Origin of the sequence: Acidaminococcus sp. AM33-14BH, assembly GCF_003603525.1 — a bacterium.
In the GTDB taxonomy this organism is placed as follows: Bacteria; Bacillota; Negativicutes; order Acidaminococcales; family Acidaminococcaceae; genus Acidaminococcus; species Acidaminococcus intestini.
Map to the genome: position 1 here is coordinate 1 of NZ_QTNG01000002.1, position 57671 is coordinate 57671.

Annotated in this window: 54 protein-coding genes and 2 riboswitches (1 of these 56 running past the window's edge); of the genes, 3 read left to right on the forward strand and 51 right to left on the reverse strand. The window is 50.4% G+C overall.

The genetic code is table 11. The features are described 5' to 3' along the window. Positions 1-709 precede the first annotated feature (709 nt). The 4 genes from hcp to udp form a co-directional block, all read right to left on the reverse strand. Complete coding sequence (gene hcp / locus DW817_RS01465; protein WP_035224212.1) at positions 710-2332, reverse strand: hydroxylamine reductase; 1623 nt, start codon at positions 2330-2332, stop codon at positions 710-712. Positions 2333-2491: 159 nt separating this feature from the next. Then, positions 2492-3097, reverse strand: coding sequence for a hypothetical protein (locus tag DW817_RS01470; protein WP_009015868.1), 606 nt, complete (start codon positions 3095-3097; stop codon positions 2492-2494). Next, complete coding sequence (locus DW817_RS01475; RefSeq protein ID WP_120110698.1) at positions 3084-4304, reverse strand: phosphopentomutase; 1221 nt, start codon at positions 4302-4304, stop codon at positions 3084-3086. Before DW817_RS01475 ends, DW817_RS01470 begins: the two co-directional genes overlap by 14 nt. Before the next feature lie 5 nt (positions 4305-4309). Continuing rightward, a complete protein-coding gene (gene udp, locus DW817_RS01480) occupies positions 4310-5098 on the reverse strand; it encodes a uridine phosphorylase (RefSeq protein WP_021736613.1) in 789 nt (262 codons plus the stop codon). A 232-nt stretch (positions 5099-5330) separates the two neighbouring features. Between udp and DW817_RS01485 the strand changes: the two genes are divergently transcribed. Continuing rightward, positions 5331-5897 carry an ECF transporter S component gene (locus DW817_RS01485; protein ID WP_009015871.1) on the forward strand — a complete coding sequence of 189 codons (567 nt, stop codon included), beginning with the start codon at positions 5331-5333 and terminating at the stop codon, positions 5895-5897. 70 nt (positions 5898-5967) lie between these two features. Here DW817_RS01485 and DW817_RS01490 read toward each other — a convergent pair whose 3' ends face one another. The 33 genes from DW817_RS01490 to DW817_RS01650 form a co-directional block, all read right to left on the reverse strand. Beyond that, the gene (locus tag DW817_RS01490; protein ID WP_009015872.1) at positions 5968-6552 is read right to left on the reverse strand and encodes a hydrolase; all 585 of its coding nucleotides are present in this window, start codon (positions 6550-6552) and stop codon (positions 5968-5970) included. 690 nt (positions 6553-7242) lie between these two features. Continuing rightward, a complete protein-coding gene (rny, locus tag DW817_RS01495; protein ID WP_071586257.1) occupies positions 7243-8772 on the reverse strand; it encodes a ribonuclease Y in 1530 nt (509 codons plus the stop codon). Positions 8773-8971: 199 nt separating this feature from the next. Next, positions 8972-9505 carry a regulatory protein RecX gene (locus tag DW817_RS01500; RefSeq protein WP_016459968.1) on the reverse strand — a complete coding sequence of 178 codons (534 nt, stop codon included), beginning with the start codon at positions 9503-9505 and terminating at the stop codon, positions 8972-8974. Beyond that, the gene (recA, locus tag DW817_RS01505) at positions 9495-10559 is read right to left on the reverse strand and encodes a recombinase RecA (RefSeq protein WP_014128112.1); all 1065 of its coding nucleotides are present in this window, start codon (positions 10557-10559) and stop codon (positions 9495-9497) included. Before recA ends, DW817_RS01500 begins: the two co-directional genes overlap by 11 nt. Positions 10560-10604: 45 nt before the next feature. After that, on the reverse strand, positions 10605-11492 hold the full coding sequence (hslO, locus tag DW817_RS01510; protein ID WP_009015876.1) for an Hsp33 family molecular chaperone HslO: 888 nt from the start codon (positions 11490-11492) through the stop codon (positions 10605-10607). Position 11493: 1 nt separating this feature from the next. Continuing rightward, complete coding sequence (gene ribE, locus DW817_RS01515) at positions 11494-11955, reverse strand: 6,7-dimethyl-8-ribityllumazine synthase (RefSeq protein ID WP_009015877.1); 462 nt, start codon at positions 11953-11955, stop codon at positions 11494-11496. Next, positions 11952-13184, reverse strand: a complete 1233-nt coding sequence (locus DW817_RS01520) for a bifunctional 3,4-dihydroxy-2-butanone-4-phosphate synthase/GTP cyclohydrolase II (protein ID WP_009015878.1) — start codon at positions 13182-13184, stop codon at positions 11952-11954. Before DW817_RS01520 ends, ribE begins: the two co-directional genes overlap by 4 nt. Before the next feature lie 13 nt (positions 13185-13197). Continuing rightward, positions 13198-13836 (reverse strand): riboflavin synthase, encoded by a 639-nt coding sequence (locus tag DW817_RS01525; protein WP_009015879.1) that lies wholly within the window; start codon positions 13834-13836, stop codon positions 13198-13200. Positions 13837-13839: 3 nt separating this feature from the next. Continuing rightward, the gene (ribD, locus tag DW817_RS01530) at positions 13840-14940 is read right to left on the reverse strand and encodes a bifunctional diaminohydroxyphosphoribosylaminopyrimidine deaminase/5-amino-6-(5-phosphoribosylamino)uracil reductase RibD (RefSeq protein WP_009015880.1); all 1101 of its coding nucleotides are present in this window, start codon (positions 14938-14940) and stop codon (positions 13840-13842) included. A gap of 75 nt (positions 14941-15015) precedes the next feature. Next, a riboswitch (FMN riboswitch) is annotated at positions 15016-15130 on the reverse strand. A gap of 90 nt (positions 15131-15220) precedes the next feature. Continuing rightward, entirely contained in the window at positions 15221-16552 is a 1332-nt protein-coding gene (locus tag DW817_RS01535; RefSeq protein ID WP_009015881.1) for a hypothetical protein, read from the reverse strand. Between the two features lie 2 nt (positions 16553-16554). Next, a complete protein-coding gene (rpe, locus tag DW817_RS01540; protein WP_009015882.1) occupies positions 16555-17196 on the reverse strand; it encodes a ribulose-phosphate 3-epimerase in 642 nt (213 codons plus the stop codon). Next, a complete protein-coding gene (gene rsgA / locus DW817_RS01545) occupies positions 17193-18080 on the reverse strand; it encodes a ribosome small subunit-dependent GTPase A (protein ID WP_009015883.1) in 888 nt (295 codons plus the stop codon). Before rsgA ends, rpe begins: the two co-directional genes overlap by 4 nt. After that, a complete protein-coding gene (gene pknB / locus DW817_RS01550; RefSeq protein WP_009015884.1) occupies positions 18077-20026 on the reverse strand; it encodes a Stk1 family PASTA domain-containing Ser/Thr kinase in 1950 nt (649 codons plus the stop codon). The genes rsgA and pknB overlap by 4 nt, the downstream gene beginning before the upstream one ends. After that, positions 20011-20742: a Stp1/IreP family PP2C-type Ser/Thr phosphatase gene (locus DW817_RS01555; RefSeq protein WP_009015885.1), complete on the reverse strand. Its 732-nt coding sequence runs from the start codon at positions 20740-20742 to the stop codon at positions 20011-20013. The genes pknB and DW817_RS01555 overlap by 16 nt, the downstream gene beginning before the upstream one ends. Further along, entirely contained in the window at positions 20739-21797 is a 1059-nt protein-coding gene (gene rlmN, locus DW817_RS01560; RefSeq protein ID WP_009015886.1) for a 23S rRNA (adenine(2503)-C(2))-methyltransferase RlmN, read from the reverse strand. The genes DW817_RS01555 and rlmN overlap by 4 nt, the downstream gene beginning before the upstream one ends. 1 nt (position 21798) lies before the next feature. Beyond that, positions 21799-23136 carry a 16S rRNA (cytosine(967)-C(5))-methyltransferase RsmB gene (gene rsmB / locus DW817_RS01565; RefSeq protein ID WP_120110702.1) on the reverse strand — a complete coding sequence of 446 codons (1338 nt, stop codon included), beginning with the start codon at positions 23134-23136 and terminating at the stop codon, positions 21799-21801. Then, on the reverse strand, positions 23129-23908 hold the full coding sequence (locus DW817_RS01570) for a DUF116 domain-containing protein (RefSeq protein ID WP_009015888.1): 780 nt from the start codon (positions 23906-23908) through the stop codon (positions 23129-23131). Before DW817_RS01570 ends, rsmB begins: the two co-directional genes overlap by 8 nt. Before the next feature lie 3 nt (positions 23909-23911). Next, complete coding sequence (gene fmt, locus DW817_RS01575; RefSeq protein WP_021736612.1) at positions 23912-24850, reverse strand: methionyl-tRNA formyltransferase; 939 nt, start codon at positions 24848-24850, stop codon at positions 23912-23914. Positions 24851-24853: 3 nt separating this feature from the next. Further along, positions 24854-25324 carry a peptide deformylase gene (gene def, locus DW817_RS01580; protein WP_016459963.1) on the reverse strand — a complete coding sequence of 157 codons (471 nt, stop codon included), beginning with the start codon at positions 25322-25324 and terminating at the stop codon, positions 24854-24856. Positions 25325-25498: 174 nt separating this feature from the next. Continuing rightward, positions 25499-27895 (reverse strand): primosomal protein N', encoded by a 2397-nt coding sequence (priA, locus tag DW817_RS01585; protein WP_120110706.1) that lies wholly within the window; start codon positions 27893-27895, stop codon positions 25499-25501. A gap of 1 nt (position 27896) precedes the next feature. Next, a complete protein-coding gene (gene metK, locus DW817_RS01590) occupies positions 27897-29078 on the reverse strand; it encodes a methionine adenosyltransferase (RefSeq protein WP_367281724.1) in 1182 nt (393 codons plus the stop codon). 49 nt (positions 29079-29127) lie between these two features. Further along, positions 29128-29232, reverse strand: a riboswitch (SAM riboswitch). Positions 29233-29576: 344 nt separating this feature from the next. Then, positions 29577-30629, reverse strand: a complete 1053-nt coding sequence (gene citC / locus DW817_RS01595; protein ID WP_021736620.1) for a [citrate (pro-3S)-lyase] ligase — start codon at positions 30627-30629, stop codon at positions 29577-29579. Between the two features lie 9 nt (positions 30630-30638). Further along, the gene (locus DW817_RS01600; RefSeq protein ID WP_021736623.1) at positions 30639-31766 is read right to left on the reverse strand and encodes a DUF362 domain-containing protein; all 1128 of its coding nucleotides are present in this window, start codon (positions 31764-31766) and stop codon (positions 30639-30641) included. A gap of 98 nt (positions 31767-31864) precedes the next feature. Next, a complete protein-coding gene (locus tag DW817_RS01605) occupies positions 31865-32677 on the reverse strand; it encodes a PHP domain-containing protein (RefSeq protein ID WP_021736617.1) in 813 nt (270 codons plus the stop codon). Between the two features lie 12 nt (positions 32678-32689). Then, complete coding sequence (gene rlmH, locus DW817_RS01610; protein WP_009016268.1) at positions 32690-33172, reverse strand: 23S rRNA (pseudouridine(1915)-N(3))-methyltransferase RlmH; 483 nt, start codon at positions 33170-33172, stop codon at positions 32690-32692. After that, the gene (locus tag DW817_RS01615) at positions 33169-34311 is read right to left on the reverse strand and encodes a S1C family serine protease (RefSeq protein WP_009016269.1); all 1143 of its coding nucleotides are present in this window, start codon (positions 34309-34311) and stop codon (positions 33169-33171) included. The genes rlmH and DW817_RS01615 overlap by 4 nt, the downstream gene beginning before the upstream one ends. Positions 34312-34332: 21 nt before the next feature. After that, on the reverse strand, positions 34333-35055 hold the full coding sequence (locus DW817_RS01620; RefSeq protein ID WP_009016270.1) for a hypothetical protein: 723 nt from the start codon (positions 35053-35055) through the stop codon (positions 34333-34335). 9 nt (positions 35056-35064) lie between these two features. Continuing rightward, positions 35065-35853: an MBL fold metallo-hydrolase gene (locus tag DW817_RS01625; protein WP_009016271.1), complete on the reverse strand. Its 789-nt coding sequence runs from the start codon at positions 35851-35853 to the stop codon at positions 35065-35067. A 183-nt stretch (positions 35854-36036) separates the two neighbouring features. After that, on the reverse strand, positions 36037-36459 hold the full coding sequence (locus DW817_RS01630) for a Fur family transcriptional regulator (protein ID WP_009016272.1): 423 nt from the start codon (positions 36457-36459) through the stop codon (positions 36037-36039). A gap of 220 nt (positions 36460-36679) precedes the next feature. Further along, positions 36680-38053: an MATE family efflux transporter gene (locus DW817_RS01635; RefSeq protein WP_120110710.1), complete on the reverse strand. Its 1374-nt coding sequence runs from the start codon at positions 38051-38053 to the stop codon at positions 36680-36682. Between the two features lie 83 nt (positions 38054-38136). After that, positions 38137-38811, reverse strand: coding sequence for a L,D-transpeptidase (locus DW817_RS01640; protein ID WP_021736615.1), 675 nt, complete (start codon positions 38809-38811; stop codon positions 38137-38139). A gap of 17 nt (positions 38812-38828) precedes the next feature. After that, positions 38829-39359 carry a DUF441 domain-containing protein gene (locus tag DW817_RS01645; protein WP_016459933.1) on the reverse strand — a complete coding sequence of 177 codons (531 nt, stop codon included), beginning with the start codon at positions 39357-39359 and terminating at the stop codon, positions 38829-38831. Continuing rightward, complete coding sequence (locus tag DW817_RS01650; protein ID WP_009016276.1) at positions 39307-40092, reverse strand: HAD hydrolase family protein; 786 nt, start codon at positions 40090-40092, stop codon at positions 39307-39309. Before DW817_RS01650 ends, DW817_RS01645 begins: the two co-directional genes overlap by 53 nt. Positions 40093-40375: 283 nt before the next feature. On the opposite strand from DW817_RS01650, the gene DW817_RS01655 reads away from it, so the two are divergent. Further along, positions 40376-40756, forward strand: coding sequence for a hypothetical protein (locus DW817_RS01655; protein ID WP_009016277.1), 381 nt, complete (start codon positions 40376-40378; stop codon positions 40754-40756). 33 nt (positions 40757-40789) lie between these two features. Then, a complete protein-coding gene (locus DW817_RS01660) occupies positions 40790-42265 on the forward strand; it encodes a sodium-dependent transporter (protein ID WP_120110714.1) in 1476 nt (491 codons plus the stop codon). Between the two features lie 50 nt (positions 42266-42315). On the opposite strand, the gene DW817_RS01665 is transcribed toward DW817_RS01660, so the two are convergent. The 14 genes from DW817_RS01665 to DW817_RS01730 all read right to left on the reverse strand — a co-directional run. Next, complete coding sequence (locus tag DW817_RS01665) at positions 42316-43059, reverse strand: EFR1 family ferrodoxin (RefSeq protein WP_009016279.1); 744 nt, start codon at positions 43057-43059, stop codon at positions 42316-42318. Further along, positions 43056-43448: an acyl-CoA thioesterase gene (locus DW817_RS01670; protein WP_021736611.1), complete on the reverse strand. Its 393-nt coding sequence runs from the start codon at positions 43446-43448 to the stop codon at positions 43056-43058. The genes DW817_RS01665 and DW817_RS01670 overlap by 4 nt, the downstream gene beginning before the upstream one ends. Continuing rightward, positions 43445-44038, reverse strand: coding sequence for a GDSL-type esterase/lipase family protein (locus tag DW817_RS01675; RefSeq protein ID WP_009016281.1), 594 nt, complete (start codon positions 44036-44038; stop codon positions 43445-43447). Before DW817_RS01675 ends, DW817_RS01670 begins: the two co-directional genes overlap by 4 nt. Then, entirely contained in the window at positions 44035-44967 is a 933-nt protein-coding gene (locus DW817_RS01680; protein ID WP_243634041.1) for a ketopantoate reductase family protein, read from the reverse strand. Before DW817_RS01680 ends, DW817_RS01675 begins: the two co-directional genes overlap by 4 nt. Before the next feature lie 36 nt (positions 44968-45003). Next, positions 45004-46224, reverse strand: a complete 1221-nt coding sequence (locus tag DW817_RS01685; RefSeq protein ID WP_021736622.1) for a M20 family metallopeptidase — start codon at positions 46222-46224, stop codon at positions 45004-45006. A 171-nt stretch (positions 46225-46395) separates the two neighbouring features. Next, positions 46396-46929 carry an anaerobic ribonucleoside-triphosphate reductase activating protein gene (nrdG, locus tag DW817_RS01690; protein WP_120110721.1) on the reverse strand — a complete coding sequence of 178 codons (534 nt, stop codon included), beginning with the start codon at positions 46927-46929 and terminating at the stop codon, positions 46396-46398. A gap of 12 nt (positions 46930-46941) precedes the next feature. Further along, a complete protein-coding gene (gene nrdD / locus DW817_RS01695; protein ID WP_026385659.1) occupies positions 46942-49068 on the reverse strand; it encodes an anaerobic ribonucleoside-triphosphate reductase in 2127 nt (708 codons plus the stop codon). A gap of 572 nt (positions 49069-49640) precedes the next feature. Continuing rightward, positions 49641-50780, reverse strand: coding sequence for a (R)-2-hydroxyglutaryl-CoA dehydratase subunit beta (gene hgdB, locus DW817_RS01700; protein ID WP_014128098.1), 1140 nt, complete (start codon positions 50778-50780; stop codon positions 49641-49643). A gap of 2 nt (positions 50781-50782) precedes the next feature. Continuing rightward, a complete protein-coding gene (gene hgdA, locus DW817_RS01705; protein ID WP_009016067.1) occupies positions 50783-52216 on the reverse strand; it encodes a (R)-2-hydroxyglutaryl-CoA dehydratase subunit alpha in 1434 nt (477 codons plus the stop codon). A gap of 34 nt (positions 52217-52250) precedes the next feature. Beyond that, positions 52251-53033 (reverse strand): (R)-2-hydroxyglutaryl-CoA dehydratase activase HgdC, encoded by a 783-nt coding sequence (gene hgdC / locus DW817_RS01710; RefSeq protein ID WP_009016068.1) that lies wholly within the window; start codon positions 53031-53033, stop codon positions 52251-52253. Positions 53034-53057: 24 nt separating this feature from the next. Beyond that, positions 53058-54818 carry an acyl-CoA carboxylase subunit beta gene (locus tag DW817_RS01715; protein ID WP_009016069.1) on the reverse strand — a complete coding sequence of 587 codons (1761 nt, stop codon included), beginning with the start codon at positions 54816-54818 and terminating at the stop codon, positions 53058-53060. A gap of 25 nt (positions 54819-54843) precedes the next feature. Next, on the reverse strand, positions 54844-55647 hold the full coding sequence (gctB, locus tag DW817_RS01720; protein WP_009016070.1) for a glutaconate CoA-transferase subunit B: 804 nt from the start codon (positions 55645-55647) through the stop codon (positions 54844-54846). 5 nt (positions 55648-55652) lie between these two features. Next, complete coding sequence (gene gctA / locus DW817_RS01725) at positions 55653-56612, reverse strand: glutaconate CoA-transferase subunit A (protein ID WP_009016071.1); 960 nt, start codon at positions 56610-56612, stop codon at positions 55653-55655. Between the two features lie 417 nt (positions 56613-57029). Beyond that, positions 57030-57671, reverse strand: partial view of a CCA tRNA nucleotidyltransferase gene (locus tag DW817_RS01730; RefSeq protein ID WP_120110725.1) — the end only. The gene runs 813 nt beyond the window's last position; the window shows 642 of its 1455 coding nt (coding positions 814-1455); its start codon lies off the right edge, out of view — the gene reads right to left on this strand; its stop codon occupies positions 57030-57032.

Genomic DNA, 57671 nt, shown 5'->3' on the forward strand with positions numbered 1-57671 from the left:
ATATTCAGTTCTCAAGGTTCGTTCCTCGCTGTCATCCTCATCGGTGACAGCTTATTCAGTTTATCACTTTTCGAACATCTTGTCAACACTTTTTTTCGTTGCTCCTAGAAGTTCTTTTTGTGAGCCTCACCCCTTCGGGAGAGTGCTTGATTATAATAGCACAGATGGGGCTTTTAGGCAAAACTCATATTATCCGTTTTATTTGGAATAATTAGGTTTATTTCGTAAAAATTTCTTCTATACTCTTGATTTTTCATTAATTTCCATCTTTTTACTCTTTATTCTTTGTATTTTGCATTATTGTTTTTTTATGTTCGCTTTATCCCGAACTAATTTTTTTATTCTTTTATTTCCATCCGGTTACATCGAATTTTTTTTCCTTCCTGGCTCCCTGTTTCTTTGGAATTTACTTTTTGAGGATAAGGGAATCGCGTATTATCCTTTCTTTCCCAGCTGTACATAGCAGCCTTTAGATGGGAGCAGAGTTGGCGCTTAGGCATCGATGGACAGGAGGCACAGTCTATTTTCCTGATGGCTTCCAATGATCTTCTCACAGCCCTTACTGTGACTAAGGGTCCCCACTTTCTTTGATCAAGTCTTTCTCGCTGAGGCTTACAGCCTCATAGGAATACTCGATTTTTACCATGAAAAAAAACTCCCATCCAAATGCTAGGTTCAGATAGGAGCTTTCTTCTATTCTTTCTCGATTCTATTTCATCATGAGGGCCAAGTCATCTTCTACATTCGAGATGGTGCCAATGCCAAAGTTTTCAACAAGAACATTAGCAACATTCCTGCTGAGGAAGGCAGGCAGTGTGGGTCCCAGGTGAATATTCTTGACGCCTAGGCTCAGGAGGGCAAGCAGAACGATAACAGCCTTTTGTTCATACCAGGCAATGTTGTAGACAATAGGAAGCTTGTTTACGTCATCGAGGCCAAAGACTTCCTTCAGCTTCAGGGCAATGAGAGCCAAGGAGTAGGAGTCGTTGCATTGACCGGCATCAAGGACGCGGGGAATGCCGCCAATATCGCCGAGTTTCAGTTTATTGTAGCGATATTTTGCGCAGCCAGCCGTGAGGATAACCGTATCTTTCGGCAGTGCCTTGGCAAATTGGGTGTAATAATCGCGGGTCGTATGACGGCCATCACAACCTGCCATGACAATAAATTTCTTGATGGCGCCGTTCTTAACAGCGTCTACGACCTTATCAGCCAGAGCAAGGACCTGATTATGAGCAAATCCGCCGACGATCTTGCCGCTTTCAATCTCTGTCGGGGCACTGCAGGATTTAGCCTGCTCGATGATGGCACTGAAATCTTTCGATCCATCGGCAGCCCCTTCGATATGACGGCAGCCCGGATACTGGGCAGCCCCGGTCGTCCACAGACGCCCCTTGTAGCTGTCTTTCGGAGGTACGATGCAGTTTGTTGTCATCAGGATCGGACCATTGAAGCTTTCGAATTCATCGCGCTGCTTCCACCAAGCATTGCCATAGTTGCCGGCAAAATGCGGATACTTCTTGAAGAAGGGATAGTAATGGCCCGGCAGCATCTCACCATGGGTATAAACATCGACGCCCGTTCCAGCCGTCTGGTCCAGAAGCATTTCCAGGTCCTTCAGATCATGACCGGAAATAAGGATCCCCGGATTGCTGCGGGTACCAAGGTCCACTTCCGTGATTTCTGGCTGCCCGTAAGTATCCGTGTTAGCCGTATCAAGAAGAGCCATGCCCTGAACACCGTATTTACCCGTTTCAAGGGTCAGGGCGACAAGACCATCAACACTAATGTCTTTTTTCTGGATATCGGAAAGGGCACGCTGAATAAAAGCATCAACGTCTTCATCTTCATGATTCAGGACATTTGCATGATGAAGATAAGCAGCAAGACCTTTGAGGCCATAGGTGATGGTTTCCTTAAGAGAACGGATATCTTCATTGGATTCGGAAAGGACGCCGACTTCGGCAGCCTTTGCTGCATAGTCCGTTTCCGGTGCAGACCAGAGGGCCGCTTCAGAAAGCCCGGATACATCCTGCAGCTGTGCACGCAGTTCTGCCGTTTTCTTAAGGGTTTCCGTCACACGGGTGCGGATGGAGACCTCATCAAAGTTGGCATTCGTAATGGTCGTGAAAAGGTTCAGCGTGACCATATGGTTGACATCAATAGCCACGTCCTTTCCCTCTTTACGAAGAGCTGTCGTGACACTGCTCAACCCTTTGGTTGCATAGACCAAAAGATCCTGAAGCGCTGCAACTTCGGGGCGTTTCCCGCAGACACCGCTGACGGTGCAGCCTTTGCACCCTGCTGTTTCCTGGCACTGATAACAAAACATATTCAAATCCTCTCTTTCTGGGCCACAGCCCACTTATTTGAATGGAATGGTTCATCAATTGATGCTTTTATTGTAAGCGGAGAAGCTTCAGGAATCCGTTGTTTCAACAACATAAAGAAAAAACATCCCCACTTTTTTGCAGGGATGTCATGAACGATTTTAGATGAGCGGCAAGCCTTCGAAAGAACGGGCAAAATCGCTCAGGGCATACTGAATTTCCTTTTCCGGTGCAGTGGCAAGGGCTGCATCCTTAGTTTCCGCCTTGCGCAGGAATTTTTTCTTAAATTTTCCATCTTCCTTGCGATAAAGGTAAAAATCAGCAGCGGACAGGGTCCTCACATAGGTTTCAGGGCCATCTTCCCAAAAGGGGAACAGGGCCTCAACATAGTAAGATTCCATCGTATGGACAACCATGACAGCCACGACATCCGCTTCCGTTGCAGCAGTGACCCGTTCGAGATCACCTGCCGTGAGCTCATCGCCGCCTTGGATTAAGGAAAGGAGTCCAGCCCGCCCCTTTTGCAGGATGGTTGGGTCATCTAGGAAGGTATAGGAAACGCGCGGATACGCCTGCCGCACTTGCCGCTGCCATAGGTTCCTTAGGGACGGCGTCACTTTTCCCGTCCCGTCAAAGCAATAAAAAGCAATGACTTTGCGGGACAGAGCGTCTTTCGATGCTGAAGGTGCGGCAAAAGCAAGATTTCCGGCAAGCAAGGCCACAAGGAAAAAAAGAAGTGCCATAAGCGTTTTCTTAGCGTGCCTCATGATCCATCACCTCCTGAAAAGTTCCCCGCTTAAGCGTAAGTCCCAAATGATGGGCAAGGATCTGTCCTCCATCACTGTAGGTTTTCATCGGTGCCAAAGGCCCCGGTTTTACCCCCTTTCCAAAAAAGAGCATCGGAACATGTTCCCGTGTGTGGTCCGAACCTTTGAAAGTGGGATCACAGCCATGATCAGCTGTCACAAGAACGAGGTCGCCAGGGGTTAGGCGGGCTTCAAGTTCAGGGAGACGGCTGTCAATCAGCATCAGTCCTTTCCCGTACCCTTCTGCGTCACGACGGTGCCCATACGAAGAATCAAAATCAACAAAATTCGTGAAAATGAGGCTGCGGTCCCCAGCGTCTTCAAGGGCCTCCAAGGTCGCATCAAAAAGAGCGGATAGACCAGTGGCCTTGTATTGTTTTGTAATTCCACGATGAGCAAAGATATCTGCAATCTTGCCAATGGCATAGGTTCCACCGGCCTCTTCATAGGCCCGGTCCACCAAGGTCTTTTCCGGTGCAGCCACGGCATAGTCATGACGATTGCCGGTCCGGGTAAAGTTCTCCCGTGCCGTTCCCACAAAAGGACGGGCAATGACACGGGCAATATGATAGGGTCTTACCAAGTCAAATGCCTTTTCACAAAGGGTATAGAGCCGTTCGAGGCCAAAGGTCTCTTCATGAGCGGCAATCTGGAGAACACTATCAGCGGAGGTATAGATGATAGGTTTGCCCGTCCTCATATGTTCGCATCCCAGTTCCTTGATGATTTCCGTTCCTGACGCATGTTTTTCCCCCAATACACCGGGCAGGTTGCCTCCAGTAATAAGTCCATCAACGATATCTTTAGGAAAACAATGGGGAACATCGGGGAAATAACCCCAATCAAAATCAACAGGCACACCGGTCAGTTCCCAGTGTCCGCTCAGCGTATCCTTACCGCGGCTGATTTCCTTGGCATATGTATAAGCTCCTTTGATTGGTCCTGTTCCTATGGAATATGGCAAGGGATGACCTGTACTGAGGGTATGGGCATTAACAAGGCCAATACTTGTCAAATGAGGCAGATGAAAAGGAATGGAAGGACAATGCTTTCCGTACCATTCCACAATGTGGCCCAACGTATCGGCCCCGCTGTCGCCAAACGCGGCAGCGTCAGAAGCTGCCCCGATACCAAAGGAATCCATCATCAAGATGATGCAGCGTTTCATGATTCTCACTCCCTTTGCAGCAGTTCCTCAAGTCCTCGCTTAACAATTTTCTGGAAACGCACTTCTGCCCGATGGTAGATTTCAGGCGGAGCGATTTCCTCGCTTTCCGTTCTTTTGGCAACAACGCCGCAGATGCTCGCCGCCTTAAGGCCCAAGGCCTGACTGGTCACAAAAACAGCGGCCGTTTCCATTTCATAGTTGGTCACGCCCAGCTGCTGCCACTCTTTCATGCTCCCTTGGAAGCGCCGCAGGACGTAGCCGGTAAAACTATCATAGCGCTCCTGACCTGGCCAGAAGGTATCACTCGAAACGCAGATGCCCACTTCATAAGGAATATGTTCCATTTCAGCCGCATAGACCAAAAGCTGTGTCAAATCAAGATCAGCGACAGCGGGAAACTCAATAGGGGCATAATGGGTGCTTGTGCCTTCAAGACGGACAGCTCCCTTGATAATGACAACATCGCCCAGATCAAGAGAGTCCTTGATGGATCCTGTCGTTCCTACGCGAATGACCCGCTTAATGCCAAGACGGGCCAGTTCCTCAAGACAAATTGCCGTTGAAGGACCACCCATGCCTGTTGAAATAACAAGAATGGGCTGACTGGCCACTTGAGCCAAATAACTTGTATACTCCCGATGGCTCACGAGCTCCACAGCAGGTCCCATAGCCTCTGCCAATGATTGTACACGTCCAGGGTCACCTGGCAGAAGCGCAATTTTTGCGCCCATGAGCATGTTTTGGGAAAGGTGGGTATGATAGAGGATTTCCTCCGGTCTAGCATAGTAAGCCATAACAGTGCCTCCCTATATTTTCATCCGCCATTGCGGTCATGTTATTCTGTTCATATTATACCACAGCAAAGCGATCTTTTCGTGAATCAAGAGACAGGATTGTCTTGTTTTTTCTTGCCCATATGGAACGAACCGGTACACTTTTTCCTTATTTTTTCTCAAACCGTCCATTACATTTCAATCGCTTTCAACCTATAATGATTCCAATCATGTAATGAGGATGTGACCTTTTATGACCAAAGAACAAGTCCATAAGCTTACCTTGGCGGGTCTTTTTGCCGCCATGGCCTTTGCCTGTTTTTCCTACCTGCGCATTGAGATTCCCATGGGCATGGGTCTTACTGGAAAGATTTACGTGGGCCACGCCTTCATCATGGTTTCTGCCCTCCTCTTAGGCGCCAAATATGGGGCCCTTTCAGGAGCCGTGGGGCTCTTTCTTGCCGATGTCCTTGCGGGCTACACTACATCAGCACCGCCCACGTTCCTTGCAAAGTTTCTTCTGGGATGGGCGGTAGCCGAAGCAGGAAAACATCTATTTTCTGCTAAGCTAAATGCTTCTGCCACCTTGGGACGCGGCGTGCTCTTTGCCTGCCTGGTCGGATCCCTTGTGAACGTCGTGACAGAACCGGTCATCCGTTTTTCCTTCAAATACTTTATCCTTGGCGTTCCTTATGCCGTGAGCTATGCCTCTGCCATCAACTGCGCTGTCAGCATGGCTGTCAGCAACGTTGTTTCCAGTCTTCTTGCCGTAGTGCTCTGTAAGGCCACGGTGCCCATGATGGGATTCAAGAAAGCCTAAGAACAAGTGCATCAAAAAAGACCGATGAAGCAAAGGGACTTATCCCCTTCATCGGTCTTTTTTATTTTTCTTAGGCCTCAGCCTTTTTCATGGCCTCGGCCACAGCAGCTTCACAGCTTCTCATGGCAAGGATGGATTCCTCAAAAAGTTTATTGAGGTCCCAGCCCAGCATGTCAGCGCCTTCCTTAATAACGTCACGGCTGCAGCCCGCAGCAAAATGCTTGTCCTTGAACTTTTTCTTGAGGGATTTCACCTCCATGTCCTGGACACTCTTGGAAGGACGCATGAGAGCCGCAGCCCCAATAAGTCCAGAAAGTTCGTCCACGGCATAAAGGACCTTTTCCATCTCAAGTTCCGGCGCCACATCGCTGCAGCGAGGATAACCATGGCTGACGACAGCGTGGATGAGTTTTTCATCCCAGCCTTTTTTCCTGAGAATCTTGTCTTCTACGCGGCAATGTTCTTCCGGATATTTTTCATAGTCCAGATCATGGAGCAATCCTACAAGCCCCCAAAACTCCTCTTCATCCCCATAGCCCAAGGATTTTGCAAAATACCGCATGCAGCCTTCGACGGTCAGGGCATGCTGCCGATGAAAAGGTTCCTTATTGTATTCCTTGATGAGGTCCCATGCCTCTTGTCTTGTATTTGCCATCGTCTCTGCTCCTTCCTGGAAGTGTGGCTTCCTCACAATTCTACTTACCAGTATAGCACAGAAAGACCGTTTTACAGCCAAAAATGCCATACTGGATTATTGTTTCCTTTGTCCTATGTTCATCATTTTGCGTTCAATCAGAATCCAATCCTACGTTACTTCGTGGCCATGGACCACTACCTTACAGAGTTCATCATTTTGCGTTCAATCAGAATCCAATCCTACAGCTCCTCAATCGTTCAATTCCTCGTTCCTTAACTTTTCATAGTCAACATTAATGGTGCAGCTAAAAGAATTTTACTTATTTTGATGGCTTTCACTTTTAACTAGATGGAAATCGAATGAACAACCAAGATACGAAAATAGGCCATACGGAAAAAACACCGTGCTTTCAAAATACCCCTTAGCCAATAGTCCCACGACAGGACCGGAATTGCAAGAGGCTTAACAGGTGAACGGCATTAAGTAAGCGACCTGATTTACATCACCATGCCTTAAAAGGCTATAAAAATTGCTCCCTTGCCTTTCATATCCACCGCCAAACAATCCGTTTTCAATTCGAATATGTAAGCCCTTTTGTTTCGTTTCCTTGCCTTGGCAAGGCGAATTGACTCCATGAAGTGAATTCAGAGAGAAAAGACCAGACATAGAAAAGCCCGCATCCACAAAGGATGCAGGCTTCTTTTTTCGTTATTTGGCGTAATCGACGGCCCGGGTCTCGCGAACGATGACCACTTTGATCTGGCCAGGGTATTCCATATCCTCTTCGATACGTTTTGCCACATCGTGAGCGAGGATAACGGATGCATCATCATCAACCTTGTCCGGTTTGACCATGATACGGATTTCACGTCCGGCTTGGACAGCATAGCATTTTTCTACGCCATCGAAGGATTCTGCGATTTCTTCAAGCCGCGTCAAACGCTTGAGGTAAGTTTCCAGCGTTTCCCGACGGGCACCTGGACGGGCAGCGGAAATCGCATCCGCAGCCGAGACAAGGACGGCTTGGACAGAACTCGGTTCCACGTCTCCATGATGGCTCATGATGGTATTGATGACAATATCCGATTCATGGTAACGTTTGGCCACTTCTGCACCAAGATCGACATGAGAGCCTTCCACTTCGTGGTCAACAGCCTTGCCAATGTCATGGAGCAAACCAGCCCGTTTGGCTGAATTGACGTCAACGCCTAATTCAGCAGCCATGAGGCCAGCCAAATGCGCTACTTCCGTTGAATGTTTGAGGGCATTTTGACCGTAGCTCGTACGATACTTCATGCGTCCCAAGAGCTTGATCAGTTCAGGATGAAGGCCATGGACACCGGTCTCAAAGGTAGCCTGTTCGCCTGCTTCCTTGATTTTCTGATCCAGCTCCTTCTGAGCTTTTTCTACCATTTCCTCAATGCGGGCCGGATGGATACGACCATCATTGATGAGTTTTTCGAGGGCCACACGGGCCACTTCCCGACGAACAGGATCGAATCCGGAAATGATGACCGCTTCCGGCGTATCGTCGATGATGAGATCAATCCCAGTGAGGGTTTCCAACGTACGGATATTGCGGCCTTCGCGGCCAATGATCCGGCCTTTCATCTCATCGTTGGGGAGAGGAACAACAGTGACCGTCGTTTCAGCAACCTGATCGGCAGCACAGCGCTGGATAGCAAGGGAAATAATTTCCCGTGCCTTGGTCTCAGCTGTATCGCGGGCTTCTTGTTCCATGTCCTTGATGAGTTTGGCCTTATCGTGCTTGACTTCTTCTTGGACACTGTCAAGCAGTTCCTTTTTGGCTTCGTCACTGGTCAGTCCCGAAATTCGTTCGAGTTCCCCTACCTGTTTGGTATAAAGGGCATCGACACGTTCTTGGGATTCGCGCAGACGGTTGCTTTGTTCCAAAAGTTTTTCTTCCTTTTTCTCATAGGCATCCATCTTGCGGTCGACATTTTCTTCCTTTTGGACGAGGCGGCGTTCGCTCTTGGCCAGTTCTGCCCGGCGCTCCTTGTTTTCCCGTTCCATATCAGAACGCATGCGATGGATTTCTTCCTTGGCTTCAACAAGAAGTTCCTTCTTTTTGGCATCACCGGCTTTTTCTGCTTCTGCAACGATTTGGCGTGCCTGTTCTTCTGCTTTGCCGATTTTGGTTTCCGCAATGTTCTTACGTCCAAAATAACCGGCACCAGCACCGAGGACACAGGCAGCAATTACAATAAATACAGTAATGGGATCTATGATAGTACACCTCCTTTTTAGAGAATTTTCCTTCCATTTTTAAGACACAAACAAAGAAGGCAACCCTGAGGTTACCTCTTGACCCAATAATATGGATAGGAATATTTTATAGTATTTTGCAGGGAGTGTCAATCAAATGGCGTCTCCGGTCCCTTTTCCTTCTTGTAGCAGAAAAAGGAAGGGTCCCTATTTAAAAGGATCCTTCCTCTTCTTTATTTGGGATTTCCTCTTCCATCTCATCATAAACAGCAAGTGCCGCATAAAGACAGACCCCTGTAAAGCCACGGCTGGCAAGCTTTCTTGAAAGGGCCGCTTTGCCTTTGCGAGGTTCCGTTTGATATTTTTTTAGAAGCTTAGGAACTTCTTTCCGCGCAAACTCCTCCGCCCGCTCCCGTTCTTCCTCTTCGGAAACACCATCCAGCATATCTTTCACGACAGATGCCGGGATCTGCCGTTTTTCAAGCATGAGCCGAAGGTAATTTCGTCCATAGATGCCTTTTCTTCGCCAAGCATCAACGACATATCCGGCACAGCGAACATCATCAACAAAATGGCGCTCCCTAAGGGCCGCAAGGACCCTGTCCTGAAGCTCTTTATCACAGCCTCTTTCCGCAAGTTTATCCCGCAGTTCAAGGGAACTATGGTCCCGCATGGCAAGTCGGTCCAAGGCAAAATTATAGGCGTCGGCATAGGTGAGGAGCATTTTCTTGGGCTTAGCCCACACTGTCCGGATCTCCCTCCGGTTTTAAGATGTCTTCTGTTTGCGGGGCTGCTTCAAGGGCTGTCAGTCCGGCCGCTTCGCGGATACGATTTTCAATTTCAAAGGCCATTTCTGGGTGGTTCTTAAGAAACTCTTTCGTGTTTTCACGGCCCTGACCAATGCGTTCGTCCCCATAGGAGTACCACGCGCCGCTCTTACCAACGATGTTGTAAAGTACCCCCAAATCAACGAGGCATCCTTCGTGGGAAATCCCTTCTCCATACATGATATCGAATTCGGCCTGTTTGAAGGGAGGAGCTACCTTGTTCTTGACAACTTTGACACGGGTCCGGTTGCCGATGATGTCGTTGCCACTCTTGAGGCTCTCAATACGCCGTACATCCATACGAACCGTCGAATAGAACTTCAGGGCACGGCCACCCGTCGTTGTTTCCGGATTTCCGAACATGACACCCACTTTTTCACGGATCTGGTTGATAAAGACCGTCGCCGTACGGCTCTTGGAAATGATTCCCGTCAGTTTGCGCAGGGCCTGACTCATGAGACGAGCTTGAAGGCCAACGTGGGAATCGCCCATATCTCCCTCAATTTCCGCTTTTGGAACAAGGGCAGCAACGGAGTCGATGACAATGATGTCAATAGCGCCGCTGCGGACCAGGGCATCGCAAATTTCAAGGGCTTGTTCGCCCGTATCAGGCTGGGAAATCAAGAGGTTATCGATATCAACACCGAGATGGCGGGCATATTCCGGATCAAGGGCATGTTCAGCATCGATGAAGGCAGCGTAGCCTCCCCGTTTTTGCGCCTCAGCAATCATATGAAGGGCGACCGTCGTCTTACCAGAAGACTCTGGTCCATAGATTTCAATGATACGGCCACGGGGAATCCCGCCTACACCAAGGGCAATATCAAGGGACAACGCTCCTGTGGGAATGGTTTCAATATTCATCTTGGCACTGGCTGCCCCCAATTTCATGATGGAGCCTTTGCCAAAGTCCTTTTCAATTTGTTTGACTGCCGCGTCAAGGGCTTTGCCCTTTTCCGTTTCCATGCTCATTCCTTCATCTCCTTGTCAGTAATTACACATTCTATTATACAAACATTAGTTTGCGTCGTCAAGTTTTGCGTGTTTCCGGGGAAGAGCCTTCAGCTCTTCCGGCGTAAAGAGATATTTTTTACCACAGTAATGGCAGCGGACTTCGGTCTGGGGATCATCCAGCATGGAAGAAAACTCTGCTTCCGGCAGTCCTTCCAGCATGTGGGCGACCTTATCCCGACTGCAGCTGCAGTGAAAGGAAACAGGATGACAGTCAAGGATTTCCACGGCCATACCTTTTCCGATAAGCCGGATCATGTCTTCCGGACTGTGGCCAGAACGAAGCAGTTCTGTCACGTATGGCAAGGTAATGCAGTTATTTTCAAGCGTTTCGAGGAACTCATCGCTCGCGCCGGGAAGAGGCTGAACAAAATAACCTCCTGAAACGGCAATGGAGCCATCTTTATCGACAAGGACACCCAAAGCCACGACAGAAGGGGTCTGTTCCGAATCAAAGAGATACTTTGTCAGGTCTTCGGCAATCTCGCCGCTCTTTAAAAGGGCATAGCCGTTGAAGGGCATGCCCTTTTCCGGGCAGCGCGTCACAATAACGACGCCTTCATGACCTACACCGCCGCCAACATCAAGTTTGCCCTTTTTAAGGGGCAGCATGACTTCTGGATGTTCCACAAAGCCGCGAACCGTATAATTTGTGGCATCGGCCATGACCTCACCCAAGGGTCCATTGCCCTTGAAGCGGATGGTCACGCCTTCACCGTCCTTCATCGTGGCTGCAAGCAGCAGTGCGCCAGCTGCCGTGCGGCCCAGAGCGGCTGCGGCGACAGGACTCAGTCCGTGGATTTTATTCATATATTGTGTCAGGTGGGTTGTCGTCACGGCATAGACCCGGGCATCCCCGACAGTCGCCCGAATCAGGACATCTTCCTGGGTCATTTTAGAGCTGCCTCATAAGATTGATCATTTCAATCATGGATGCGGCCGTATCAGAGCCCTTGTTGCCGGCTTTGGTGCCAGCCCGTTCAACGGCTTGTTCGATATTTTCCGTGGTCAGGACGCCAAATCCGCAGGGAACACCCGTTTCCATATTGACAAGGGCAATTCCTTTGGAAACTTCATTGCAGACATAATCATAGTGACTTGTTGCGCCGCGGATAACAGCACCAAGGCAGATGATTCCATCATATTTACCGCTTTGGGCCATTTTCTTTGCGACCAGGGGAATCTCAAAAGCACCGGGCACCCAGGCAACCGTGATATCTTCCTCACGGGCCCCATGACGGACAAGGGTATCTTCTGCACCGGAAAGGAGCTTACTCGTAATGAATTCGTTGAAACGAGCGACGACAATCCCGAATTTGAGGCCTTGAGCCAGCAGTTTTCCTTCTACAATGTTCATTTCTTTTCTACCTCCACATCTTTTTCATGAAGCACATGGCCCATACGAACCTGCTTAGTGACCATATATTTATGATTGTAACAATTATCTTCCATAATGATTGGCACCGTTTCCGTAATGGTAATGCCGTACCCGGAAAGGCCGGCCCGTTTGGCGGGGTTATTCGTCATAAGACGGATGCTCGTCAGTCCCAGGTCGGAAAGGATCTGTGCACCGATACCATAGTCACGCTGATCCGGTTTAAAGCCCAGTTTTACATTGGCATCAACCGTATCAAGTCCCTGATCCTGCAAGGCATAGGCCCGGAGTTTATTGGCAAGCCCGATGCCTCGGCCTTCCTGACGCATATAAAGAACGACACCGCAGCCTTCTTTTTCAATCATGCGCAGAGCCGTACCCAGCTGGTCGCCGCAATCACAGCGCATGGAGCCCAAGGCATCCCCCGTAAGGCATTCGGAGTGGACACGGACAAGAACGTTCTTTTTGCCGGCCACATCGCCCTTGATAACAGCAACATGACACAGATCATCCAAATCGTTTTCGTAGCCAATGGCCCGGAAACTTCCGTACTTACTAGGCAGGGCGACATCTGCAATCCGGTGGACCATCTTTTCATTCTTTTTGCGATAGGCTACCAGATCAGCCACCGTGATGAACGTAAGGCCAAATCTTTCAGCAAAACGGGCCAGTTCTGGCGTACGGGCCATGGTTCCATCTTCGCTCATGATTTCGCAGCAGATTCCGGCTGGGGTAAGACCGGCAAGGCGGCACAGGTCCGTCGTGGTTTCTGTGTGCCCCGTACGGCGCATGACGCCGCCAATGACACTGCGCAGGGGGAAGACATGGCCAGGGCGTCGGAAGTCAGCCGGCAGGGCCTTAGGATCGGTTAATTTCTTGATGGTATAGGCCCGTTCTGCAGCCGAAATTCCTGTCGTGGTATCGACATGATCAATGGAAACCGTAAAGGCCGTTTCATGATTATCCGTGTTGTTGGCCACCATAGGTTCCAGTTGGAGGCGATCCAAAATCTTCCCGTCACAGGGGGCACAGATGAGGCCCTTGGCGTGGGTCGCCATGAAGTTGATGGCTTCCGGCGTCACAAAGTCAGCAGCCATGATCAGATCACCTTCATTTTCACGGTCTGGATCATCGGTCACAAGAACCATTTTACCGGCTTTGATGTCGGCAATGGCTTGTTCGATGGTCCCAAATTGATATTCTTTTTCCATATCCTTCATCTCCTTAGAGGAATCCATTTTCAAGAAGGGATGCCTTTGTAAGGCCCCCATCTAATTTATGATTAATGAGTTTTTCCACATATTTTCCGAGGATGTCCGTTTCCAGGTTCACCGCGTCACCAACCTTCTTTTTCCCCAAGGTCGTATCCTTAACAGTCAAAGGGATCAGGGACACGGAAAAGGCAGTTTCCGTCACATCCGTTAGCGTAAGACTGATGCCGTCAATGGCAATGGAGCCTTTTTTCACCATATAATGCAGGAGCTCCTTAGGTGCCGTTATGGTTGTCACCTTAGCAATCCCTTCAGGTACAATACGAGAAATTGTACCGACTCCGTCCACGTGGCCGAGAACCAGGTGTCCATCAAGGCCGGCTCCCAGTTTCAGGGTCTGTTCAAGATTGATGGGATCGCCTTTCTTTAACAAACCAATGGTCGTATGGCGGACCGTTTCAGGCATGACATCTACAGTAAAGCAGTGGGCATCAAAATGGGTCACTGTCAGGCAAGCCCCATTGCAGCATACACTTTCACCAACAAAAAGGGTCAGCGGAATCTTTTTTGCTTCAATGGTCAGACGATAAGAACTGCCTTCCCGACGAAGGGCATCCACACGACCCATTTCAGCAATCAGACCGGTAAACATCTGTCACACCCCCTTACGGGTAAGGCCCGTAACCAAAAGATCAGGTTCAAGGGGCAAAGTGGTCACTTCCTGAAGCGTCACTTTCTGCTCCATCGTGCTCGCGCCTTGACCGCCAATGGCAGGACGGCTTTTATTCCCGCCAATGAGGCTCGGTGCAATGAAAGCATAGACCCGTTCAACCAAGCCTGCATCAAAGAAAGCTCCATGGATATCGCTGCCTCCTTCGACAAGGACGCTGGTCACATCTTTTTTGGCAAGTTGCTGCAGGAGGTCAGAAAGATCCACATGCCCGTCCCTTTCCGCAGCCGTGAGGACCGAAACACCCGGCAGGTCAGCAAAGGCCCTGACCTTTTCCTGAAGGGCCTGCGGCGTGACGACAAGAAGCGTGTCTGCCGCCCCATCCGTAAAGACCTTACGTTCCAAGGGAAGGGACGCCTTGCTGTCAAGGATGATACGCAGGGGATTTTTTCCTTCCACGAGACGTACGGTAAGGGATGGATCATCCTGGGCCACGGTTTCTCGGCCCACCAGGATGGCGTCGTACCAGCTGCGCAGGCGATGCGCATACGTTCTTGCCTTGACCCCGGTAATCCACTTGGAATCGCCAGAAACCGTAGCAATCTTGCCATCAAGGGTCATGGCGTACTTTAGAGCCACAAACGGACGGCCCGTCTTCATATAATGCATGAAGATCTCGTTTTGCCTGTAGGCTTTGTCTGCAAGGACACCGCTTACGACCTCAACACCTGCTTCTTCAAGGCGGCGAAAGCCGCGCCCCGATACACGGGGATTGGGGTCTGTGGCCGCGGCAACAACTTTTTTGATACCGGCCTTGATCAAGGCCTCACAACAGGGACCCGTCCTGCCATAGTGGGAACAGGGCTCCAAAGTCACATAAGCCGTAGCGCCTGCAGTCTTCTCGCCTGCGTCGTCCATGGCATTGATTTCGGCATGGGGCTCACCGGCCTTGTGATGATACCCTTTTCCCACCACGTGTCCATCAGGACTTACGATGACACATCCGACGAGCGGATTGGGACTTGTCGCCCCGCGGGCCTTTTCAGCAAGATCCAGGGCCATCTGCATATATTCCTCATCAGTCAAATTTGTTCACCTTCCTTAAAAAAGGCCATGCCTTCTCCTCGGGGAGATAGCACGGCCTTTACGGTTCTGTGGCTACACTGTCTTTTCTCATCCAGACTCTACTGTCGGTATTGGAATCTCACCAATTCATGCCCGAAGGCTCGCGGACTGTACCGCCGGTTGGGAATCTCACCCTGCCCCAAAGACAATTCCTATGAAATTGCGTCCTTATTATAACACAAGTCCCGACGCAAGAAAAGGGGGGCCGGAGAGGCAATGTGCCTCCGGTCCCCCGCTCCCATCAGGAAAACAAGCTGATCTTGGTGCGTGTTCCATTTTCTGATACATAATAGAGATCGCCCATGTGAAGCTTTCCATCCAGAAGCTCAAACTGAGGCGCCACAATATCGCCGGATACGGATTTAATGGTCACATCATCAAACTTCAGCCGCTTATATTGATTGGAAAAAGCGCCACTGATTGAATCAAACTTTACAAGGGCATAGATTCCCTTGCCTGAAGTGAAGGTCCCATAGGTCACCGTGGACCGATTGTCCCCGTTGCAGCTCATGGTCAGATCCAGCTGGACCAGGGTCCTGAAGAAGGGAACCCCAGCGGCATCTTCACTATGAAGGTCGTGACCTTTGACATAGACATCATAGGCCTTGGTATCGATATTAAAACCGCCCGAGGCATCACAGGTGCCCCCAAAAACGTCAGCCGTCACGTTTTGGGCTCCAATATAACCGTCCTTGTACTTGAAATCGCCTCTTACATTGGTAAATTTAAGACCGGGCAAGTTCAGATTCTTCATATACAGCTGACCGATAATGATGGGTTCAGGCAATTTCCCTGTGACGGCTGCACTGGCCGTCACAGTTTCATGGATGTTGAGTCCAGTCCCCAGACTCGACGGATTGAGTTCACGGATGCCAAGATTGAGGTCATAAGTCGATACGGCAGGTTTCAAATCCACCGATCCTTGAATATCGACACCGCCCCCTTCCAGGGTTCCGCCCAGTTCCCCCGTGGAAAAGTCAATATCGATGCGGTCCTTGCTGTCATAATGGATGGCTGCATTGACATCCTTGAAGGTATGGACACGTTCCTTATAATATGCGGTAACCCTACAATGATTAAGGATGAGGTCCACATCAAGATTCTTTACTTTGACATCAAAATTCGGTTTCTTTTTTCCCTTTCCCTTTTTTTCTTTCTTCGGTTCCACCATATGGAAGCCGCGTATATGCATCTTATTGTCAAAGGAGAGCTCGATGCTGGCTCCGTTCAGTTCTACATTTGTGATGGTCGATGTCGAAGGACGGCGCATGATCAGATCCAAGGGTTTTACATGGAAATGACCATCAGGAACCGTTACTTTCGTACCGCTTTCATCCAAGGTCCAGACAAGATCCTCAAAGTGAACATGACCCAAAGGGGTTGCCGTAAGGCGCCCTACGGTAATGGTGCCTTCCAAGAAGTGCTGACGGGCGGCAATCATATTAAAGATGGCAGCCGCCTGGAGACTCAAGGCGTAAGCCACGGCAAAAAGGCCCACGATAACAGCAAAGACAATCCCGAGCGTATACTTGACCTTCCTTTTATGGCAGGACCAAAATTCGTGTCTATTCATGATTAGCGCAGATAACTAATTGCCTTTTTCATGTCAGGGGAGCCAAAAATATAGGACCCAGCAACAAGGACATCCGCGCCAGCCTCCCGCACAGCCTTGCCGGTTTCCTTATTGATTCCCCCATCCACTTCAATCAGGGTCTTATAACCGCCTTGTTTGATGCGTTCTTTCAAGCGGTGAATCTTATCAATGCTCGTTTCAATGAACTTCTGTCCTCCAAAACCAGGATTCACGGACATAATAAGAACCATATCCGCATAAGGGAGGACTTCTTCCACAAGGCAAAGAGGAGAAGCAGGGTTCAGGGCGACACCAGCCTTGATGCCCTTGCCATGAATGGCTTCCAGGACACGATGAAGGTGTTTCGTTGCTTCGGTGTGGATGACAATCATGTCAGCGCCAGCAGCTGCAAAAGCATCCACATAATTTTCCGGCTGTTCCACCATGAGATGACAGTCAAAGAACATATCGGTCTTCTTACGCAGACATTTTACTACAGGCGCTCCAAAGGTCAGGTTGGGTACAAAGCGTCCGTCCATGACGTCAATATGGACCCAGTCGGCACCGGCCGCCTTGATGCGGGCCGTTTCGTCGGCAAGACAGGAAAAATCAGACGATAGGATGGAAGGTGCTACAAGCGTCATCGTTTTTTACCTCTTTTCTTTTGTTCCGCCAATTCCTGACGGATCATGATACTGGAATCATACCGACTTTGGGCAATCTTTCCTTCTTGAAGTGCGGCTTTGACGGCACAATCCGGTTCATGGGTGTGAGTGCAGCCCGTAAAGCGGCACTGTCCTGCATAAGGGGCCAATTCGCGAAAACCCGCTTCGACAGAAGGCAATTCTAATTCTCGCAGGTCAATATTGCCAAAACCCGGCGTATCGACAATGAAGCCCCCTGCAAAAGGAAGAAGCTGCGCAAAACGCGTTGTGTGACGGCCTCGGCCAATCTTTTCACTGACGGCGCCTGTTTCAAGCGTCAAAGACGGGTCCAAATGGTTGAGGAGGGTCGACTTTCCTGCCCCGGAAGGGCCGCCGAAAGCCGATGTGAGACCGGTCATCTTTGCTCGAATGGGGTCAAGACCCTTTCCCTTTCGAGCTTCGACAAAATAGACAGGATAGCCTAACGGTTCATAGATGGCTCGTATCTGTTCAAGAAAGCCTTCCGCTGCCAGATCACACTTATTGATAACAAGGGCGGCAGGGATGTCATAGGCTTCAGCCAGGGCCAGGAGCTTATCAATGAGAAGGAAACTTGGGGCAGGATCTTTAGCAGCAAAGACGGCAAAAAGCCAATCCAGGTTTGCAACCAAGGGGCGCTGAAGGAGGTTCCTGCGCGGCAGGATAGTTTCAATCATGCCTTCTTCGCCCCTTGTCTCCAAGGTCACCCAGTCTCCGGCGGCAAGAAGGAAGCGAGCTTTTTTGAGCCGCCCCCGAACCTTTGCGGTATAAGTAACACCGTCACGCCCCAGGACGTAATAGTATCCGTTATAGGTCTTGATGATTCTGCCTGTAATCTCACTCAAAGGGAACGATCCTCCACTAGCGCGCCATTGACATAGAACTGGACACTGGCATCCTGTCCCAACGTTACGGTTTCCCTAAGGCGGGTTCCTGGCGCAGCGGACCCCGAATAAAGGACGCGGGAACTTGTGGCATCACTGGCCACGATTTTCACCTGTTTGGCACTGCCGCTGCCAGGAACCGTAAAGGAAACGGTATAGGTCTTTGCGGCTTGGGAAGGAGTCCCACTAGTTTCCTTCTGTTTCTTTTCTTCTTTTTTACCGCCGGAAACAATGAGAGTAACCACACTGCCTTCGGAAAGAACTTTGCCAAATTCCGGTTCAGCTCCTATGACGGTACCCTTAGGGGCGCTGTCTTCCTTGGTCGTGACACTGCCTACCATAAGGCCCATGGAAGACAGCCGTTCCCGGGCATCCGAAAGGGTAAGGCCCTTAAGGTCCGGTACGACGCTCTGTCCCTTGGAGATATTGACCACCAAGTCCACTTTGGTTCCAGCAGCCACTTTCTTCCCGGCTTCGATATCCTGACTGAGTACGGCTCCTTGAGCAGCCCCCTCCTTGTATTGAACGGTCACTTTCCCAACAGCAAGCTTTGCTGCATGGAGCATTTCGGTTGCCTCGGCCAGGTTCTTGCCTTTTAGGTCGGGAACCACACCAGGTTCAGCTCCCTTGCTGACCGTCAGCTGGATCTTCCGGCCAGCTTTGACATGGCTTCCAGCACCAGGGCTCTGTTTGATGACTGTTCCGGTTGGCACCTTGGCATCAAATTCTTCCTTCAAGGTAAAATCAAGGTTATTGTCCTTAAGGATGGCTTCCGCTTCCACAAGGGTCTTTCCCTTGACGTCCGGCACGGCAATATCCCCGCTGGAATATCCGACAAGGCCATAAATAAGGGCCGACAGCAGAAAGATGGCGCCAATGAAAAGGCCCAGCATCTTCTTGGTTTTATTCTTCTTGGGCGGCTCCTTTTCACCCGCGGCAGCTCCGTTGTCTGGATTTTCATCCCGCAGCGGCGTTTTATGCAAAAGGCCGTCCCCCATTTCCTCGCTGCGAATAATGATGGTTTCGTCACTCACCCCTTTATGGTGAGGGGAAAGCGATTCTTCCGCAGCCGTTTCCGCCTTACGCAGACGCGTCTCCACGCGGCGAAGGTCACTTAGGAAATCATCATCCGTCTTATAGCGAAGCAGGGGATTTTTGGCAAGGGCCTTGGTTACAATAGCGTCTAGGTCATAGGGAATTTCCGGGTCATAGCGACGGGCCGAGGGCGTCGGTGAAGTCAGGTGCTGCCGCGCCACTTCAGCCGGCGTATCCCCGTCATAGGGAAGCTGCCCGGTAAGCATCTCAAAAAGGACGACGCCAAGGGAATAAAGATCTGACTGAGCCGTTACCGGTTTTCCTGCGGCCTGTTCCGGCGATAGATAATAGACGGAACCAATGACGCCCCGTTCTTCGGACTCTGAGGGCTGCCCAAAGGCACGGGCAATCCCAAAGTCAGTAATCTTGGCGACCCCTTTCGTATCAATGAGGATATTCTGGCTCTTGACGTCACAATGAACGATGGCATGGTCATGGGCCTGCTTCAGGGCTGATGCAATGCCAATGGCATATTTGACAGCCGTTTGGTAATCAAGGGCACCGCTATCGGTAATGACTTCCTTGAGGGTCCTGCCTACGACATATTCCATAACGATGTAGTTGATGTCGTGTTCACTGCCAAAATCATAGATATTGACAATATTGGGGTGAGAAAGACCGGCTGCATTGCAGGCTTCCTGCCGGAAACGAGCGACAAAGTCCTTGTCCTGAATGAACTGATCCCGCAGGATCTTGATGCCCACGTCACGATGAAGAACCGTATCATATCCATGGAACACTTCGGCCATACCGCCGCCGCCCACTTTATCAATGATTTCATAACGATGATTGAGGGTTATTCTTTCTTCCATTCCGCAGCCTCCAGATCAATGATGATAAAGGAAATATTATCGTCACCGCCGGCCGTCATGGCCCCATTCATAAGGCCATCAGCCAGCCGGTCAAGATTCCGGTCTCCCATGATCCGTTCAATCTCGGCTTCGGAAATCATATTGGTGAGTCCATCGGAACACAGGAGCAGCTTCTGGGCACTGCCCAAGAGGATTTCAAAGGTATCGACAGCCACAGTTGGCTCCACCCCCACAGCACGGGTAATGACGTGCTTCTGGGAAGAGGTCCGTGCCTCCTCAGCCGTAATTTTCTTATGGCGCAGGAGTTCTGCCACATAGCTGTGGTCGCTCGTGACCTGCCGGAGCAGTCCCTCTCCATAAAGATAGATTCGGCTGTCTCCTACATGGGCCACATAGGCCGTTTCCCGGTTCGGCAGGTAAAGGGCCGTCAAGGTAGTCCCCATACCGGAAAGTGCTTTTTTTTCACTGGCAAGGTCGAAAATCTTTTTATTGATCCGAATGATTGCCGTTTCCAGGGAGGAAAGAATGTTTGTACGGTCCACCTGGGAAAGATCGAGGCTTTCCAAAAGATGGACGGCCTCATAACTTGCTACTTCCCCGGCATCGGCCCCACCCATGCCATCGGCAATGGCAAAAAGGTCTGGTTCCCGGACAAGGACACTGTCCTCATTGTTATGACGCACAAGACCGCGATTGGTCCGGCTGACTGCAATCATGCTTGTTCCTCCTTCAACTGGCTGGCCCGGAGCTGTCCACAGGCGGCATTGATATCCTTGCCCATTTCCTTCCGGACCGTCACATTGATATGACGCTTCTTGAGGTACTGGAAAAAGCGGTCCACATCCCGGTCTTCTGGGCGTCTAAAGCCTTTTTCCGGGACGGGATTGGCCGGAATGAGATTGACAACGCATTCCTTGCCCGAAAGGGCCTCAGCAAGAGCCCGGGCGTCTTCCTCACGATCATTGATACCCGCAAGGAGGATATATTCATACATGACCTGACGGCCATTCATCTTTTCATAACGGCTGGCTGCGTCAATCACCTCAGGAAAAGGATACTTCCCGTTGATAGGCATAAGGCGGTCCCTCAAAGCGCCAGTTGCCGCATGGAGGGAAACCGCAAGATTGATGGTCCGTCCCTGCCGCGTCATTTCTTCAATGCCGGGAACAATACCGCAGGTCGAAATCGTCATATTGCGGTAGCTGATGCATTGTCCCTTGTCATGATGCATCAAGTCAAGAGCAGCCAACACATTGTCAAGGTTCAGCATGGGCTCTCCGCTCCCCATGATGACGATACGGCTGACACGTTCTCCCTTGGGGAGGAGAACATGATCGAAATAGTAAAGCTGGGCGAGGATTTCTCCAGCCGTAAGATTACGCATGAAACCATGAAGACCGCTGGCGCAGAAGGTACAGTTCATGGCGCAGCCCACTTGACTGGAAAGACACGCGCTGTAACCATAGTCATGATGCATAAGGACCGTCTCGACCGACGCCCCGTCAGAAAGACCAAGAAGGACCTTGTGAGTGAGCCTGTCCGCAGAATCATACGTGCGAAGAACTTTCACCGCGCCGGAAAGGATGCTATAGGTTCCTTCAAGAAGGGACCGATTCTCCTTGGAAAGGTTCGTCATTTCTTCAAAGGTCGTCGCCCCTTTTTCATAGATCCAACGGAAAACTTGCTCCGCCCGAAACTTCTTGAGTCCTAAAGCAAGGAATTCATCCTGCATCTGCTCAAGGGTAAGGCCCAAGATTTCTTTTTTTGTCATTTCATTCCACCTTCTCAAACAGGGCCAGATAGAACCCATCAATACCATCCCGCCAGGGAAGGATCTGGAGTTCTTCCACCCGCTCTCCCGTCACAGGATGGAGGAAGGCCTTGCTGCGAAATTCAGGATGGCTTTCCAGAAAGGCCGTGCGGACACGGCTGTTCTCATCCCGTTCCAAGGTACAGGTACTGTATAGGAGCCTGCCGCCGTGCTTCACACAAGCCGCGGCCTGGGCAAGGATCTTTTTCTGGAGGGGTGGGAACTGACTGAGGGTCCGTTCCTTTTTGGTCCAGCGCGCTTCTGCCCGACGGTTAAGGACACCGAGCCCCGAACAAGGCGCATCGACAAGAACCGCGTCAGCCCGATTTTCAAAACCAGGAAGGGGCTTTGTTCCATCATGAAGCAGGGCACGGATATTCGTGATCCCAAGACGAGTCGCATTTTCTTCAATAAGGGTAAGACGATGGTCATGGATATCCATGGCAATGATTTTCCCCTTGTTTTCCATCTTTTGCGCCAGATGGGTTGTCTTGCCGCCTGGGGCAGCACAAAAATCAAGGACCAAGTCCCCCGGTTTAGGGGCAAGCACATCTGCATCCAGCATGGAACTTTCATCTTGGATGTAAAGGAAGCGTCCCCATTCCTTCATGAGGGTTTCAAGGCTGGGTAAATGCCGGCAAACAATCCCGTCAGGTGACCATTTGGAAGGTTCCACCTCACAGCCATCAGCCTGGAGCCGCTCCAAGAGGGTCTTTCTGGATATGAAAAGGGTATTGACGCGCAGGCAAAGGGACGGAACTGCATTATCATAAGCACACATAGCCTCCGCTTCGGGAAGTCCAAAGCGGAACTTCCAGCGTCGCACGAGCCACTCAGGATGATAATAAGTAAGGGCCAGACGCAGTGTCGCGTCCTCTTCTTTCTGCGGGAACTGCCATGTAGCCTTGGTCCGTGACAGTTGGCGCAGGACCCCATTCACGAGCTTGACACTGTTTTCATTCACATAATAACGGGCCAGGTTGGCACACTCATTGACAGCGGCCGAATCTGGGATACGTTCGAGATAAAGGATCTGATAAGCCCCCATACGGAGGATGGTGCGCAGACGAGGTGCCATCTTCCGAAAGGGACGGTTGATGACCCTGCACAGGTACCAATCAAGGGTCCCCGTTGTCTTCACGGTTCCGTAGACAAGTTCCGTACACAGTTTACGGTCGAGCGAAGACAACCCATTTCCCCTCAGGGCCTTATTCAGAGCAAGATTTGCATAGGCACCGCGTTCATAGATCTCATCGAGGACAAGCAGGGCCAGTTCCCTTGGATTTTGGGCATCATGCATGGTCATTATCCTTTCCACTGATAAAGGTCTTGATTTCTTCTTCGATGGCATCAATATCTACACTGGTGTTGAAACAGGGCCCATTGGGACGCCGGTTCAAGACGCCAATGACGGGCATGGGAAAGACATCTTGAATACCGCTTGTAAGGTCGCGCTCACAGGCCACGGCTAGGATAGCCTTCGGACGCACCTTCTTTACGGCCTGCCGGGCAAGGGTTCCGCCGGTTACGATATAGACATGAACGCCATATTTCTGGGATAGATGAAGCAGGTCCCCAACGCCGCAGCGACCGCATTGATGACAGTTATGGATGTCCCGTGTAACCTTGTAGGGACAGGTATCCAGCTGCAGGCAGTGAGGCGTGAGAATCATGAGACGGTCCGCAGGCACTTTGATGTGCTGGCGCCGGACCAAATGGTTGCTCACTTCGATAAAAGACTGCTCTATCCGCATCTTTGAAATGTGCATCATCTCCCCAAGGAAGATAGCAATGGGGTAAATCAGGTTGATGACATTCCACGCCCAGAAATAAAAGAACCGGATCGTAGGGAATCCCAGAATGGCCAGGACAATCCCACCAATCCCCACAAAAAGGCTGAGGGCAAGAAAAAGAACTGCAAGACCCACAACAAGGGGCAAGGCGGGATGTAATGCGGCAAGACCGGGAACCATGATGTGCCACAGGCCATACGCTGCTCCGCCCATAAGAAGGGCGGCAAGGGAAATAAGCACAATAAAAAGCCGTTTCTTAGGTCTACTCACGATTATCATTCCTTACGAAAGGATCTCTCCAACTGCAATCTGCTGACCATTTACAAATGACTGGGCCGCCATTGCCCGTTTGCCTTCAGGCTGACATTCAAGGACAGCAAGGACGCCCGTGCCGCAGGCAATGTGAAAGCCCTTGCTGTCTGCCTCGAGGATCTGTCCTGGTTGAGCTTGCTCAGCCGATCCGGGAAGAACATGGCTCTTCCAAACCTTCAGTCGTTTGCCGTCCGGCAGAATCGTATACGTGCCCGGCCAGGGGTTAAAGGCACGAATCTGATTGTGAAGGGCATCTGCAGAAAGCGTCCAGTCAAGATGTTCCATATCCCGCGTGATCAGCGATGCGTACGTTGCTTTGGTCTCTTCTTGGGGTTCTGCGGTCACGGTCCCTGCTGATAGGTCATCAATGGTCTGAAGAAGCAGGGCAGCGCCCTTTTCCTTTAATTCATCATGAAGTTCACCCTGCGTCATTTCCGGCCCAATGGGCACGGAAACTTTTTCCAGCATGGCGCCTGTATCCATTCCGGTATCCATCTGCATAATGGTCACGCCAGCTTTTTTCTCGCCCTTTAAGATTGCATAATGAATAGGTGCGGCGCCGCGGTAGGCCGGCAGCAGGGAAGCATGGACATTGATGCAGCCAAAAGGCGGCAGGTCCAATAGAGCCTTGGGCAGGAACTGTCCAAAAGCCGCTACGACGATCAAATCAGGGGAAAGGCGCTTCATTTCTTCCATAAAGGCCGGATCTTTCACCCGTTCCGGTTGAAGGACCGGCAGATTCACGGCAAGGGCATATTCCTTGACCGCACTCATCATCAGCTTATGGCCCCGTCCCTTGGGACGGTCCGGCTGGGTCACAACAGCAAGAATCTCATGTTTTTGCTGTTTCACTAAGGCCCGGAGACTGGAGGCAGCAAATTCCGGGGTTCCCATAAATACAAGCTTCACGATTTATTCCGCCTTCCTTTTGGGGCTCAGGCTCAAGGCCCGATCAATGAAGAGGATCCCATCCAAATGATCACATTCATGCTGCAGGGCACGAGCTAGGAGCCCGCTTGCTGTAAGGCGCCAATGACCGCCTTTGCGGTCCTGGAACCGGACCGTCACTTCAGCCGCGCGTTTAACTTCCCCTTCATAATCATCCACGCTGAGGCATCCTTCCGTATCGATTTCCTCGCCTTTGAATTCAGAAAGGACAGGATTTACAAACTCCCGGATGCCTGCCCCATCGTCGGCATCAATGACAATCATACGCTTGGAAAGGCCAATTTGGGGAGCAGCCAGGCCGCAGCCGTTGTTGGCATACATGGATTCAGCCATGGCTTTCAGGGTCTTTTCCAATTTCTTATCAAAACGGGTAACGGCTTCTGCCTTCTCGCGAAGGATTGGAGCCCCAACTTTTACAATCGGTAATAGGGACATGGTTCTCTCCTTTTTATCATTCATGCGGTCTTTTTCTTCCCACTCAGGAAAAGTGGGCCTTGACGCAGTTATTTTACCCTTTATTCTATCACATATGACCAGGGGAATGCACGTTTTTAGACGGCAATGCCGCAAAGCCAAAAAGGGCCATTGCAGATGGCCCTGCAATGGCCTCTAGATAACGCTGATGGGATCGACATCAAAATATAGGTTTCCATTTTCCAGAAATCCAGAAGCCCGGATCCAGTCCTTGATTGGCTTCATATGCTGGCTCTTGATGAGGACATTGACGCGCCAGACCCTGTTAACAACGGGCACAAGGGCCGGAAAGGGCCCAAGGATCTGGTATGGCACCTTAGACTCCAACTGAAAGGCTTCCAAGGCATTAACAAAGCGCTGGGCAAGTTCCAAGGCTTTTGTCTCACTTTCATGATGAACCGTCATCTTCAGCATGGTCACAAACGGCGGATATTGAAGATCCTGACGCTGCTTCAGCTCATCCCGGGCAAAGGATACGTAATCTTGTTCGGCCGCCATGCGCAGGATAGGATTTTCCGCATCGTAGGCCTGAAAAATAACACGTCCCGGCTTATCCCCCCGCCCGGCTCGGCCAGCCGCCTGTGTCAAAAGGGCAAAACAGCGCTCACCGCTGCGAAAGTCAGGCAAGTTGAGGGTGGAATCAGCAGAAAGGATTCCGACAAGAGTCACATTGGGCACATCATGTCCCTTGGCAACCATCTGTGTTCCCAAAAGGACGTTGTACTCGCCGCTGCGAAAAGCGCGCATGATCTTTTCATGGGAAAATTTCCTTGCCGTCGTATCCTGATCCATCCGCAAGGGACGGATGCCTTCGCAGAGGGTCCTGAGACTCTCTTCTGCCTTTTCCGTTCCCGTTCCAAAAAAACGGATCCGTTTGCTCCCGCATTTGGGACAGACCTTAGGTACCGGTTCTGTGTGACCGCAGTAATGACAGACAAGCTGTGCCTGTTTGGCATGATACACAAGGGCGACGGCACAATTGGGACACTGGATTGATTCACCGCAGTCACGACACATGACAAAAGTCGAAAAACCGCGGCGGTTAAGCAGGATAATAGCCTGCTCACCGGACTTGACCGTCTCTTCAATGGCATCACGGAGCGTATCGGAAAAGACGCTTTTATTGCCTTTTTGCAGCTCTTCCCGCATATCGACAATGGAAACGGCCGGCAGATGAGCCCCCTTATGGGCACGCTCATTCATGATAAGTTCCGTATAGCGTCCTTTTTGGGCCCAGTAGTACGTTTCCAGATCCGGCGTTGCGCTACCCAAGACGACAGGCGCACCGTGAGCGTTGGCCCTTACTTGGGCAACAAGGCGGGCGTTGTAGCCCGGCCGTTCTTCCTGCTTGTAGGTACTTTCGTGTTCTTCATCGATGATGACAAGTCCCAAATCCTTGAAAGGACAAAAAACGGCACTCCGAACCCCAATCAGGACGCGGGCCTTTCCGTTTCTCATCCGGTCCCAGACATCAGCCCGTTCCGAGGCCGATAATTTGGAATGGGCCACGGCGACAGCATTGCCAAACCAGGACTTGAAGCGTTTCACAATCTGATCCGTAAGGGCAATTTCAGGTACCAGGACCATGACTTGTTTTCCATCCCGCAGAGCCTTATCGGTCAGGCGCAGATAGACCTCGGTCTTACCGCTTCCGGTCACCCCACGCAAAAGAAACGTATGGAACGTTCCCCTCTTGCGGCAGATTTCGACGGCATTGATGGCCGCTTGCTGCTCATCGGTAAGGATCATTTCATCCCTGGGAGCAGCGTCCGCATGGTAGCTGTCACGCAGGACCCGCTGCTTTCCTTCGGTAAGGATGCCTTTTGACACAAGGTTCCGGATGACGCCAGCTGATACGCCGCGGTCCTCAAGGACACGCACAGGAAGCGGATTCGTTCCTTGCAGAAGGGAAAGAACAAGGAGCTGTCCTTTCCCGCGCAGAATCCCCGCTTCTTTCTGGGCGAGACCATCTGTCGAAAGAGCAACGGTCCGTTCGAATTTTTCCTTAAGTTTATAGGTAACTTCATAGGTCAAGGAAACCGCTTTCTTGGTGATCAGGCCTTTAAGGGCCCCTTCCCCCCCCTCAAGACGGGCAATCTCTCGGCGTGTCATGGCCCCTTCTTGGGCTAAATAGGTGTAAAGGCTCCTTTCCCTTTCGGAAAGGAGCCCTTCTGCACCGGGCTCAGCATAGTAGCGTCCTACGGCAGCAATGCTTTTTTTGCCAGGAATAAAAAGCCGCAGGGCCTCTGCCAAAGGACAGAGGTAGTACTGGGCAATCCAGTGGGCAGTTCCCAGCATCTCCTCATCAAACCAAGGTTCCGTCCCGACGACGTCGACAATGGATTTGATTGCAAGGCTGGCATCAGGAGCTTCATCTGCCTCTACGATGAAGCCTTCCAGGAGCTGCCGTCCGAAAGGCACCACGACCCGCCAGCCTTCACCAATAAAGTCCAGGCTGGGAGGAACCTTGTAGGTAAATTGCCGGAAGAGGTTCTTAAGGGGCAGGTTGACAGCAACCTTTGCATAATCCATATCAATTCAACGCCTTTTTCAGTTCATCCACTTTATCAAGCCGCTCCCAAGGCAAGTCTACGTCTGTCCGGCCAAAATGTCCGTAAGTCGCGGTCTGTTTGTAAATCGGGCGGCGCAGGTCAAGGCTGCGAATGATTCCTGCCGGCGTCAGGGAGAAGGTCTCTTCGATGAGATCTGCAATTTGGGCATCATCGATGACCCCTGTTCCATACGTATTGACGCTGATGGAAACGGGCCGAGCCACACCAATGGCATAGGCAAGCTGGATTTCGCAGCGTTTGGCAAGTCCAGCTGCAACAACATTCTTTGCTACATAACGGGCTGCATAAGCAGCGGAACGATCCACCTTCGTTGGATCTTTACCGGAGAACGCACCACCGCCGTGACGGGCCATGCCGCCATAGGTATCAACAATGATCTTCCGGCCTGTCAGTCCGGAGTCACCTTGGGGGCCGCCGATTACAAAACGGCCTGTCGGATTGATATGGTATTTGGTTTTTTCATCGAGGAACCCCTCGGGAACAATGGGACGGATGACCTGTTCCATGATATCCCGACGCAGGGTTTCCTGACTGACCTCTTCGCTGTGCTGGGCCGACACAACAATCGTATCGACGCGGATAGGACAATCGCCGTCATACTCTACGGTCACCTGTGTCTTTCCATCAGGACGCAGGTAAGGCAGGGTTCCATTCTTGCGAACCTCAGCCAAGCGACGGGCCAAACGGTGGGCCAGCGAAATGGGAAGCGGCATATATTCCGGCGTTTCATCCGTGGCATAGCCAAACATCATGCCCTGATCACCGGCACCGATCTTGTCATCACTGTCCTCTTTACCCTGCTTGGCTTCATCCGATTCATTGATGCCCTGAGCAATATCCGGGGACTGTTCATCAATGGAGATGAGGACGCCGCAGGTCGATCCATCAAACCCGTATTTGGCACGGTCATAGCCGATATCAATAACGGTCTGGCGGGCAATCTTGGCAATATCAACATAGCAGTCCGTGGAAATTTCCCCAACCACATGGATCTGACCGGTTGCCACAAGCGTTTCACAGGCAACGCGGGCATAGGGATCTTTGGCAAGGATAGCATCCAGGACAGCGTCAGAGATCTGATCGGCAATTTTGTCAGGATGTCCCTCGGTTACGGATTCTGACGTAAAGAATTTTCTCATGATTCCTCCTTTGGGTAAGAAAAAAGGCTCTCACGATGAGAGTCCTTATCTTCTCTCATCTTACAATCATTACATTGCAGGATTTAGCACCGTTGGCCATGAGGCCATGGTTGCTGTGGGTTCATAGGGCCATTCCCTCCGCCACTCTTGATGAGCATATGGAATTTTGACAATTTATTATACCCGAAAACAGTAGGAATAGCAAGGGGCACACTGGTCATTCCTCAGACCAGGAATCAGGCCGAATGGATACAGAGTGTGAACCCATAGCTTAAGAAAGATGACTTGGAAACCGTGGATCCATGCCTCATCGTACAAGGATTCGTTTCACGTAGGAGAGCCTTGCCTGGGGGCTTTTCCTTCTACCCACGTGCCGTTACCTCCCACGTCCTGCCATCAAGACAGCCATGTCCACCTTGCCAAGGAAAAATCAAATTACCAAGAAAAGAAAAAAGAGGCCGCAAAAAATGAATCCATCATTTCTTCACAGCCTCTTTGATATCAGTAATGAACAATATTTTTGAGGTCATCCTTGCAGATGCGGGCTAGGATAGGACGAGCTTCGTCACTTTGTAGAAATGCAAGGGTGACTTCCGGAACCATGCGGGCCACGGTCTCCCAATCCCCGTCATGCAGGGCTCGGCGGACCGTTGAGGCACTCACTGTTTCCCCGCCTTTTACATTGCGGGGAATGATGCGGCAGCAGATACCCGCTTCAGGAAGGCGCTGGGCCATGATTTCATTATAGCGTCGCGTGACGGTACTTGTCGGTTCCTCCCCCACATAGCGAGCCTTGATGCCGAGCCGCTCGGCAATCTTTACAAAAATAGCAAGGTCCAGGTTGGCATGACTTTCTATGACCGCCAAATCATCTTTTTGAAAGTAGCTGGGGAACGTGGCACTGCTGATAATATAGGGACCGCTGTCATGATAAATGATATTCTTAAGGTCGGCAGTTCCCTCTTTGATGAGCCGCTTACGGACCGCATAGGGAAAATAGCTGGCATCTTCACTGACCATGAAAAGATGGAGCCAATCATTTTCCTTACAGGCCTGCTCCACCAAATAACGGTGTCCCAAGGTAAAGGGATTGGCATTCATTACAATAGCAGCAATGCGCCCTTGGGGCGTCTTTTTTCCCGCCAGGTGATCCAAATAGCAGGTAAAGCCATTCGGGTCCTTTTCCATAAAAACAACCTGATCTGGCACCCGGGCAACTTCATGGAAACCCAGATCTCCAAAAAAGAGGGCTGATGAACATTTTGTATAAAGGAAGAGGTGGATGATTCCTCGGTCATATTCATACTGGATGAGATGGGACACAATCTCATTCATGAGGCTTTCACCCTGATGGTCATGGCTAACAGCCAGGCAGCGCAGGGTATTGCCAAAGCAGCTGCCCGTGGCGATAGCATGGTACTCTTCATCGTACATGACGCAAGTGTAATCCACATGGGGATCAAGGCGAATTCCTTCCTGCTGCAGCAAAGCCTTAACATCTGCCAAGGTACGGGTATCGCCGGGATAGACGGGGCTGATTTGATAATCGGACATAACTTCTCCTTATTTCATGACCACAAGTTCATAGTCGCGGGTACCAAGACCGATCTTTTCTGCATGCTCCAGCGTCGTTTTCCAATCGACACGGGGATTGCTGTCAAGAAAATGATCTTGATGGTTCTCCCATCCCTTCTCGGCCAGATGATCAGAAAGTTGACTGTTCATCAAGGGAGAAGCGGCAAGGCAGGCGTCCGCACAGGCCTGATCCAAGGCGACAGGATCAAAGGACGCAAACATGCCGAGGTTAGGCAGGATAGGCGCGTCATTTTCCCCATGGCAGTCACAATTGGGCGACACGTCGACAATGAGGTTCACATGGAAAGCAGGCCGGCCATGAACGACGGCCAAGGCATATTCCGCCATCTTACGGTCAAGCAGCTCGTTGGCATCCCACTCCACGGTTTCAATGGCATCAAAGGAACACGCCCCGATACAGCGGCCGCAGCCAGTGCATCGCGTCTTATCGATGTGGGCCTTGCCCTTTTCGTAAGTGATGGCATCCGAACCGCATTCCTTGGCGCAGCGTTTGCAGTCACGGCAGAGCGACTCATCGACAACAGGTTTTCCAGAAGAGTGCTGCTCCATCTTGCCGGCCCGGCTTCCGCAGCCCATGCCGATATTCTTGATGGCACCGCCAAAACCCGTTGATTCGTGGCCCTTGAAATGCGCCAAACTGATGAAGACGTCAGCATCCATGATAGCGCGGCCGATCTTTGCCTTCTTGATATACTCCCCTCCTGGAACCGGGACCTCCACTTCATCGGTGCCTCGCAGCCCATCACCAATGAGGACCTGACAGCCCGTTGTAATCGGGTTGTAGCCATTTAGGGCTGCACATTCAAGATGTTCCAGCGCATTTTTACGGCTGCCGGGATACAGGGTATTGCAGTCTGTCAAAAAGGGCAGGCCGCCGGCTTCCTTTACAAGGTCTGCCAGCGCATGGACGTACTGGGGTCTCAGGGATGCCAGATTGCCCAGTTCCCCAAAATGCATCTTAATGGCCGTATACTTTCCTTCAAAATCAATTTCCTTTTCCATACCCGCACGACGACACAGGCGCTTGAGCTTTTCCGGCAGGCTAAGTCCCACAGGAACACGAAAATCCGTCATATAAACCTTAGCTTTTGTCATGTTGTTCTCCCCTTTTCTTGACAGTGCTAAAGAAAAAGGCGCTCCACAAAAGGCGCGCCATGTCCGCTCTAATTATTTTACCATAGGTCCGTTCCTCTTTAGAAGAGGCGGATTTCCGATTCATGGATATCCGGATGACCGATGATGCGCCCGTCAACAAAACGGCCGTGACAGTCGCTGCCGCCGCTGATGAGCTTATGGTGCTGCTGACAGTAGGCAAGGAGGGTCTTTGTATCTTCCTTGCTGTGGGCAGGATGATAGCATTCAAAGCCATCAAGAGGCTTTTCCCCTACTGCCTCCAAAGTCCTAGCAAGCCCCGGGCCATGAAAGTGGCTTGCCGCATGGGCCAAAAGGGCCACCCCGCCAGCTTTGTGAAGGGTCGCCACGGTCTCTTCGATAGAGGGAAAAACAGGAAAATCAAGGCCCCGCTTCTTAATGAAGATGCGGCTGAAAAAGTCCTTTACATCCCGGCATAGCCCCTTATCGATGAGATAAAAGAGGGCCTTGAAACCGCCGCGGCGCGGATCATAGACATAGGCCCGATACTCCTTGATGGAAACGGGCCAGCCTTCTTCAGATAGGATTCCAATGGCCCTTTCATCCGTTTCTTCCAAAAGACGGCGGTTATGGGCAAGATGTGCTAGAAGAATAGGGTTCGAGCAATCAAACCCATAGCCTAGGATATGAAAGCAGCGCCCTTCATAAGTACTGCACATCTCAACGCCGGCAATCACCTCGATGCCCTCTTTGGGGGCAAGTTTCATGACAGGAGCCACGCTTCCAAGAGAATCATGATCGGTCACAGCCATAATTCCGAGTCCTGCCTTTTTGGCGGCAAGAACCGCTTCCCGGGGCGTCCAGCTACCATCCGACGCAATGGTATGAAGATGTAGGTCAACTTTTCGATTCATACGGTAGGTTCCTTAGTGATGATATTTTTCGTTTCGCATAATCTTGAAGGCACGATAAACCTGCTCCAAAAGAAGGATACGAATCATTTGATGGGTAAAAGTAAGCGGTGAAAAGGACCAACGAAAATCGGCCCTTTTCCGCAGTTCATCGGTATACCCAAAAGGACCGCCAATGACAAAAGTCAGGTGGCTGACACCTTGGACCATAAGAGCTTCCAATTTCTGCGAAAACTGAGGGGAAGAAAGTTCCTTTCCCCTAAGATCAAGGAGAATGACGAAAGAATGCTCCGGGATGATCCGTAAAAGACGGTCTGTTTCCTTTTGAAGGATCTGCCTTTCTTCTTGGGAAGATACCCGATCCGGCATCTTTTCCTCCATGATGACTTTGGTCTCAAGCTGACAATAGGCGCCGAGACGTTTTACAAACTCCGCTTCGGCACGTTTTAGATAGTCTTCCTTGAGGCGCCCTACACAGGCAAGGGTGATGCGAATCACGAGTTGGTCCTCGGGATTTCCGTCAGCGTCACGGATTTATCCACTTCATCATCGCCGCGAAGGATCGTGACAGGCACCGTGTCACCGACCTTGCAGGCATTCAGGGCATCCCGAAGGGCGGCCACGGTCTTCACAGCCTTTCCATTAAACTTAAGAATAATGTCATTAGGTCTGATCCCGCCTTGATAAGCAGGTCCGCCGGCCACCAGTTTCGCAACAAAGAGACCGCCCCGAAGATCGAGTCCAAACCCCAGTCGCTGAGCTGTTTCTTCATCGATGAGGCTGGCACCGAGAAAGGGACGGGCAACCCGCCCATTTTTTGCCAGCGCTTCCAGGATTGGCTTTGCTTCGTTGATGGGAATGGCAAAACCAATGCCTTCAACACCGCTTACGGCGACTTTGGCACTGTTGATTCCAATGACCTGCCCATCGGCGTTGACAAGGGCTCCGCCTGAATTGCCCGGATTAATGGCAGCATCGGTCTGGATCAATTTAAAATTTCGTTCCCCCACATCGACAGAACGGTTGAGAGCACTGATGACGCCCGTTGTAACCGAACCGCGGAATTCAAGACCCAGGGGATTGCCAATGGCAATGGCAGGCTCACCGACCATCAGACTGTCGGAATCGCCAAATTCAGCAACAGGCAGATCTTCCTTGGCATCAATCTTTACAACAGCAAGATCCGTCGTTGGATCCGTCCCCAACACGCGGCCCGGATAAGTCCTTCCGTCCGGCAGACTGACGACAAGTTCCTTGGCGCCTTCGACGACATGGTTATTGGTCGCGATAAGCCCATCCTTACTGTAGATGACACCTGACCCGACGCCCTTTTCAACAAGCTGGGTCCTGTTGAAATAATCCCGTACCAAGGCCTTGTTTGTGATTCCAACAACCGTAGGACCAACCTTCTTGGCGGCCTTCACAATCGGCGTATTGCGCGCCGAGCTCATATTCTTTTCGACTTCCTGCATTTTCTGTTCTTGCGTGACAGCGGGCTTGGACGTCGAGTTCTCCTTTTCCGGAGCTTTTCCCGCAAAGCCGCAGCCGGCAGCAAAGATGCTCATGCTGACACTCATGGCAGCAAGGGCAAGCAAGGTCTTTTTCATCAGGGTTTTCTCAGTAATATGCTTTTTCATAGATGGCTTCCCCCTCTATTGTTATTGCAGAGCAGCTGCCTTGGAAGGAGCTGCTGCAGATTCTTGCTTCATTGCAAATAGAAGGCCTGCGATGGCCTCATCACGGCTTTCCTTAGCAATTTTTGTCCGACGCGCTTTCACTAGGTCCTTCGTTTCCTTGAGGGCGCCGAGTTCCTTTGTACTGTAATGTTCAAAATCAAGCAGAGCATAGGTTTTCTTCCCATTCCTATCTTCTTCCAGATAGCCAAGCGGAACGAGGCTCAAAGCCTTTTCCGCATCCTTTCGATGAAGAACGATGAACTCCACGGGTATAGCAACGCGCCGATTCTTTCCAAGCTCAACAATCTTATAATCCGACAGGTCGACCGCTCGGAAAAAGAGGGTCGGATTCCCAATGGTAACCTTTCCCTCATCTTTTGCTACGCGAAGGGTACGGACCTTCAAGTCAAGATTCTCCTTTTTCAGCATACTGCTAAAAAGAGCGTTGAGAACATCCATTTTCTCCGTAAGGGGAGGCATCTTGCCATCTTTATAGAGACGATTGTCTTCGACGAGCTTACTGCCTTCTGTTACGCTGACGCCATAGCGCAGTGTATTTTCGTGGATTTCCTTGGCATGAGCCTTAAGGGCGGCCTCTGCCTCTTGTTTTGTTTGGTATACCTCCGGCGCGGCTTGGACTGGGGATACCCCCACTAAGAGCAGGGCCGAAAGTAAGCCGCTGAGAAACAAGTACTTCTTTTTCATGGATTCACCTTATTTCAAGGAAAAATTGCTGACCGCCTCTTTTTGACTGGCTACATATAGGGTCACATCCCGCGTCCTGGGATTGTCTTCCAAGACGCTTTTCACCGTATCATAGGCAAGGCGCGGTGAGTTATTCATTTCGCTCAGATGAGCCAAAAAGACAACCTCAGGCGGCACATCCACCTTCTCCAGGAGATCTGCCGCGGCACGATTTGATAAATGGCCTTCCTGCCCGAGGATTCGGGCCTTTAACGGTGCTGGATAAGGACCACCCCGCACCATATCCTCATCATGGTTTGCCTCAAGGATCAAGGCTTCTGCTCCATCAACGGCCTGTTCACAGGTCTTTGTCACAAAGCCGCAGTCTGTAAGATAAGTGCATTTGCGTTCATTATAGAAAATCTCATAACCGACAGGGTCAATGGCATCATGGGGAATTGAAAAAGGTTGGATCCGGAGGCCGCCTACCACGCAGCTTCTAGGAAGGACACGCATCTGGTCACGGTTCATGGTACGCCGAAAAGGAAGGCGGGTCCAGGTTTTTTCGCTAGCAAAGATGGGAACCTCTCCATAGGTCCGTGCAAAAACCTCAAGACCTGCAATATGGTCCTTATGCTCATGAGTGAGAAAAATCCCGCCGAGGTCACGCGGCGAAAGGTTCCTCTCTTTGAGTCCTTGGACAATCCGCCGGCAGGAAATCCCGGCATCGATGAGGATTGCCGTCGGGCCAACTTGGATAAGGGCGGCATTCCCCCTACTTCCACTGGCAAGAACAGAAATTTTGAACGATGTTTTCATAGAAAATACCTGGTTTTCTCTCAATTGACCCAGGATCATGTCCTAGGCCTTATGTATCACCATTGGAAGCAGCCTTGATAAAAATGGGTCTTACCCCAACAGTATACGCCTAATTATAACAAATTCGTGGCGGAGATGTAAAAAAACACCGAACTTTAACAGTCCGGTGTTTTCTCATCACCCTTATTTCTTCTGACAATCCGGGCAGATTCCGTAGAAATAGAACTGATGACCATTGACTTTGAAGCCCGTCTCATTTTCAACAAGGCTTTCCACAGCTCTTGCATCCAGATGGGAAACGTCGTTGACGCGTCCACATTTCGTGCATTTGATGTGAGGATGTTCACTCGTCTTGGCATCGTAGCGGAAGCTGTCCTCCCCTGTGTTGAGCACTTGGATAACACCAAGCTTGCTGAAGATTTCTACAGATTTATAAACTGTAGCAAAACTCATCGTCGGATATTGTTCCTTGACCTTCTGGTAAATCATTTCTGCGGTCGGATGCTCCGTCGTATGGGAAAGCATGTCATACACAGCCAGTCGCTGCGGCGTGACCTTGCACCCATTATCCCGAAGGATCTTGGCAAGTTCGGAGGCAGTATACATAATCAATCATCTCCCGTAAAAAATATCGTCTGCGCCCTTTCCTCCAAAAGATGCGCTCATCACTAAACCCATTTTAATAGTTAATAATGATTATCTGACTATATTTTAATCATTACCTTTAAATTAGTCAAGGTTGTTTTTTTAAAGTACTAGGCGCCATGCCACATTAAAGCTTTGCTTTATTTTTAATAAGTATTATTAGAATTAATAATCGCGATTATTAGGCTCGTGAGTCAAGTCGTTTGGCTTCTTTCCATACAAACAGGATGATGACCAAGGTGGAAATGAAATCAGCAGCAAGTCCGGCATAAAGGATTCCATACAGCCCATAGTAAAGAGGCATAATCAGCGTTAAAGGAACGAGCAGGAAAAATTGACGCAGCATGGAAAGGATGGACGCTTTAAGCGGCTGACCGGTCGCCTGGAAATAGCTTGTTGAAATAATCTGGAATCCTGCCGTAAAGACGCCACCCAAGAAAATCCGCATGGCATCCTGGGCAAAGTGGAGGAAAAGCGGCGCATCCGAGCTCCCAAAGAACTGAAGCAGCACATGAGGAATGGTTTCGCACGCAATCCAGCCTACAGTCGTTACCAAAAGGGCATATCGGACGGCCAGAAAATATGCCTTGCGCACGCGGTCGTAGTGTTTCGCACCTGTATTGAACCCGATAATGGGCCCAGCCCCAATCCCAATGCCGACAGAAATGGAGATAAAGATCATATTGACCTTCATGACAATCCCCATGGCTCCAATGGCTGCATCCCCACTGACAGCCGCCTGATTGCCATAGTAAAGGAGGGAATTGTTGAGGATAATCTGCATGATGGTGGCACTCACCTGGAGCAGGCAGCTGGAAGCGCCAATGGCGACAGCACGGCGCAGTTTTAAAAAATCCGGATGACAGAGCTTTGCTTTTTTTAAGCGCAGCGTGCCATGGTGCCAAAAATATTGGAAAAGCAGCAGCGCTGAAACAATCTGTCCGGTCACGGTGGCAATCCCGGCACCAAGGACGCCCCATCCAAGCAGGAAAATCATGACCGGATCAAGGATGCAGTTCAAAAAGACCCCTGAAAGCAGGGCCTTCATGGAAAATAAAGGTGCACCATCTGTACGGGCCATATTGGACCATCCAATCATGAGCATCGTCACAGGAAGGCCCAAGATATAGACCCCACCCAGATCACGGCTATAAGCAAGCGTAGCATCAGTAGCACCAAAAACGCGCAGCAGCGGGTCCAGATAAAAAAGTCCCAAAACCATAAGAACGATTCCCACAAAAAGACCAGCTGTCGTTTGGGTATTGAGAACCGTTTCCGCGTCCTCACGACGGCCCTCACCCAAGAGAATCGCCGCGTAAGCGGAAGACCCAATCCCGATAAGACCGCTGACTGCAATGCTGATGGTCACAATGGGGAAAGTAACGGTCGCTGCCGTAATGCCTTGATAACCAACGGCATTGCCAATGAAGATCTGATCGACCACATTATATAAAGCATTGGCCACCATGGATATGATGGCAGGCCAAGCAAACGATTTAAGAAGTTTTCCAATGGGAGCATAGCCCAAAATATTCTGCTGTGAAGTTTCTGCCATATGAGTTTCTCCTTTCCCTTTGAAATGACCGCAAGGCAGATTCCTTTCAGGGAATCTGCCTTGCCAGCAACAAAGCGCAATCCTTAGTCTTTAATTTCAACGACAGTGCCCACCTTGACGACGGAACGCAATTCCTGAAGGTCTTCGTTGTGAAGACGGATACATCCTTCAGATGCATCCGTCCCAATACTTTGAGGATCATGGGTTCCATGGATCCCAATGCCATCCCAAGCGCCTCCGCTAAGGGCCTCTGTATCGAGGCTGATGAACCAAGGGCCATAAGCCCCGGCAATTTCACCCCGTCCATCGCCAAAGTCATGGGTCCAGGAAGAAGCATCATCAATTTCATCAACCGTAAAAGTCCCAACGGGGGTCATATTGTCACCGCGCCGCTGTTTCTGTCCGAGGCCGCCCTTACCAATGGCACAGCCATAGGAACGGACCACGGTATCCCCCAACAGAAGGGACAATCGATGGGCCTTCTTTTCGACTATAATATGGTAGCTTTTTGACGCGTCAAGGCTAATAGACTCCTTGCGGTCGGCTTCCTTTGCCTTTTCCGGGGAAATAGCCGGTTCCGGTGCCTTTTGAGGCATTTGTTTTTGTGTCTCCGTCAGGGCTGCGGTTTCCTTTCCTTTTTTAGCTGCCGCATCAGGCAAATGATAGCCCGCAGCAAAGGCCACAGCAAGAATGACAGCAACCATGGCAAGTGCCCCTGCAAGTCCCTTATGGCGAAAGAACCGGTTCTGCTTATTCATATTTAAGACTTCCTTTCTTAGGAACCCATGAATCCCAGCATCTTCAAGACGGTCAGGATCACATAGGTTATACCCCCGGCAATCAGAGGTCCTACGGCAACTCCCTTGAAGAAAATAACGCCAAGGACAGTTCCAATCATAAGGGTCAGGGTAATCTGGGGATCGGTCGTCATCATGGCGATTCCCCACCGACCCAGTAGGGCGACAAGCAGACCAATAAAAAGCGCCAAGATAGCAACGCCGCCTGAAAGACTGGCTTTCATTTCCGCCGGACCGATCCGGCCGTCAATAATAGGAACCAAGATGGCAACAGTAAGGATAATCACTCCCCAGTTGATCCCGTGACCAGCGACATACTCAAGAGCGCTGTGGGGCAGCAGGAAACGCAGGGCCAATAGGATCAGGCAGGAATAGACCATGCTCATATTATGACCAATGAAGCTTACAGCCAAAAGTGCAAGGATGAGACCAATTCCGAGCATAACGACTCCTTTCCTAAAACGGTGCAGCAGGATCCTCCGGCAGCCAGCCAAAATGGCGGCAGGCATAGAGGATGCCCCCTTTGTCAACGTCTTTGGTGATATAATCAGCTCGCTTTTTGAGGATTGGGCGAGCATTCCCCATAGCTATGGAAAAAAAAGGCTTACGGAACATGGCAAGATCATTGAGGCCATCACCAAAAACCACGGCATCATGCGGATTGGCATGCAGCAGGGCCATCATTTTCTCAATCCCCTTCCCCTTATCAACAGGTTCCACAAGATAGGTATCGTCGATAAAAGGTAAATGAGGCAAGCCATGGGTTGGCGCAGGGGACTTTCCTGCCTTTTCCCGCGCATAAGTCACTTTATAGACGTTCTGCAGGGACTCGATATCTACCGGCCCAACAAGAGTATTCATATAGTTGTGCGGATCATCCCGCGGATAATCCGCATAGGGCGTATAACGGTCATAGGTGTTGTCAATCACCACCGCCCAAGGCTGACGGCGCTGCTCCAAATCGCGAAGAAGGGCCTTTACCGGCTCAAGGGGAAGGCCTTCCATCTGGAGGAGCCTGCCGTCTACAGTAAGGCTGTTCCCGCCATCGGCAACGAGACTGCCAATACCATGAGCAGAAGCAAACTGCGCCGCATCATACTGGAGCCGTCCCGTAGCAAGGGCCACAAAATGACCGCATCGCTGAAGTTCATCAAGGCAGTACTGTGTATCAGGAGGAACCACTTTAGTAATGCCTACCCCCAAGGTCTGATCGATATCAAAGAAGAAGTATTTTTTATGCATCGGTCGAAAAGGCTCCTTCCCGCTTCAATAAAAGCGAATCCCTGTTATTATAACATAAAATAAGGGCCTCTAAAAATGACAGATTTCAAGAAATCGTGTCCTCAAAATAGGCATTACGTACCGCAGCAAGGGCATTTCCTTAGTCTGAGCTGTTTCAAAAGAAGCAATGTTATCAAAACGTCCCTTTTTCCCACACTTTTTTCACATTTCCTATTTCACTTTTCTTCAATGAATAGTAAAATAATGGAATCATGTTATTCCAAACAAAAAAGGAGGTTTCCCCATGGTCTTTCCTTTCCATAGGGCATCCCAAAAAACGGACAGCCCACGTTCCCACGGCAGGATCACAACCGTCATTGCTCTTTTCTTAATGGCACTCCTTGCAGGGGGCCTCTTTTTCCAAAATACAGCCCTAAAAGCAAAAGAACGGGAAAAAGCCCGCCAGGAAGAAATGGTCAAACGCCAGCAGGCGGATAAGGCCCGCGCCCTGAAAAAAGCGAAAAAAGAGACCGGCGTGCGTCAGCCCATGAGTCCGGGCCTTCCTCAGTCGGGGCAAAAATCCCTTCCCAAGGGATCCACGCCGTCTACCCCGCCTCAGTCTCCCGTGCAGCAGCCCCTTCACGCAGCTCCGCCTACGCCGATCAAACCGATAAAACCACGCTGATTCCACTCTTTATAAAGAAAGCAGGTGTCTAGCATGAACGACAGCAATAATCCTATGGACTCTTTTGCCACCCGCATTGGTTTCATCCTTGTATCCGCTGGATGCGCCATTGGCATCGGGAATGTCTGGAAATTTCCCTATCTCTGCGGCCAGTTTGGCGGTGCCGCATTTATCCTCATCTATCTTTTTTTCCTGCTGATCATGGGCATTCCGGTGATGATCTGTGAATTCGGTATTGGCCGCGGCAGCCGGCGCAGTGCGGCCCGCAGCTTTGATATCCTGGAACCAAAGGGAACCCGCTGGCATCATTTCAAATGGATCAGCATTATAGGATGCTATATGCTCATGATGTACTACACGACCGTCACGGGTTGGATGCTCTATTACTGTTATCTCCATTTCATCGGAACTTTTGTAGGCGCCGCGCCGCAGACCGTCGTCGCAACCTTTGGAGCCATGCTCCAAAGCCCCAGGACCATGGGGTTTTGGATGATTCTTGCCTGCCTATTTGGTTTTGTGGTCTGCTTCTTCGGAATCCAAAATGGAGTGGAGCGCATTACCAAATTTATGATGGTCCTTCTCCTAGGCCTCATGGTCATCCTTGCCGTCCATTCCCTCTTCCTTGAGGGAGCCGAAGCGGGGATCCGTTTTTATCTGGTACCGAACATTGATGCCCTTGCAAAAATTGGCTGGGGCAATGTCATCTTCGCCGCAATGAGCCAGGCATTTTTCACCCTCTCCATCGGAATCGGAGCCATGCTGATCTTTGGGGCCTATCTTCCCCATGGCCGCAGTCTCCTCGGAGAAGCGGTCACCATTACGGCACTTGATACCTTTGTTGCCCTCATGGCAGGATTCATCATCATCCCGGCCTGCTTTGCCTATGGCATCAAGCCTGATGCAGGACCAAGCCTGATCTTTCTCACCATTCCAAACCTCTTTGTAAAGATGCCCGGCGGACAGATTTGGGGCATGCTCTTTTTCATCTTCCTCTCCTTTGCTGCACTGTCAACCGTCATTGCCGTCTTCGAAAACATCATTGCCTTTGGCATGAACCTCAAGGGATGGACCCGTCGCAAGAGCGTCCTCATCAACATTGTCCTCATTATTTCCCTATCGCTTCCCTGCGTTCTGGGTTTCAACCTCTGGTCGGACTTCCAGCCTCTGGGACCGGGATCCGGCGTCCTTGACTTAGAAGACTTCATCGTATCAAATAACCTGCTTCCACTAGGAAGCCTTGTTTTTGTCCTCTTCTGCACAAAGAAAAATGGCTGGGGCTGGGAACGATTCCTGGCAGAAGCCAATGAAGGAACGGGCATGAATGTCCCTTCCGGCATCAAGAATTACCTCATGTACGGCCTGCCGTTCTTTATCCTGGTCATCTACCTCAAGGGGTATTACGATATGTTCATGCCCCAAGGGCTCGCCGTCTTTGTAAAATGGCTCTTCATGGCAGCCTGCTTCCTCGGTTTCATCATCTATGGAAGTACGGGCCGCAAAACAGAGTAACGACATCAAAAAAGGATCTCTCTCCATTTTGGGAAAGGGATCCTCTTTTTTTACCGTCCTGTAAATGGGACATTGGGATGATGGTACTGATCTTCCTTCAGGATGTGCCGCTCCCGAATAGTAATGGCCTGTTTGGGGCAGGCGTGAAGGCAGGCAAGGCAGTACGTACAGGTTTTCCCCATATGAACCGCATCCATGCCCAAGGATAGGTTCCCTACCGGACAAAGGCGCACGCAAAGACCACACTTGACGCAGCGCGCCGCATCCACACCAAGACGGAACCAGCGTCTGCCCAGGGACTTCCCCAAGGAAGTCCGGAAAAAGGAAGCCATGAGGGAGCCCTTGATGAGGGACCGGTCAGAGGTCCTGTCCTTGATCTTTTGGACAAGTTGGGGCAGGGCTTTCTCCGCCGTCACGAGTTTTTCATAAGCATAGGCAATATGCTGGCGCACGGCAGGCGTACTATTTGCCACCATGGCAAGATGGGCAGCGAAGGCAAGGTGTTGCCCCTTTTTTTGCAGGGCATTGTCAATACTCTGAAAAGCCGCACCGAAACTCGTTCCACTTGTGGCTACAGCAAAAAGATAAGGGGTCCCGGGAAACGTGAGACCTTCCAACGCGTCTGTCACAAAGTCCGGTGCATCCCCAAAATAGACGGGAAAGACGATTCCCACAACAGGATCCCGATCCTCTACAGGGCCCTCTTTCAGGGCGTGAAGGGAAAGGTTCAGGGATGTTGCCAGTTGGGAGGCAATAAAATAGGAATTGCCAGTCCCTGTAAAGTAATGAATCATGGTTCTTCTCCTTCCAGATGCCGCCGAATGGGAAGGGGGCGGCCCGTTTCACTGATGGACACATAGACAAAAACGGCGTCAGCGGCAAGAACCCGCTCACCTCCTTCTTCCACGGGTTCCAGATAGGCCTTGATTTCCACATCCAAAGAAGAGCGGCCCACATGAACAACACGGCCTTCAAGTTCAAGGACACGGCCATAGTGAATAGGCACATAGAAATTCATGCCCTTTACAGCAGCCGTTGTCACCCTTGTCCAGACAAAACGATGTGCTGTTATGCCCGAAAGTTCATCCATCCAGGCCATCAGGGTACCGCCAAAAAGATGACCCGCTGAATTGGCCATCTTGAGCATGACAGACCTTGTCATGACGGATACATCACGGCTCATACACGATCTCCCATAAGAGGACGGAAAAAGTCCACAAACGCATCGGCAAGCGCGGCATATCCTTTTTCATTTGGATGGATACCATCAACAAGGAGATTTTCACTGGCTTTTTCTTGGATTGCTTCAAATACGGCCTCCATATCAAAGAAAGGAAGGTCACGGCGTGCAGCCTCTTGTTTGAGGAACTGCCGGTAGGCCTTTAGGGCTGCATCATGTTTAGCAAATTCACTGGGAAGCTGCCATCCCTTTTCCGTGCTTTCCGGCCGCGCCAAGATAGGGCTTCCCAGCATAATGAGGGGGATGCCGCCTTCTTTTGCCGTATCAAGGGTCACGCAGATATTTTCTTTCATCTTTTCCAGGGGTTCATCAAGCAGAACATCATTGATGCCGCATTGAATAAAGACGCCGTCCGGGGCTTCTGCCAAGGCATCGCTGCAAAACATCCCCCGCATAAGGATGGTCAGGCGACCGCCGGCAGCATGATTGACAGCCGTAAAGCCAAGCTTTTTGGCGGCAATTTCCGGCCACGTGGCGGCAAGGGCAACATTGGTGCAGCTGACGAGGCTGTCTCCGACGAATACGATTTTCATCTTGTTTTCTCCTTTTGGACGGTCTCAAGTCTTTGACGAATGGCTTCATCTATTTTTTTGGTCACAGGGACAGGAACTGCATATTTTTTAGCCATATCAATAAGAAATCCGGAAAACAGTTCCAGTTCACCGGCTCGCCCCAAGACGATATCCCGGGAAAGAGAGGTCGTCTCCATTCGGTCTTCTTTTTGGGTGATACGTTCAAAATGGGCCCGTTTGAGATCATTAGGCAGGATAACACCCATCGCGCCAGCAACAGCCGCACTTTCTGCAAGCAGGCCCTGGATCAGGTTCTTACTTTCTGGTTCAGCAAGGACGCTGCCCAAAGGTTTTCCATAATAAGCCGTAATAAGGTTCAGTGCACAGTTAAAAATATACTTTTCCCACGTCTCAAGGCGGATATCCAAGGTTTCATAACAGCGAAACCCCGGATGGATGAACAGGTTATGGACAGCGGTCACCGCTTCTTCATCATCGCCGCCTATATAAAGACGCACCACTTTGCCTCGTTCATGGATTCCATAGTGTTCATCCATTTCACTGTTGATGTACAGGGCCGTATCCACGATACGCCCCACAGGAAGGATGCGGCGCAGCCACGTTTTGTGCTCAGCTCCATTCATGATGGGAACGAGGATGGTTCCATCTGTCACAATGGGTTTGATGTTTTCCAGTGCTTGCGTCAATTGGTCAGCCTTGACGCAAATAAAGATGACGTCCTGTGCTGGAAGCTGGGAAGCATCTTCGACGACAGGCAGCTGCAGATGAAGCGTTCCCAAGGCATCACTTTCCACATAAAGTCCCTGCTCAATAAGGGCCTTTTTGTGATCTTTCCGAGCAATCAAGGTCAGATTCCCTGATTCATATTTTTTTAGGTATCCGGCAAGGTAACCTCCGACCCCACCGATCCCAATAATGGATATTTTCACAAAATCACCTCTTTGCATTTTGGTACTCCGGCGCCTCTAAGAAAGGCTTCCATCTTTTTGGAAAAAGTCATGATCTGCTGAAAGGGCGGCGAGGGCCTTGATGGCTACGCCAGCCATCAGCCGAGATCCCACTTCAAGAGCCTTTTCATCAGGGCAGCAACGAGCATTATGAAGCCCGGCAGCCGGTGTACCAGGGGTACTGCAGCCTAGCCACAAAAAGGCCCCTGGCACTTTTTGAAGATAAAAGCCAAAGTCTTCGGCCGTAAGATCCGGTTCCACATGAGCCATGACAGCCTCTTCGCCCAGTGTTTCCTGAGCCGTCTGCCTGACAAGTTCAGCCGGCTTGGGCCAGTTCATCAGGACCGGATAACCTCGAAAATAGTTAAATTCATAAGTGATGCCTGCGCTTTGTTCAAGTCCCTTCAGGATGCCCTCAAGCCACTGGGGGATATGGTCCCTCGTTGTTTCGTTAAGGGTCCGGATGGTTCCCTCTAAGATACAGGAACCGGGCACTACATTGTAACGGCTCCCGCCGGAAATGGTTCCCACATTGATGGTTGCTGTATCAAGGGGGCTCACACGCCGTGAAACAATATGGCTGACTTCCTGCAGAAAATCAGCGGCAGCCAAAATGGCATCAACCCCCTCATGGGGATGCCCCGCGTGGGCCGTACGCCCCTTGATAGTGACACGGAACCGGTCAGAAGCAGCCATGAGGGGACCACCTTTGATGCCAATTCTACCTACGGGATAGCTAGGCCAGACATGAAGGCCAAATACACCGGAGACCCCGTCAAGGAATCCATCCTTCATCATGAGCCGGGCGCCGCCTGTAGGTGACAGTTCCTCCGAGGGCTGAAAGAGGATACGAACCGATCCAAACAAGTCATCGCGGCGCTGCAGAAGCCGCAGGACGGTTTCAAGCAGGATTGCCATATGGACATCGTGACCGCAGGCATGCATGACGCCTTCATTTTGGGAAGCAAAGGGCAGCCCTGTTTCTTCCCTTACAGACAGGGCATCCATATCGGCGCGAAGGGCAATCAGCGGGCCCTCTGACTTTCCTTTGAGGGTCGCCGCCACTCCATAGTGGCCCGTTCCCCTTACAGGGGAGAGCCCCCACTCTTCAAGAAGCGAAAAAATCTTGGCACTGGTTTCCGCTTCCTGGGTGCTTATCTCTGGGTGAGCATGAAAATAACGACGGCATTCCCGCCCTATTTCTACGATTTTCTCTTCAGACAGCGCAGCTGGGTTCATTTCAATCCACCTTCCTTTATAAAAAAAAGAAGCGCATACTCGTATTGTATCACGGATAGGGCCCATGCGTAAGAGGCAAGTCCCTATTCCAAGAACGCCTTTGGCTTTTCATCATCCGGAGATAGAAAAAAGACCGCGAAGAGGGAGCATCTCTTCACGGTCTGTTTTGCCTTAGGCAAATTCCGCACCGTCCCAAAGGATAATCTTCTTTTCCTTGAGAGAGCGGGGTACATCAATGATTCGCTGGTTCCTGCTGCCCTTGAAGCGCAGGTTGAGGTCCTTTTCAGAAAGGACGAATTCCCCGTCAACAAGAACGTCCAAATAGCCCAGCATTTCCATCGTAATGGATGGGTCACCCAAGCGCCCTTTCAGCATATCTTCATCAAAGAGATAGCCGCTGTAGCACCAAATGGTCTTTTGAGGATAGTGCTCACGCACATGGCGCAGGACGCCAACAAGAACCGCTTGATTTTCCGGTTCAAAGGGCTCCCCACCCAAAAGGGAGAAGCCCCTGATATAGTCAGGTTCCAAGGCTTCCATGATTTCCTTGACGGCATGTTGGTCAAAAGGCTTGCCATAAGAAAAATCCCAAGCTTCCTCATTGAAACAGCCTTTACAGTGATGGGTACAGCCGCTTACGAAAAGGGAGACACGGACACCCGGTCCATTGGCGACATCTGTTTTTTTGATAGCGGCATAATTCACGGTGCGGCCCCCTTACAGATGAAGGACGCGGGACTTGATTTCCTTCGTTTTCCCGACGTTCCAGAAGTTTTCGCCCAAATAGCCACAGGTCCGGCGCACAACATTCATCTTACTCTGGTCCTTATTATGACATTGGGGGCATTCCCATTCCAAGTTGTCATTGACCTTGATTTCTCCGTCAAATCCGCAGACCTGGCAGTAGTCGGACTTTGTGTTAAATTCGGCATACTGGATATTGTCGTAAATAAAGCGAACAAGGTCTTCCACAGCTGTCGGATTCTTCTTCATATTAGGAATCTCGACATAGGAGATGCAGCCTCCTGTAGAAATGGGCTGGAACTGATTTTCGAACTTGAATTTGCTGAAAGCATCGATATGTTCACGGACATCAACATGATAGGAATTGGTATAGTATCCTTTGTCCGTAATATCCTTGATAGTGCCGAAGCGTTCCTTGTCGATGCGGGCAAACCGGTAGCACAGGGATTCAGCCGGGGTTCCATACAGAGAGAATCCCAGTCCCGATTCAGCACGCCACTTCTTGCAGGCCGCGTTGAGGTGCTTCATGACACGCATAGCAAATTCCTCGCCTTCCGGTGTCGTGTGGCTGCATCCCTTCATGGCCACCGTGCATTCATAAAGGCCGATATACCCCAACGACAGCGTGGAGTAGCCATTTTCCAAGAGCTTATCAATGGTTTCGCCCTTCTTTAGACGGGCAATGGCCCCGTTTTGCCAATGGATTGGGCTGACATCGCTGCGAATCCCCTTGAGGGCATTATGACGGACCATAAGTGCTTCACGGCAGAGTTCCAAGCGTTCGTCAAGGAGTTTCCAGAACTTATCCTCATCGCCCTTGGCAATGATGCCAATCTGGGGCAGGTTGATGGAAACAACCCCTTGATTGAAGCGGCCTTCAAATTTATAGTGTCCATCCTTATCCTTCCAAGGTACGAGGAAGCTTCGGCATCCCATGGGGGAAAAGACATTGCCTTCATAGTTTTCGCGCATCTTCTTGGCCGAAATATAGTCCGGATACATCCGTTTGATGGAGCAGCGTACAGCAAGCTCAGTCAAGTAATCATACTTACCACCCTTGAGGCAGTTATTTTCATCAAGGACATAAACCAGTTTCGGGAAGGCCGGAGTAACGTAGACACCGGCTTCATTCTTGATGCCTTCCAAACGTTGCTTGAGGATTTCCTCGATGATTTGAGCATTTTCTTCAATGTACTCGTCCTTGGGATCCAAATGAAGGAAAAGGGTTACGAAAGGAGACTGTCCATTAGTCGTCATCAAGGTATTGATCTGGTACTGGATTGTCTGGACACCGCTTGCCAGTTCTTCCTTCATGCGGGCATCGAGGATTTCGTTGAGTTCCTTTTCACTCAGTGAACCTTGGGTGGATTCCACAAGGCGTTTACGGAACTTATCCCGGCTGCGGCGGAGATATTTGCCCAGGTGGGAAATATCAACGGACTGTCCGCCATATTGGGCAGACGCGACAGACGCAATGATCTGGGTCATGACCGTGCAGGCAACTTGGAAGCTCTTTGGGCTTTCAATGAGTTTGCCATGCATGACCGTTCCATTATCCAGCATATCCCCAATATTGATAAGGCAGCAATTGAACATGGGCTGGATAAAATAGTCCGAATCATGAAAGTGAAGGATACCTTCATCATGAGCACGGGAAATCTTTTCCGGCAGCACAATCCGGCGCGTCAAATCACGGGATACTTCTCCGGCAATAAGGTCACGCTGGGTGGAAACCATAACGGCGTTCTTGTTGGAATTTTCTTCCATGACATCCTTGTTCTTGTTGCTGATCAGAGACAGGATGGATTCATCCGTCGTATTGGCTTTACGGACAAGGGCCCGGTTGTAGCGATAAATAATGTAGGCTTTGGCCAGTTCGTAACGGCCGCGGTTCATGATCTGCTTTTCGACCATATCCTGGATATCTTCCACAAGGAAGCGTTTCCTTTTCTTTCCTTCTACGAAGGAGGCGATGGTATCAATATCAGATTCCGGAAGTCGTTCTCCCTCCTCCACTGCTTTATTGGCCTTTTGAATGGCAACCACGATCTTATGCCGATCAAAGGATACAGTTGACCCATCCCGCTTTATGACTTGCATTCCCATCGCACTCATCCTTTCTTGATTTTTCTCTTATAGAAGGTGAAAGAACACGCTGTCCTAACGTGCCCTTTGCTGACCAAACATAAAAGCATCCGCTCCCTTTCCTTAAAAAAGCGGTGGAATAAAAAGCGAATCCGCCCAGAGCGATTACGCATATAGAATACACCATATTGGGTCGGAGCGCAAGAAAAATATCAACATATAGTGCTATTTGGGTAATTTTTCACGGCTACTACACAACACCTAGTTTGCACATTTGTCATGGACAGAGGTTACGATTGAGCATAAAAAGAAAGGACTGGACAATTTTCCAATGAGAAGATTTTGCTTCACAAAGTCACGCTAACATGCCATTCTCATCATAGAATGGCAGGAGGAAACAGGATTACACTTTTTAAACACGATTAATAGACAAAGAGGAGAAAAATCCACTGAAATATCATGAGAATTTTTTTCCTTCCTTTATCCGTTAGTAATGTTTGTAATAATTATTACATCTTGATAAAAGCAGCCAGAAACATCCCCATATGAAAAAGGCTGCCCCCAAAGGGACAGCCTTTTTGCAATCATCAGAGGCTTTCAGCAAATGCTTCGAGAGCCGTCGTAGCTTGACCAAAGTCACGGGTCATTTGATCGACGCCAACTTTGATATGAGGAATGTGGTGACGATCCAGCGCCTTCTTCAGGTCAGGATATTCCATTTCCTCAGGATCGCAGAACTGCATCATGAAGACAATGACGCCTTCAGCACCGCTTTCCTTCACAAGGCTGCAGACATGTTCATTTCTCGTATCTTCCTGGTAGGAAGGATCGTAGAGGAGAACATCGTTGCCCTGTTTGGAGAACTGGACAGCCAGTGCCTGCAGGCCATTATCCAGGTCTTCCGGAGCATCCACAGCGAAGCTGCGGCTTTCATAAGCACAGTCATCAGCAGCAATGGCGAGTTTGTTGTCATCAAGGGCTTTCAGGATGCCAGGCATATTGTAGATAATTCCGGAAACGACAACCTTATGGCCATCGAACTTGCCAACAGGAGCAGCGGCCAGTTCTTTGTTGAGGGCTTCCAGTTTGTCCGAATATTCATCCTTCAGCATGAAGTAAGCTGCACGCAGAACGGCTGCACGAACAGAAGCAGGGATCAGGTCAGGATGGGCGTTCGTCAGCTTGCAGAATTCGCGGCGGGCCTTACGGCTGCGATTATACACTTTGATGGCATCAAGGATGGCATCATTGGTGATTTCATGACCGCAGATTTCTTCCAAATGGCCTTTGACTTCATTGTATGCGTCATAGGTGAACTGCTTGCCGGCAGCATTCTGACGGACCTGAGGATGAGCCAGGAAGATAACAGGCATCTTGTCTTTCATGGCAACCTTGAAGTTCTGACTCATCGGACGCAGGGTATCGCACAGAACCGGCGTAATGATTCCGTCAATATCATCGAGGGTCCCATCAAGCAGCATTTCGAGGGACTGCTGAGCAATCGTGCAGTAGAAGGTTGCACAGTATTCCTTGGAACGGATCTGCTGTTTGCCGTTGCTGCCCCAGATTCCCATCGGAACCATACCAGCAGCATAGACGAGTTCTTCCGGAACATAGTAAGGCAGGCAGCCAATTACTTTTTTGCCTTGACCCTTATATTTGGCCAACATGGTCTTCGGGCTGGCAGATACTTTTTTGAATTCTTCAATCAGTTCACTGATAGCCATTGTCAATTCCCCTTCTTTGCGTCATTTGCTTCCATGGCTTCGACCAAGCCCTGTACACGCGTTTCATACTGAGCAGCGTTGAAGTTTCTCGGGTCAGCCTGGTCACCGTCGAAGCCGGCGGTCGGAATGCCCAGATCCTTCGTGAAGCGGCGCTGCATTTCAGGCATGTACCCGCTCCAAGGTTTGCAGGAACGGTTGTAGTGGACCAGAACGCCGTCGACTTTGTTGTCACGGATAAGACCCTCACGCCAAGCAACACCTTGTTCGATGGAAACGGAGTTCGGAGCCTTGCAATAAGCCTTGACGAGTTCATCAAGATTGTTATAAACAAAGCCAAAGGCCGGTGCGTACACAACGCCCGTGATGTTAAGGCCGTTAGCTTTGAGCGGCTTGAAGAGGTCAGGCAGTTTCGGCCAGCAAGGAATGCCTTCGAACATGATACGATGCTGTTCCTTGAAAGGAGCGGTCGTCGTGCCGTTCTTGACGTGTTCTTCCAGTTCGCTGGCGAGCAGTTCGAATGCTTCAGCAGCTTCGACACGGCCGCGGGCCGTTACGACGTCAGCCATATGGTTGAAGAGGTCAAAACCGTTGAACGGGGACGGTTTGTACTGGAGGTAGTCACAGACCTTCAGCCAAGCTTTTGCCGTACGGTTGGCGTTTTGGCAGCACTGTTCAAACTTATCTTCGTCGAACTTCTTGCCGGAAATTTCTTCCATTTGACGGATAGCCGTATCGAGCTGGCTGCGGATATATTTGACGTTGGCTTCGTTGACATGGTCAAATTCATTGTAAGGAACGTCGATCATGATGAGGGGAATGTTATGACGGCGGGCAATGTCTTCATACCATTTGGTCATGCAGTTGCAGATGTTGTTGCAACACAGAACGAAGTCCGGCATCGGCATGGTCATCTGACGATATTTATGAAGCGCGTTCTGACGGCGGGTCTTTTCTTCTCCGTCCGGAAGGGCAGCAATTTCATAGATATTATCCGTCGTTGCATACGGTTTCAGGGTCTTCGGATCCTTGACCGGCTTACCATTTTCATCGAGGACTTTATTGCCATTGGCATCTTTCAGGGGTTTGCCACTGTTCGGATTGATGACATAGTTGCCATCTTTATCCATTTTGTTGGCACCACGGTAACCAGCAGCATAAGCCAAGGAAATACGGGAATAACCACAGATATCGTTGTCATAGCCCAGGTCTTCAGCAGCCTGACACATAACTTCGCCGTCACGGTTAGCTGCAATACCGGCAGCCTGGTTTTCAGGGTAACCAACATGCAGCCCAAAGGATTCAGCCAGTTCGCAAGGGAACTTGGAAGACGACCAGCCTACAGGTTCGCCAGCTTCTTTAGCTTCTCTCAATTCACGATAAACTTTTTCAACTACGTCTCTTAATGCCTGGACGCCAGGACTTACAGTTTTTGCCATAATGATCCTTCCTTCTTTTCATCAAGTTGAGCGCTTACTTGCTCGCCTTTCGATATGCATAGAGAGCCGCTCCCAAGGCCCCATTGTACTGGGCCAAGGGAGATGTCTTGATTTCTACGCCAAGGCCTTCCTCCAATGCATGGACAATGCCGTAGTTTTGTGCCACCCCACCGGTCATGGCCACGTCTGGAGAAACCCCGACGCGGTTGACAAGACCAATGACACGGCTGGCAACGGAACGATGGATACCGGCAATGATGTCGATTTTATTGGTTCCTTTCGACAGCTGACTGATGACTTCCGATTCCGCAAAGACCGTGCAGGTTGAGCTGATAGGCACACGTTTTGTAGACTGCGCCCCCAGCGGAGCAAGATCACTGACCTTGACTTCGAGGACACGGGCCATAACATCGAGGAAACGTCCCGTACCTGCGGCACATTTATCGTTCATCTGGAAGTTGGTCATCGCACCATTTTCAATATGGATAACCTTGGCATCCTGTCCCCCGATATCAATGACCGTGTGGACATTAGGCCAGAGGAAATGGGCCCCCATGGCATGGCAGGAAAGCTCACTCATCTGCTTATCAGCAATGCCTTCCAAGGAATTCCGGCCATACCCTGTTGCCAGGGTAAAGGCCAGATCTTCTCTTTTCATGTTGGCACTCTCAAGGACTTCGGAAATGGCACGGGCCGGTCCAGTCGTGCCAGCCCCAACGTCCACGAGGGACTTGGCGACAATGTCTTTGCCATCCTTGAGGATGATGCATTTTGATGCAGTGGAACCAATATCAATTCCGAGGGTATAGATACTCATTCAGTAAAGTTCCTCCTAAGGAAATTATTTCTTCGTGAAGGTATCGAACTCTCTGATGGCTCTTGGCAGCAGCATTTGATGGAACGGGCAAACAGATTTCGGATTCTGGTAAGCAGCTTCGGCGAAGGCTTCTACATAGCCACGAAGGTTAGTGAAATCAACGATTTCATCGACAAGGCCGAGTTCAGCACAAACCTTCGGACGAGATTTCGTATGGAAAGCTTCGATTAGGGCATTCATCTTGTCTATGGTCGGCTGCAGGTCCTTGCCGGCTTTCTTATCTTTAGCAAGACGTCTGGAATACATAGCCACAGCAGCGGTTTCGCCGTTCATGACATAGATTTCCGTGGCAGCCGTGCCAATGGAGAACGCGTTCGTATCGTTGCCCTGAGGCCCGCCCAGTACGTAGTGAGCAGCTGCAGAACCTTTTCTCAGAGTAATTTCGAATTGCGGAATGTTGGAATTCTGGATGGAATAGATCAGGGATTGACCCAGACCAAGCAGTTCGGCTTTTTCAGCGTCGTTGCCAACGTCGATACCGGACGTATCCTGGATCCAGATGATTGGCAGACGGTCTCTCGAGCAGAGCGTCACGAATTCGTTCATCTTGATGAGACCCTGCCGATAGAGCTTACCGCCCATACCAACAGCACCGGTCTTGTATTCAGGATAGTTCATCAACAAGCCCATGAAGTTGGCAACAACACCGACCACAAGGCCGTTGACCTTTGCCATACCGGTAATCATTTCAGGGCCGTAACCCTTCTTGTATTCACTGAATTCACTGTTATCAAAGAGTCGGCCAATGACGTTATACATATCATAGGCTCTCTTGTCGTTCAGCGGAACCAAGGAGTAGAGGTCATCCAGAGGCAGGGCCGGTGCTTTCGGATCGTCAACACGGAAGAATTCCGGATTGTAGCTCGGCAGCATGCCAATATATTTTTTGATGCCTTCAAGAACACCTTCTTCGGAAGCATAAACTTCACGGAAGAAACCCGTTTCAGTGTAATGGATATCAACCGCTCCAGGGGGCTCGGTCTTGCCGCTTTTTGCAACAGATTCAGCAATCTGTTCAGCGCCTTCCATATCAATGTAGCCTTTCGGGCTCATTCCGCCAAGGATTCCGGCGCCGCCAACAGCCATATTGGCTTTTTCGTGGGCAATGAGGATGGTCGGGCTGATGGAGTGGTAACCGCCGCCAGCAGGGTTCGTCCCATAAATGCCTACGATAACAGGAATACCGAGTTGGTTCAGTTCAGCATTGCGGAAGAAAGGCGTACCACCGCCACGGCGGTTCGGATAAACCTTTTCCTGTTCGTCGAACTTAACGCCAGAGCAATTCAGGACATAGACAAGAGGGATGCGCAGGGTCTTTGCCGTGTCAGAAGCACGGAGCAGGCATTCGGCCTGGCCCGGTACCCAGGCACCGGCAAGCTTCTTGTTGTCAGAAGCAACGATAACAGCCCACTTGCCGTTAATGCGGCCCAAGCCCTTGACAATGCTGACGGAACCGTTCTTGTTGCCTTCGGGATTGTACAGGGTGTTGAGCGGTCTGAAAGTGCCCGGTTCAACCAGTTTTTCAACGCGCTGCAGTGCAGTCAGCTGACCGGATTCATTCAGGGATTCATCGCTGCGGCCAGCAGACTGGGCGGCTTTGATGAGTTCGTGGATCTCGGCTTCGATGGCTTTCAGCTGAGCTTCGTTTTCCGGATTCGCTTTCTTCATCGGTTTGCCGACCTGCGGCATATGTTCAAAATAACGGGGCATAGAGTAAAAACCCATGTTTTTCGTTCCTCCTACTTATCTCTTATTTGGCTTCCGGCACAGGCACTTTGATGAAAGCTTGGCCCGGGTCAATTTCTTCACGAATCAATTTGATAACGGACGGTTCCGGAGCTTCCAATTCAACAGCGCGGGAAACGTCGATTTCAAAACCCGTATTTTCAATGACGTCTTCGGGGGAAGAGGTCGGATAATATCCAGCCAGGTACATTCTCTTGGTCTTTTCGTCGAATTTGAGGATCCCGCGGTCCGTAACAACCATTTGAGGCCCTACTTCGCCGGGAAGGCCCAGTCTTTCACGTCCGCCAGGGCCATCAATCCAACCCGGGCTGGTCACGTAGTCGATCTTGTCCATGAATCTGCGTTTTTCATGCTGCATCATGATGATCGTATTGGAATAGGTTGCAATGCCGTTTGCGCCGCCAGAACCAGTGAAACGGGTCTTCGGATGATGATAGTCACCAATAGAGGTGGAGTTTACGTTACCATAGGGGTCGATCTGCGCACCGCCGATGAAAGCGATAAGACGGTTTTCCTTATGGAGGTATTCGTTGATTTCAAAACCGACGAAACGAACGTTAGGCCAAATGGTACCGCAGTGAGCCATGAATCTCAAGTCACCAACGGAACGAGGTACTTCAACAGGGGAGCAGTCCATGAGGCCACTTTCTACGATGATGTGGCAGTCCGGAGCATAGACTCTCTTAGCAACGCTGGCACCGATCAAGGGGAGCCCGGTCCCAACGGTTACGACTTGACCATTTTTAATCTGCTTGGCAATGGTAACTGCCTGCATTTCTTTATTGGTGTAATTCGTGTAATCAGCCATCCTAATTAGCCCTCCTTCGTCATATCAACATGATACCCAAGACCAGGAACAACCTTCAGGTTGATGAGGCGGGTTGCGCCCAGTTTGTTCAGGTATTCATCGTGATCTTTCAGGTCGAAGACCCATTCCTTGCAGAATGCATCGAAATCTTCCTGGGTCTTGGAAACAACATCGTAGACCTTCAGGAACGGATTATCATAGTCATACAGGCCGAAGCACTGAGACGGATGAGCGCCATAAGGAGCCAAGACAACCGCATCTACGCACATGCAGGGGATGTCGTTTTGGGTCGGATCGCGGCGGATTTCTTCGTTGCTGATGATTTCTTCGCACGTAACAATGGTGTGCTTAGCAGCCATAGCAATATCGACATCCTGGAACTTGCCGCCCCAGATGCGAACCGTACCATCCGGAGAAGCCTGCTGGGCATGGATGATGGCTACATCAATCTGAGGAACAGGAATGGCGAGGACGCGCTGTTTGTCGTTGAACGGGTTCTTGATTTCGACAAATTTGTCATCAGGAACCTTATCGAGGGTCTTGCGGACTTCCTTACTGATGCCCCATTCGGTTTCAAGACTGGAGCCCTGCATCAGGGAAACCGGAAGGAACGGAAGGCCAAGGGCAGCGGCATGCCACATCATATAGATGACATCCTGGGAATAATCTTCCATGGTGAGTTTGCCCGCTTCGAACCATTTACGGAAGCGTCTGGAAACATTCGTTACACCAGAGTTAGCCGTGTAGCAGTTGATATATGCCTTGACACGGCCACAGCCAATGAGCATATCCCAGTCACCGCCGGCAGCACCGGAAAGTCCGGTCAGGTCCGTGATTCCCTGTCTCAGGATTTCATAGACGGCTGCATACGGTTTACGGTCAGTCGTAAAACCACCCAGTGCAAGATGGTCACCACTGTGGACATACTTTGCAATAGCGTCTTTTAACGTCATTACTTTACTCAAAGCAAAAACCTCCTTTTAATTTCCATACTTTGGCTAAGCATGCTGAAGTTCCGGAACCATCGTCCGCTAAATCATCCATCCCCCTTTGAACATTCTCGATTCAGGTTCCGATTGGTATCACTCTTCATAGTACAAAGCGATTATAACACAAATAACTATTTTTTTAAATTCAATTTCAAGGATTTATGCGTTTTTTAACAATTTTATATGAATTCGGACAATTTTTTTATTAAAAAACTAAAAAAGCCCATTTTTCCTAGGTTTTTTCTAAATAGGCCCCATAACAATAATCGTGCTTTTTCCTTTTTTCCACGAAAATAGCTAAAAAAATGTTACATATGAAAAAAAACCGGGACCCCGTTTTCAAGGGGTATCCCGTATGCAATCAAAATGTAGTTATATTTTTAAACGGAAACGTTAAGACGTGGGTCCTTTTTCTTTTTCCTTTTTCCACCAGATGTCCGCTGCTCTCTGGAGCGCTTCAGGGGTATTGGAAAGATTTCGGTCCTGAACACGGGAAAGAAGCAGGGGCAGCAGCCTTTTAAGGACCCTTTGCGGAATTCCCGCAGCAATAAGGTCCCGCCCGCTTATGGCAAGGTCTGCTGTATGGACGGGCATAGTACCGGCCATCAGAAAAAGCTGATCTGCAAAATGGCGCGCCAGCGCCTGACTTTCTGCCGAAGCCGTTGTGGCTGCCATATCGGCAAGGCAAAGGGTCCCCAATTCCCGGAATGCTTCCTGCAAGTCCTTGGTACAGCGGAACGCCCCGCTGCGGGCTTCCTTCCGAAGCCAGCGCCAAAGTGCCGCATCCGGCAGGAATCGAGCAGGTCCAAAATGCATATGGTTTCCTACAAGAAAAGCCACACGGTTCACTAGGGCTCCGTTTTCCCCCAGACGGTGGAGAATGCTTTCCGCCATGGCTTTTCCCACCTTGTCGTGTCCATGGTCACTGGGCATGCCATCGGGGCGAATGCCCCTGACACCTTTCCTTCCCTTCCCCACATCGTGAAGCAGGATGGCCCATCCCAAAGTCAGGGAACCGTCACTGTGGTCCAAGGC

Coding starts and splice junctions, on each gene's coding strand:
- DW817_RS01555 (WP_009015885.1), bottom strand. CDS start 20,742: ATGATTGCAGTCAGCCGGACCAATCGCGGTCTTGTGCGTCATAACAAT.
- DW817_RS01665 (WP_009016279.1), bottom strand. CDS start 43,059: ATGATTCATTACTTTACAGGGACTGGCAATTCCTATTTTATTGCCTCC.
- hcp (WP_035224212.1), bottom strand. CDS start 2,332: ATGTTTTGTTATCAGTGCCAGGAAACAGCAGGGTGCAAAGGCTGCACC.
- DW817_RS01570 (WP_009015888.1), bottom strand. CDS start 23,908: ATGATAATCGTGAGTAGACCTAAGAAACGGCTTTTTATTGTGCTTATT.
- DW817_RS01670 (WP_021736611.1), bottom strand. CDS start 43,448: ATGAGCCGTGATGTATCCGTCATGACAAGGTCTGTCATGCTCAAGATG.
- gctB (WP_009016070.1), bottom strand. CDS start 55,647: ATGGCTGATTACACGAATTACACCAATAAAGAAATGCAGGCAGTTACC.
- rlmN (WP_009015886.1), bottom strand. CDS start 21,797: ATGACAAAAAAAGAAATCTTGGGCCTTACCCTTGAGCAGATGCAGGAT.
- nrdD (WP_026385659.1), bottom strand. CDS start 49,068: ATGCAAGTCATAAAGCGGGATGGGTCAACTGTATCCTTTGATCGGCAT.
- citC (WP_021736620.1), bottom strand. CDS start 30,629: ATGTCCGATTATCAAATCAGCCCCGTCTATCCCGGCGATACCCGTACC.
- pknB (WP_009015884.1), bottom strand. CDS start 20,026: ATGGAAGAAAGAATAACCCTCAATCATCGTTATGAAATCATTGATAAA.
- hgdB (WP_014128098.1), bottom strand. CDS start 50,780: ATGGCTATCAGTGAACTGATTGAAGAATTCAAAAAAGTATCTGCCAGC.
- DW817_RS01520 (WP_009015878.1), bottom strand. CDS start 13,184: ATGGAAAAAGAATATCAATTTGGGACCATCGAACAAGCCATTGCCGAC.
- rpe (WP_009015882.1), bottom strand. CDS start 17,196: ATGACGCTTGTAGCACCTTCCATCCTATCGTCTGATTTTTCCTGTCTT.
- ribE (WP_009015877.1), bottom strand. CDS start 11,955: ATGAACATTGTAGAAGGAAAACTGCTGGCTCAAGGCCTCAAATTCGGG.
- rsmB (WP_120110702.1), bottom strand. CDS start 23,136: ATGCATGATGCCCAAAATCCAAGGGAACTGGCCCTGCTTGTCCTCGAT.
- DW817_RS01645 (WP_016459933.1), bottom strand. CDS start 39,359: ATGCCTGCCGCCATTTTGGCTGGCTGCCGGAGGATCCTGCTGCACCGT.
- DW817_RS01650 (WP_009016276.1), bottom strand. CDS start 40,092: ATGCATAAAAAATACTTCTTCTTTGATATCGATCAGACCTTGGGGGTA.
- DW817_RS01620 (WP_009016270.1), bottom strand. CDS start 35,055: ATGAAAAAGAAGTACTTGTTTCTCAGCGGCTTACTTTCGGCCCTGCTC.
- DW817_RS01600 (WP_021736623.1), bottom strand. CDS start 31,766: ATGACAAAAGCTAAGGTTTATATGACGGATTTTCGTGTTCCTGTGGGA.
- DW817_RS01635 (WP_120110710.1), bottom strand. CDS start 38,053: ATGGCAGAAACTTCACAGCAGAATATTTTGGGCTATGCTCCCATTGGA.
- def (WP_016459963.1), bottom strand. CDS start 25,324: ATGTCCCTATTACCGATTGTAAAAGTTGGGGCTCCAATCCTTCGCGAG.
- DW817_RS01660 (WP_120110714.1), top strand. CDS start 40,790: ATGAACGACAGCAATAATCCTATGGACTCTTTTGCCACCCGCATTGGT.
- DW817_RS01615 (WP_009016269.1), bottom strand. CDS start 34,311: ATGAAAAAGCATATTACTGAGAAAACCCTGATGAAAAAGACCTTGCTT.
- DW817_RS01490 (WP_009015872.1), bottom strand. CDS start 6,552: ATGGCAAATACAAGACAAGAGGCATGGGACCTCATCAAGGAATACAAT.
- DW817_RS01715 (WP_009016069.1), bottom strand. CDS start 54,818: ATGGGTTTTTACTCTATGCCCCGTTATTTTGAACATATGCCGCAGGTC.
- DW817_RS01475 (WP_120110698.1), bottom strand. CDS start 4,304: ATGAAACGCTGCATCATCTTGATGATGGATTCCTTTGGTATCGGGGCA.
- DW817_RS01470 (WP_009015868.1), bottom strand. CDS start 3,097: ATGAGGCACGCTAAGAAAACGCTTATGGCACTTCTTTTTTTCCTTGTG.
- DW817_RS01640 (WP_021736615.1), bottom strand. CDS start 38,811: ATGAATAAGCAGAACCGGTTCTTTCGCCATAAGGGACTTGCAGGGGCA.
- recA (WP_014128112.1), bottom strand. CDS start 10,559: ATGAGCATGGAAACGGAAAAGGGCAAAGCCCTTGACGCGGCAGTCAAA.
- DW817_RS01525 (WP_009015879.1), bottom strand. CDS start 13,836: ATGTTTACCGGTCTGATTGCTGAAATGGGTCGTGTGGATGCCCTTCGT.
- udp (WP_021736613.1), bottom strand. CDS start 5,098: ATGGCTTACTATGCTAGACCGGAGGAAATCCTCTATCATACCCACCTT.
- hslO (WP_009015876.1), bottom strand. CDS start 11,492: ATGACCCAGGAAGATGTCCTGATTCGGGCGACTGTCGGGGATGCCCGG.
- DW817_RS01535 (WP_009015881.1), bottom strand. CDS start 16,552: ATGAATAGACACGAATTTTGGTCCTGCCATAAAAGGAAGGTCAAGTAT.
- DW817_RS01685 (WP_021736622.1), bottom strand. CDS start 46,224: ATGAACCCAGCTGCGCTGTCTGAAGAGAAAATCGTAGAAATAGGGCGG.
- DW817_RS01485 (WP_009015871.1), top strand. CDS start 5,331: ATGACCAAAGAACAAGTCCATAAGCTTACCTTGGCGGGTCTTTTTGCC.
- DW817_RS01675 (WP_009016281.1), bottom strand. CDS start 44,038: ATGAAAATCGTATTCGTCGGAGACAGCCTCGTCAGCTGCACCAATGTT.
- hgdC (WP_009016068.1), bottom strand. CDS start 53,033: ATGAGTATCTATACCCTCGGAATTGATATTGGTTCCACTGCATCAAAA.
- DW817_RS01625 (WP_009016271.1), bottom strand. CDS start 35,853: ATGAAAACATCGTTCAAAATTTCTGTTCTTGCCAGTGGAAGTAGGGGG.
- DW817_RS01655 (WP_009016277.1), top strand. CDS start 40,376: ATGGTCTTTCCTTTCCATAGGGCATCCCAAAAAACGGACAGCCCACGT.
- priA (WP_120110706.1), bottom strand. CDS start 27,895: ATGGATTATGCAAAGGTTGCTGTCAACCTGCCCCTTAAGAACCTCTTC.
- DW817_RS01605 (WP_021736617.1), bottom strand. CDS start 32,677: ATGAATCGAAAAGTTGACCTACATCTTCATACCATTGCGTCGGATGGT.
- hgdA (WP_009016067.1), bottom strand. CDS start 52,216: ATGGCAAAAACTGTAAGTCCTGGCGTCCAGGCATTAAGAGACGTAGTT.
- DW817_RS01630 (WP_009016272.1), bottom strand. CDS start 36,459: ATGTATACTGCCTCCGAACTTGCCAAGATCCTTCGGGATAATGGGTGC.